Annotated in this window: 53 protein-coding genes and 2 pseudogenes (2 of these 55 cut by a window edge); 15 read left to right on the top strand and 40 right to left on the bottom strand. The window is 67.7% G+C overall.

Annotated features, from left to right (window positions below; translation table 11 throughout):
* Both BJ988_RS02525 and BJ988_RS02520 read right to left on the bottom strand, forming a co-directional pair.
* On the bottom strand, positions 1–237 hold the beginning of the coding sequence (locus tag BJ988_RS02525; RefSeq protein ID WP_179656533.1) for a TetR/AcrR family transcriptional regulator. Its footprint begins 360 nt before the window's first position; 237 of the gene's 597 nt are visible here — the first part of the coding sequence; the start codon lies at positions 235–237; its stop codon lies off the left edge, out of view.
* A gap of 63 nt (positions 238–300) precedes the next feature.
* Positions 301–1515: a thiolase family protein gene (locus BJ988_RS02520; RefSeq protein WP_179656532.1), complete on the bottom strand. Its 1215-nt coding sequence runs from the start codon at positions 1513–1515 to the stop codon at positions 301–303.
* A 143-nt stretch (positions 1516–1658) separates the two neighbouring features.
* Between BJ988_RS02520 and BJ988_RS02515 the strand changes: the two genes are divergently transcribed.
* Complete coding sequence (locus tag BJ988_RS02515; RefSeq protein ID WP_218860548.1) at positions 1659–2264, top strand: TetR-type transcription factor C-terminal domain-containing protein; 606 nt, start codon at positions 1659–1661, stop codon at positions 2262–2264.
* Between the two features lie 6 nt (positions 2265–2270).
* Here the strand turns inward: BJ988_RS02515 and BJ988_RS02510 are convergent, their stop codons facing one another.
* Genes BJ988_RS02510 through BJ988_RS02475 form a run of 8 tightly spaced genes read right to left on the bottom strand, consistent with a single transcriptional unit; the run spans position 2271 to position 9559 of the window.
* Positions 2271–2741, bottom strand: coding sequence for a nuclear transport factor 2 family protein (locus BJ988_RS02510; protein ID WP_179656531.1), 471 nt, complete (start codon positions 2739–2741; stop codon positions 2271–2273).
* Positions 2734–3909 (bottom strand): CoA transferase, encoded by a 1176-nt coding sequence (locus tag BJ988_RS02505; RefSeq protein ID WP_179656530.1) that lies wholly within the window; start codon positions 3907–3909, stop codon positions 2734–2736. The genes BJ988_RS02510 and BJ988_RS02505 overlap by 8 nt, the downstream gene beginning before the upstream one ends.
* Before the next feature lie 15 nt (positions 3910–3924).
* Positions 3925–4767: an enoyl-CoA hydratase/isomerase family protein gene (locus BJ988_RS02500; RefSeq protein WP_179656529.1), complete on the bottom strand. Its 843-nt coding sequence runs from the start codon at positions 4765–4767 to the stop codon at positions 3925–3927.
* Positions 4764–6344 (bottom strand): acyl-CoA synthetase, encoded by a 1581-nt coding sequence (locus tag BJ988_RS02495; RefSeq protein WP_179656528.1) that lies wholly within the window; start codon positions 6342–6344, stop codon positions 4764–4766. The genes BJ988_RS02500 and BJ988_RS02495 overlap by 4 nt, the downstream gene beginning before the upstream one ends.
* Positions 6344–6763: an OB-fold domain-containing protein gene (locus tag BJ988_RS02490; RefSeq protein ID WP_218860544.1), complete on the bottom strand. Its 420-nt coding sequence runs from the start codon at positions 6761–6763 to the stop codon at positions 6344–6346. The genes BJ988_RS02495 and BJ988_RS02490 overlap by 1 nt, the downstream gene beginning before the upstream one ends.
* A complete protein-coding gene (locus tag BJ988_RS02485) occupies positions 6760–7971 on the bottom strand; it encodes a thiolase family protein (RefSeq protein ID WP_179656526.1) in 1212 nt (403 codons plus the stop codon). The genes BJ988_RS02490 and BJ988_RS02485 overlap by 4 nt, the downstream gene beginning before the upstream one ends.
* A complete protein-coding gene (locus tag BJ988_RS02480; protein ID WP_179656525.1) occupies positions 7968–8423 on the bottom strand; it encodes a MaoC/PaaZ C-terminal domain-containing protein in 456 nt (151 codons plus the stop codon). Before BJ988_RS02480 ends, BJ988_RS02485 begins: the two co-directional genes overlap by 4 nt.
* Positions 8423–9559: an acyl-CoA dehydrogenase family protein gene (locus BJ988_RS02475; RefSeq protein ID WP_179656524.1), complete on the bottom strand. Its 1137-nt coding sequence runs from the start codon at positions 9557–9559 to the stop codon at positions 8423–8425. The genes BJ988_RS02480 and BJ988_RS02475 overlap by 1 nt, the downstream gene beginning before the upstream one ends.
* A 178-nt stretch (positions 9560–9737) precedes the next feature.
* Here BJ988_RS02475 and BJ988_RS02470 point away from each other — a divergent pair, with 178 nt between their 5' ends.
* The 3 genes and pseudogenes from BJ988_RS02470 (at position 9738) to BJ988_RS02460 (ending at position 12588) form a co-directional block, all read left to right on the top strand.
* Positions 9738–10493, top strand: a complete 756-nt coding sequence (locus BJ988_RS02470) for an enoyl-CoA hydratase/isomerase family protein (RefSeq protein ID WP_179656523.1) — start codon at positions 9738–9740, stop codon at positions 10491–10493.
* A gap of 75 nt (positions 10494–10568) precedes the next feature.
* A pseudogene (locus BJ988_RS02465) lies at positions 10569–12243 on the top strand (methylmalonyl-CoA mutase family protein).
* 96 nt (positions 12244–12339) lie between these two features.
* The gene (locus BJ988_RS02460; RefSeq protein ID WP_179656522.1) at positions 12340–12588 is read left to right on the top strand and encodes a hypothetical protein; all 249 of its coding nucleotides are present in this window, start codon (positions 12340–12342) and stop codon (positions 12586–12588) included.
* A gap of 586 nt (positions 12589–13174) precedes the next feature.
* On the opposite strand, the gene BJ988_RS02455 is transcribed toward BJ988_RS02460, so the two are convergent.
* Positions 13175–14494, bottom strand: a complete 1320-nt coding sequence (locus BJ988_RS02455; RefSeq protein WP_179656521.1) for an MFS transporter — start codon at positions 14492–14494, stop codon at positions 13175–13177.
* A 527-nt stretch (positions 14495–15021) separates the two neighbouring features.
* Positions 15022–16569 carry an AMP-binding protein gene (locus BJ988_RS02450; RefSeq protein ID WP_179656520.1) on the bottom strand — a complete coding sequence of 516 codons (1548 nt, stop codon included), beginning with the start codon at positions 16567–16569 and terminating at the stop codon, positions 15022–15024.
* Positions 16570–16901: 332 nt separating this feature from the next.
* Here BJ988_RS02450 and BJ988_RS02445 point away from each other — a divergent pair, with 332 nt between their 5' ends.
* Positions 16902–17339 (top strand): hypothetical protein, encoded by a 438-nt coding sequence (locus tag BJ988_RS02445; RefSeq protein WP_179656519.1) that lies wholly within the window; start codon positions 16902–16904, stop codon positions 17337–17339.
* A gap of 146 nt (positions 17340–17485) precedes the next feature.
* On the opposite strand, the pseudogene BJ988_RS30065 reads toward BJ988_RS02445, so the two are convergent.
* The 17 genes and pseudogenes from BJ988_RS30065 to BJ988_RS02360 all read right to left on the bottom strand — a co-directional run.
* Positions 17486–17659: pseudogene (locus tag BJ988_RS30065) on the bottom strand (DUF255 domain-containing protein); the annotation flags it as partial.
* 275 nt (positions 17660–17934) lie between these two features.
* Entirely contained in the window at positions 17935–19113 is a 1179-nt protein-coding gene (locus BJ988_RS02435; RefSeq protein ID WP_179656518.1) for a thiolase family protein, read from the bottom strand.
* A gap of 33 nt (positions 19114–19146) precedes the next feature.
* Entirely contained in the window at positions 19147–19896 is a 750-nt protein-coding gene (locus BJ988_RS02430; protein WP_179656517.1) for an SDR family NAD(P)-dependent oxidoreductase, read from the bottom strand.
* Between the two features lie 75 nt (positions 19897–19971).
* A complete protein-coding gene (locus BJ988_RS02425) occupies positions 19972–20958 on the bottom strand; it encodes a 5-oxoprolinase/urea amidolyase family protein (protein WP_179656516.1) in 987 nt (328 codons plus the stop codon).
* Entirely contained in the window at positions 20955–21869 is a 915-nt protein-coding gene (locus BJ988_RS02420) for a 5-oxoprolinase subunit B family protein (RefSeq protein WP_179656515.1), read from the bottom strand. Before BJ988_RS02420 ends, BJ988_RS02425 begins: the two co-directional genes overlap by 4 nt.
* Entirely contained in the window at positions 21866–22627 is a 762-nt protein-coding gene (locus BJ988_RS02415; RefSeq protein ID WP_179656514.1) for a 5-oxoprolinase subunit PxpA, read from the bottom strand. Before BJ988_RS02415 ends, BJ988_RS02420 begins: the two co-directional genes overlap by 4 nt.
* A 3-nt stretch (positions 22628–22630) precedes the next feature.
* Positions 22631–24001 (bottom strand): aspartate aminotransferase family protein, encoded by a 1371-nt coding sequence (locus tag BJ988_RS02410; RefSeq protein WP_218860540.1) that lies wholly within the window; start codon positions 23999–24001, stop codon positions 22631–22633.
* 11 nt (positions 24002–24012) lie between these two features.
* Positions 24013–25041, bottom strand: coding sequence for a phosphotransferase (locus BJ988_RS02405; protein WP_179656513.1), 1029 nt, complete (start codon positions 25039–25041; stop codon positions 24013–24015).
* Entirely contained in the window at positions 25038–25799 is a 762-nt protein-coding gene (locus tag BJ988_RS02400) for an SDR family NAD(P)-dependent oxidoreductase (RefSeq protein ID WP_179656512.1), read from the bottom strand. Before BJ988_RS02400 ends, BJ988_RS02405 begins: the two co-directional genes overlap by 4 nt.
* 63 nt (positions 25800–25862) lie before the next feature.
* Positions 25863–26822 carry an NADP-dependent oxidoreductase gene (locus tag BJ988_RS02395; RefSeq protein ID WP_343051420.1) on the bottom strand — a complete coding sequence of 320 codons (960 nt, stop codon included), beginning with the start codon at positions 26820–26822 and terminating at the stop codon, positions 25863–25865.
* Positions 26819–28357 (bottom strand): class I adenylate-forming enzyme family protein, encoded by a 1539-nt coding sequence (locus tag BJ988_RS02390; protein WP_179656511.1) that lies wholly within the window; start codon positions 28355–28357, stop codon positions 26819–26821. Before BJ988_RS02390 ends, BJ988_RS02395 begins: the two co-directional genes overlap by 4 nt.
* Positions 28358–28418: 61 nt before the next feature.
* Positions 28419–30221: an acyl-CoA dehydrogenase C-terminal domain-containing protein gene (locus BJ988_RS02385; RefSeq protein ID WP_179656510.1), complete on the bottom strand. Its 1803-nt coding sequence runs from the start codon at positions 30219–30221 to the stop codon at positions 28419–28421.
* Positions 30218–31102: an NAD-dependent epimerase/dehydratase family protein gene (locus BJ988_RS02380; RefSeq protein ID WP_179656509.1), complete on the bottom strand. Its 885-nt coding sequence runs from the start codon at positions 31100–31102 to the stop codon at positions 30218–30220. The genes BJ988_RS02385 and BJ988_RS02380 overlap by 4 nt, the downstream gene beginning before the upstream one ends.
* The gene (locus BJ988_RS02375) at positions 31099–31539 is read right to left on the bottom strand and encodes a nuclear transport factor 2 family protein (RefSeq protein ID WP_179656508.1); all 441 of its coding nucleotides are present in this window, start codon (positions 31537–31539) and stop codon (positions 31099–31101) included. The genes BJ988_RS02380 and BJ988_RS02375 overlap by 4 nt, the downstream gene beginning before the upstream one ends.
* On the bottom strand, positions 31536–32819 hold the full coding sequence (locus BJ988_RS02370) for an alpha/beta fold hydrolase (protein ID WP_218860538.1): 1284 nt from the start codon (positions 32817–32819) through the stop codon (positions 31536–31538). Before BJ988_RS02370 ends, BJ988_RS02375 begins: the two co-directional genes overlap by 4 nt.
* Positions 32820–32842: 23 nt before the next feature.
* Positions 32843–34267: an APC family permease gene (locus BJ988_RS02365; protein ID WP_179656507.1), complete on the bottom strand. Its 1425-nt coding sequence runs from the start codon at positions 34265–34267 to the stop codon at positions 32843–32845.
* The gene (locus tag BJ988_RS02360; protein ID WP_179656506.1) at positions 34257–34853 is read right to left on the bottom strand and encodes a pyridoxamine 5'-phosphate oxidase family protein; all 597 of its coding nucleotides are present in this window, start codon (positions 34851–34853) and stop codon (positions 34257–34259) included. The genes BJ988_RS02365 and BJ988_RS02360 overlap by 11 nt, the downstream gene beginning before the upstream one ends.
* 90 nt (positions 34854–34943) lie before the next feature.
* Here BJ988_RS02360 and BJ988_RS02355 point away from each other — a divergent pair, with 90 nt between their 5' ends.
* Positions 34944–35552: a TetR/AcrR family transcriptional regulator C-terminal ligand-binding domain-containing protein gene (locus tag BJ988_RS02355; protein ID WP_218860536.1), complete on the top strand. Its 609-nt coding sequence runs from the start codon at positions 34944–34946 to the stop codon at positions 35550–35552.
* A 128-nt stretch (positions 35553–35680) separates the two neighbouring features.
* On the opposite strand, the gene BJ988_RS02350 is transcribed toward BJ988_RS02355, so the two are convergent.
* Positions 35681–36028 (bottom strand): hypothetical protein, encoded by a 348-nt coding sequence (locus BJ988_RS02350; protein WP_179656504.1) that lies wholly within the window; start codon positions 36026–36028, stop codon positions 35681–35683.
* A gap of 317 nt (positions 36029–36345) precedes the next feature.
* On the opposite strand from BJ988_RS02350, the gene BJ988_RS02345 reads away from it, so the two are divergent.
* Positions 36346–37161: a substrate-binding periplasmic protein gene (locus BJ988_RS02345; protein WP_179656503.1), complete on the top strand. Its 816-nt coding sequence runs from the start codon at positions 36346–36348 to the stop codon at positions 37159–37161.
* A gap of 216 nt (positions 37162–37377) precedes the next feature.
* Here BJ988_RS02345 and BJ988_RS02340 read toward each other — a convergent pair whose 3' ends face one another.
* A complete protein-coding gene (locus BJ988_RS02340) occupies positions 37378–42897 on the bottom strand; it encodes an ATP-binding protein (protein WP_179656502.1) in 5520 nt (1839 codons plus the stop codon).
* 107 nt (positions 42898–43004) lie between these two features.
* Positions 43005–43460 carry an agglutinin cell wall attachment protein gene (locus BJ988_RS02335; protein ID WP_179656501.1) on the bottom strand — a complete coding sequence of 152 codons (456 nt, stop codon included), beginning with the start codon at positions 43458–43460 and terminating at the stop codon, positions 43005–43007.
* A 133-nt stretch (positions 43461–43593) separates the two neighbouring features.
* Between BJ988_RS02335 and BJ988_RS02330 the strand changes: the two genes are divergently transcribed.
* Complete coding sequence (locus BJ988_RS02330; RefSeq protein WP_218860532.1) at positions 43594–44775, top strand: MFS transporter; 1182 nt, start codon at positions 43594–43596, stop codon at positions 44773–44775.
* On the opposite strand, the gene BJ988_RS31225 is transcribed toward BJ988_RS02330, so the two are convergent.
* Complete coding sequence (locus BJ988_RS31225; protein ID WP_179656499.1) at positions 44662–45552, bottom strand: helix-turn-helix domain-containing protein; 891 nt, start codon at positions 45550–45552, stop codon at positions 44662–44664. The genes BJ988_RS02330 and BJ988_RS31225 overlap by 114 nt on opposite strands.
* A 29-nt stretch (positions 45553–45581) precedes the next feature.
* Positions 45582–46373 (bottom strand): HAD-IIA family hydrolase, encoded by a 792-nt coding sequence (locus BJ988_RS02320; protein ID WP_179656498.1) that lies wholly within the window; start codon positions 46371–46373, stop codon positions 45582–45584.
* A gap of 217 nt (positions 46374–46590) precedes the next feature.
* Here BJ988_RS02320 and BJ988_RS02315 point away from each other — a divergent pair, with 217 nt between their 5' ends.
* Positions 46591–48156, top strand: a complete 1566-nt coding sequence (locus BJ988_RS02315; RefSeq protein WP_179656497.1) for an alpha/beta hydrolase — start codon at positions 46591–46593, stop codon at positions 48154–48156.
* A gap of 94 nt (positions 48157–48250) precedes the next feature.
* Here BJ988_RS02315 and BJ988_RS02310 read toward each other — a convergent pair whose 3' ends face one another.
* Genes BJ988_RS02310 through BJ988_RS02300 form a run of 3 tightly spaced genes read right to left on the bottom strand, consistent with a single transcriptional unit; the run spans position 48251 to position 49358 of the window.
* On the bottom strand, positions 48251–48478 hold the full coding sequence (locus tag BJ988_RS02310) for a hypothetical protein (RefSeq protein ID WP_179656496.1): 228 nt from the start codon (positions 48476–48478) through the stop codon (positions 48251–48253).
* Positions 48475–49125 carry an RNA polymerase sigma factor gene (locus BJ988_RS02305; RefSeq protein ID WP_179656495.1) on the bottom strand — a complete coding sequence of 217 codons (651 nt, stop codon included), beginning with the start codon at positions 49123–49125 and terminating at the stop codon, positions 48475–48477. The genes BJ988_RS02310 and BJ988_RS02305 overlap by 4 nt, the downstream gene beginning before the upstream one ends.
* A complete protein-coding gene (locus BJ988_RS02300; protein WP_246321388.1) occupies positions 49122–49358 on the bottom strand; it encodes a hypothetical protein in 237 nt (78 codons plus the stop codon). Before BJ988_RS02300 ends, BJ988_RS02305 begins: the two co-directional genes overlap by 4 nt.
* Positions 49359–49517: 159 nt before the next feature.
* Between BJ988_RS02300 and BJ988_RS02295 the strand changes: the two genes are divergently transcribed.
* A complete protein-coding gene (locus tag BJ988_RS02295; RefSeq protein ID WP_179656494.1) occupies positions 49518–49946 on the top strand; it encodes a hypothetical protein in 429 nt (142 codons plus the stop codon).
* 50 nt (positions 49947–49996) lie between these two features.
* Here the strand turns inward: BJ988_RS02295 and BJ988_RS02290 are convergent, their stop codons facing one another.
* On the bottom strand, positions 49997–51058 hold the full coding sequence (locus tag BJ988_RS02290) for a lipase family protein (RefSeq protein WP_218860530.1): 1062 nt from the start codon (positions 51056–51058) through the stop codon (positions 49997–49999).
* A gap of 364 nt (positions 51059–51422) precedes the next feature.
* On the opposite strand from BJ988_RS02290, the gene BJ988_RS02285 reads away from it, so the two are divergent.
* Together BJ988_RS02285 and BJ988_RS02280 are read left to right on the top strand one after the other, a co-directional pair.
* On the top strand, positions 51423–51896 hold the full coding sequence (locus tag BJ988_RS02285) for a QsdR family transcriptional regulator (RefSeq protein WP_179656493.1): 474 nt from the start codon (positions 51423–51425) through the stop codon (positions 51894–51896).
* 185 nt (positions 51897–52081) lie between these two features.
* Positions 52082–53917 carry a calcineurin-like phosphoesterase C-terminal domain-containing protein gene (locus tag BJ988_RS02280; protein WP_218860528.1) on the top strand — a complete coding sequence of 612 codons (1836 nt, stop codon included), beginning with the start codon at positions 52082–52084 and terminating at the stop codon, positions 53915–53917.
* Between the two features lie 59 nt (positions 53918–53976).
* Here the strand turns inward: BJ988_RS02280 and BJ988_RS02275 are convergent, their stop codons facing one another.
* Both BJ988_RS02275 and BJ988_RS02270 read right to left on the bottom strand, forming a co-directional pair.
* Positions 53977–54645, bottom strand: a complete 669-nt coding sequence (locus BJ988_RS02275) for a response regulator (protein ID WP_179656492.1) — start codon at positions 54643–54645, stop codon at positions 53977–53979.
* Positions 54642–55943 carry a histidine kinase gene (locus tag BJ988_RS02270; RefSeq protein ID WP_179656491.1) on the bottom strand — a complete coding sequence of 434 codons (1302 nt, stop codon included), beginning with the start codon at positions 55941–55943 and terminating at the stop codon, positions 54642–54644. Before BJ988_RS02270 ends, BJ988_RS02275 begins: the two co-directional genes overlap by 4 nt.
* Before the next feature lie 143 nt (positions 55944–56086).
* Here BJ988_RS02270 and BJ988_RS02265 point away from each other — a divergent pair, with 143 nt between their 5' ends.
* The 3 genes from BJ988_RS02265 to BJ988_RS02255 all read left to right on the top strand — a co-directional run.
* A complete protein-coding gene (locus BJ988_RS02265) occupies positions 56087–56635 on the top strand; it encodes a hypothetical protein (RefSeq protein ID WP_179656490.1) in 549 nt (182 codons plus the stop codon).
* Between the two features lie 61 nt (positions 56636–56696).
* Entirely contained in the window at positions 56697–57239 is a 543-nt protein-coding gene (locus tag BJ988_RS02260; protein ID WP_179656489.1) for a hypothetical protein, read from the top strand.
* Positions 57236–57386, top strand: the start of a protein-coding gene (locus BJ988_RS02255) for an MBL fold metallo-hydrolase (protein ID WP_179656488.1). It continues 596 nt past the right edge of the window; 151 of the gene's 747 nt are visible here — the first part of the coding sequence; it begins with the start codon at positions 57236–57238; the stop codon falls past the right edge of the window. Before BJ988_RS02260 ends, BJ988_RS02255 begins: the two co-directional genes overlap by 4 nt.

Below are 57386 nucleotides of genomic sequence, written 5' to 3'. Positions count from 1 at the left end.
TGCCAGAGCGGCGGTCGCCTCGCTGATGTACTCGGCGATCCCAGACTCGATGATCTCGAGGAGGAGCGTCTCCTTACCGTCGATGTGTGCATACAGGCTGCCGGCGAGCATCCCCACCTCGCGCGCGATGTCGCGCATCGACGTAGCAGGAAACCCGCGCTCGCCGAAGAGACCCGTGGCCACGCGAATGATCACGTCCCGCGGGCCATCGAGATCGGGCGTCCCGCTCCCGTTCATCTGCGCTCCTCAAAGCCAGGTTTTCCTGAACGAAACTATACCAAACGAACGTGTGTTACGACGTCAGTCGCCGACCCTGCTGAGCACGGTGACGGCCGCAACAGCTTCATCGAGGTTGTCCAGAATTCCTCCACTGTTTTGGGCCAGAGCCACGCGCGCCCCTTCAACCTGGCGCGCTCCGCCCCTCCCTCGCAGTTGGTCGGCCAGTTCCACGAGCTGAGCACAACCGGTGGCCCCCAGCGGGTGCCCGCGTGAGAGAAGACCCCCACCGACATTCACGGGCATAGCGCCACCCAACTGCGTGGCGCCGTCCCGGATCAGTCCAGCCGCATCCCCGGGCTTGCAAAGCCCAACCTCCTCGTAGAGCCAGAGCTCTGCGGGGGCACACGCGTCATGCACCTCGACTACGTCCACGTCTTCGATGGCAACGCCTGCACGCTCCAGTGCCTGGCTGCTCGCGCGGGAGACGGGAAATCTCGCCGATTCCGAGGCGCTGTTCGACGTGAGGGCCCACCCGTCCACTCGGACCTGCGCCCTGCCCAGCCGGCGCGCGACCTTCTCGCTCGCTACGACTACGGCCGCGGCACCGTCTCCGATCGGTGAGCACATGAGCATGCGGAGGGGGTCCGAGATGACGCGGCTGGCAAGGACCTCATCGACCGTGACGGGCGTCTGGAACTGCGCTTTGGGGTTCAGCGCACCCTGTCGGCGGTTCTTGACCGAGACCGCGGCTAGATCGTCATCGGTGACCCCAGCCTCCGCCATGAAGGACATTGCCTTGGCGGCGTACAGATCCATGAGCGGCGAGTGAGTGACCGCAGGCACCTCGAGTGGCGCCCCGGTGGCGCCCACAGCGGCGGCCATCGCTCCGTGCTCGCTGAGGTCTACCGCCGTCGCCAGGGCGTCGAAGCTTCTCTTCTTCGTCGGATGATTGAGCCGCTCGGCTCCGACCACCAGGACAAGGTCCGCAGCACCGGATTCCACTGCCATGCATGCGACATGGAATCCCGTGGAGGACGAGGCGCAAGCGTTCTCCACATTGATGATCGGCACCCCCGAGAGGCCGGCGTGGCGCATCGCCACCTCGCCTCGCACCATCTCCTGCCCATGGAGCCACCCCTCAGCCGCGTTGCCGAAGACCACCATCTCCACGTCGGCGGCACTGGTCGCCGCATCGGAGAGCGCGGCAAGGGCTGCTTCGGACGCGAGGCTCCTGAGGTCGGCACCGGAGTGTCGACCGAATCGAGTGATCCCAGTCCCTACTACGAACACGCTCATAAGCTGACCCTTCTCTGCCGAACAAACATTTGTTCAGAGTACGATACTGTGCATCAGGAGGCAACGCAGAATGGGCCACATCACACGTTCGCGTCGCTTCGGCATTACGTTTGTCCACAAGCACGTTTGAACGAGGAGGCAAGGTGCCCGAACAGAAGTCACCCGCAAAGGGCGAAGCAGTCTCGCGAGCTCGGATTCGCGACGCTGCCATCCGACTTTTCGGCGAGCGTGGGTACCCGGTGATCGGCATGCGCGATCTCAGCGAGGCGGTCGGGATCCTTCCTGGCAGCCTCTACGCGCACATCAGCAGCAAGGACGATCTGCTCCTCGACATCGTCGTCACCGGAATCACTGCCTTCATCGACGTCATCCAGCCTGTCGTCGACGCCGATCTCTCCCCGGACCAGAAGATGCGCGAGGCGATCCGTGCTCATCTCGGGGTCTTGGCGCAGCAGGTGGAGCAGACCCGAGTCACCTTCCACCAGTGGCAGTATCTCGGTCCCGAGAGCCGTGCCAAGGCAGTCGAGATCCGACAGAAATACGAGGACCTCTTCGTCCAGATCATCGACGAGGGTGTTGCGAGTGGAGCCTTCCGGGACAGCGGGCACCATCGTCTGCCAGTGTTGATGATCGCGGGCATCCTTGGCTCGGCGACCGAGTGGTACCGGCCTGAGGGGCGCGACAGCGCGGAGGAGATGGCCGACGCGATCGTTGACCAAGTGCTCCTAGGGCTGCAGCAAGCTGCGTGATTCACGTCATGGCGAGACGTCGGTCGCGGCACCCCATGTGATCGGGATGCCGTTGGCGTCCGGGCCAACGTCGGGCTTGAAGCGACGCCGGGACAGCATCCATCCGCTTGGCGCTCGCACGAGCGTGTCGTCGTACGTTCCCATCGCCACCACGCGGAGGGACCCCTCGCTTATCAGCAGCAGCATCACGTACGCCTGCCCCTTGGCGTCGTCGCCCATGACGGTCACTCGTACATTGCTCACCATGTGCAGGGTGCGTCCTGGTCGCGCCGCGGCCGCAGTGACCATGCTGGCGAGGGCCTCCCTGCCGCGGACCGTCGGTCCGTCGACGATCTCGAACACGCCGTCCTCGGCGAACAGGGCGGCGAATTTGTTCGCCTCACCCTGGTCGTAGGCAAAGGCATACAGGGAGAACAGGTTGCGGATCTGCTCGGCATCTGTGTGCTCTCGGCTGCACTCGTCCGCCCCCTCAGGCATCGCGCACCTCCTCCTGTGCGGGCTCGCTGATACCAAGCTCGGCGAGGATCGCGTTCGTATGCTCACCAGCGACGGGGGGCTGATGTCGTGGCGCCTGCCGATCATTGTCCATCGGTAGATGGATGAGCTGAAGATCGCCGACACGGCCTGCGTCCGCAGGCTGGACCAGACGCCGCTCCTGCCCGATGGCGCTGTCCAACGCCTCGCCGATCCCCTGAACCGGGCTAGCGGGGATGCCCGCATCACCCAGGAGGTCGAGCCAGTGCTGGGCATCGTGCTCACTCAAGCGTGCCTCCAGTGCCGACGTGAGTTCCTGCCGGCCGTCGATCCTCCCCTGCATCGCCCGGAACCGCGGATCAGCAGCCAGGTCTTCGAGACCGAGTGCCGCACAGAGTCTCTCGAACATCCGGTCCGTGGAGGTTGCGATCATGACTGGCCTGTCACTCGTGTGGAAGAGCTGGTAAGGCGACGCACTCGGGGCGGCGGACCCGAGACGGCCAGGTGTCTCACCGGTGGCGAGGTATCCCATCAGCTGATGGCTCAGCAGGAAGAACCCACTGTCCACGAGGGATGCCTCAAGCAACTGGGGACCCGTCACGCTGCCGCGCCGGGCAAGGGCGGCCATGATTGACATCGCGGCCCACATTCCCGTCGAGATGTCCAACACTGATGGAGCGGCCCGGACCGGGTCACCGTCGGGCTCCCCCGTGAGGTCCATGATGCCGGTGAACGCCTGCACCAGCGCGTCATACCCCGGCTTCGTGTGGCCGACCGGGCCCTCACCGAAGGCACTGATGCTGCACAGGATGAGATCTTTCCTCTGGGCGGTCATCGCGTCGGTTCCGAGTCCGAGCCTCGCGAGGACGCCTGGGCGGAATGACTGGACGACGACGTCCGCTGTTTCGACCAGGCGAAGCAGAGCGTCGCGTCCCTGGTCCGTGGCCAGGTCGAGGGTGGCGCTTCGTTTGTTCCGATTGTAGGCAAGGAACACCGTGCTCTCGCCGTCCCAGAATGGCGGGAGCGACCTCGTCGCCTCGCCGTTACCTGGGCGCTCGACCTTGATCACGTCGGCGCCCATGTCGGCAAGTGTCATGCATGCAAGCGGACCGGCGATGTTCTCGCTGAGGTCGATAACGCGGATGCCGCGGTAGGTGTCTGCGAATGTCACTGCTGCTCCCTCGGATCAGTCGCCTTCGATGTCCTGGTTGAACACTGGCTCACGTTTCTCCAGCCGTGCCCGGACCGCCTCGAGGACATCATCAGTGTGCTGAAGCGACATCGTGGTCCAATAGCTCGCCTTCATCGCGGCACCTAGGTCCAGCTGCCACGAGGCTTGCAGGGCTTGCTTCGTCGCCTCGATTGCCCGCCAGGGCTTGGCAGCAATCCTTCCGGCCAGTCCGCGCGCCACGGACAAGAGCTCCTCGTGTGGGACCACACGGCCGACGAGTCCGATCTCCAACGCCCGCTGCGCATCAACGATGTCCCCGGTCAGGGCCAGTTCCGCCGCGACCCCGGAGCCGACCAGGCGTGGCAGGAACCACGAGCCACCATTGCCCGGCGCCATCCCGACGTTGATGTACGTCTCGCCCAGGCGTGCGCGCTCGGATGCGATCCGGAGATCGCAGGCCAGCGCCAGGTCCAGCCCTCCCGCGGTCGCCGCGCCGTTCACGGCCGCCAGGAACACAAGGCGTGAGTTGGCGATCCGCTGCGTGAGGGGCAGCAGGATCCGCGCGTTGTAGGGCTCATGCGAGCGGGCCAGCTCATGCGTCAGGTGATTCTCGAAGTCGACGAGGTCGGCCCCCGCGGAGAACTGCTTGCCGGTCCCAGTGAGCACCACCGCACGTACACCGAAGTCGGGCTCGAGCTCATCGAGAATCCGCAGGAACGCGGTGACGAGCTCAGGGACGACCCCGTTGCCTCGATCGGGGCGATTGAGAGTGATCGTGACGACACCTGAGTCCGCCCTCTCCAAGAGGACAGTCGACTCGTCTCCCCCCGGGACGTCCGGCGCTTTCGGGCTCGTCATCGAACCGACGCCGAGCCACCGGCAACGGCGCGCGACTGGCCGCCCCAGTATCGTTCACGGACCTCGCGGCGCAGCACCTTCCCGTATGCGCTTACAGGGAGCTCGTCGACGAAGTCGACCGCCTTCGGCTTCTTGTAGCCCGCCATATGTGTACCGCAGAAGGCGATCAGCTCCTCGGCTGTGGCGGAGGCCCCCTGCTCAGGAACGACCACCGCGCGCACCGCCTCGCCCCAGTAATCGTCCGGCACCCCGATCACGACAACATGGTGGACCTGCGGGTGGGTCACCAGGACCTCTTCGACCTCTCTCGGGTAGACGTTGTTGCCCCCCGAGATGATCACGTCCTTGGTGCGGTCGAGCAGGTGCAGATAGCCGTGCTCATCGAACATGCCGACGTCACCCATGTGCAGCCAGCCGTTTCGCAATGTCTCGGCCGTCGCTGCCTCGTTACCCCAGTAGCCAGCCATGACGATGTCACCGCGCACGACGATCTCGCCTTGCTTTCCTGGGGACAGGAAGTTGCCGTCCTCATCGATGACCCGAACCTCGACGTCGGTGCGCGCGAAGCCCGCCGACCCGAGTCGCGGATCGTCGTTGGCCGCGAAGGTCGCGTGGTCACGGGACGGCAGCACGGTGGCCGTGATGGGACACTCGCCCTGCCCGAAGATCTGGACCCAGATCGGCCCGAATCTCTTGACGGCCTGTTTCAAGTGCTCGACGTAGATCGGGGCGCCGCCGTAGCAGACCGCGTTCAACCGGGACAGGTCATACTTGCTCTCGTCGATCTCGTCCAGGCACTTGACGATCTGGGTGGGTGCCATGAAGGCGATGTGCGTGACACCTAGTCGCTCGACCTCGCCGAACAGGGTGGCAGGGTCGAAGCTTGGGTTGCTCATGATGACGTTGTTCGCGCCGCGAGCGACTGCAGGCAGCGCCACGATGCCGCTCCCGTGCGAGAGGGGCGCACAGTGGATCAGCACGTCGTCCTCGGTGATGTTGTAAACATCGGCGAGGTAGTTCATCACTAGGACGCGGACGGTCCGGTGTGTCCATGTAGCGCCCTTAGGGAAGCCGGTGGTCCCAGACGTGTAGAACAACCAGCAGGGATCTGTGGACTCGACGTCGACCGGTGCGTCCAAGACATGGTCATCCTCCAGCAGCGAGCCGTACGGTGCCACCTTGTCGGTGGCGTCCACGCCGAAACGGTGTTCCACACTGGCGAACTCGTCCCAGTGCTCATCGAGTGTGGCCTCGAAATCCGGGCCGTGGATGAGCACCTTCGCATCCGACTGTCCGACGATGTAGGCCATCTCTCGAGCATGCAACCGCGCGTTCATCGGCACAACAACGAGTCCCGCCGCAAAGCAGCCATAGATGATCTCGAGGATCTCCGGACGATTCTGCATCGCGAATGCAACGCGGTCACCCTTCGCCAGGCCGAGCTCACGCAGCGATCCGCCCAGCGCGAGAGCCCGCCGGTAGAACTCGCCGTAGGAGGTGACCCGGTCGTCGTACTGCAGCGCAGGGCGCTCCGGGAATCGCTGGGCTGCCTTGGCCAGGAAGGTAGCGACGTTCATCAGGACCCCCGGGGGGCCGCGAACCAAGCCGCAGGCCGCTGGGCAACCTCAGCGGCATCAGCCGGCTCGAACACCACCGGCTCGTCGCAGCGGTAGTGGTCCCATGTTCCATCGGCCCCGGCGTGGAGGCGTCCGGTGAGCTGGGGGCCCTCGTCTAGCCTGACGACGCCGATCGCGTACGGGGGCTCGACGTCGAACGAGCTGGGTGCACCGAATCGGAGAACCGTGTACGTGAGCAGCTGGCCACGGCCGCTCACCGCGCACCAGTCGAGATCGTTGCCGAAGCACGACGGGCATCGGTACTTCGGGTACATGATCAGTTCTCCGCAGGAGTTGCACTTCTGCACCGTCAGTTCGCCACGGGCGAGTGCCTCGCCGAACGGTCCAGTCAGCTGCTCGGCATTCTCGATGTAACTCACTTCTCGACCCTTTCCAGCATCATGATCTGGGCATCCATGTAACTGCCACCACTGCCGCCGACGATGCATCTCTCTGCACCAGCGACCTGACGCTCCGGCTCCGCTCGATGCAGTAGCTGGCGGACCGCCTCTACGAGCAGGGCCATTCCCCCGCCCACACCGGTGTGCCCGGCAGACAGCAAGCCGCCATTGGTGTTGACCGGGAACTCGCCACCAGGGCTGAACCGCTTCGCGTGGAAGTCGCGTGCCGCCTCACCCTTCTTTGACAGACCGAGCCCCTCCAGAGCGATGGTGAGCACCGCCGAATAGGAGTCGTAGACCTCTGCGAGGTCGGCGTCCTGCGGTCCCCATCCGGCGGCGTCGTACGCCTCTACCGCCGCCTTCGGCCAGCCGAGCTCGCCGAGCTCCGCGTCCTGGCCCGACGAGTAGTGGCTCACGCACCCACCAGACCCACCGATGCGGACCCAGCTGTCGTGGTTCCTACGAGCCTCGGTCGCGCTCGTCATGACGAACGCGGCCGCCCCGTCGGCCAGGTATGGGCATTCGATGGCGCGAATCGGGTCTGACACCAGCTTCGATGCCAACACCTGCTCAACCGTGAGCTCCTTGTCCTTCCACATGGCGTTGGGGTTGAGCCGGGCCCACTCACGCAGAGCGACACAAACGCTGGCCATCTCCTCAGGCGTGGATCCAGACTGATGCATGTAGCGCTGGGTGATCAATCCCCCGATCGCGTTGAACTGGAGACCGGAGGTCCCCTCCCACTCGCGCGGAATGCCGTTGACGCTCAGCATGTCGACCATCTCGGTGAGGTCGGCAGATCCCCACTTCTCGCTCTGCACGACAAGAACGTTGCGTGCCTGGCCACTTGCGACCAGCCCCGCTGCGGCCCGCGTCGCGTTGTCGCTCGTCGAGCCACCGGAGTGGACCATCATGGAGCTCTTGACGCGGCCATGCAGTCCTAGCTCCTCAGCGACCCGGCTGAAGATCAGGTCTGCCTGATCGGGAATGCCGTGGAGGTTCGGGATCAGGACCAACTGGTCGATGTCCGTGTGTTGGAGCCCGGAGTCCTGTATCGCGCGCGCCGCGGCCTCTACGAGCTGGGCCATGAACCCACGCTTCGGGTACTTGCCCGAAGGGATCTCTCCGATACCGATGAAGGCAGCGTCGCTGGCGGATCCGGGCTGCGGATAGGGCATGTTGCTCATCGAGTCTCCTCTGTCTTGCGGTGGGCGAGCATGATCCAGTCGAACTTCATGACGGATTCCTCACGCTGGTTGATGACGTCGTACTCGACGTGCAGCTCGCCGTACTTGGGTTTCTCCTTGACGACGTCTCGCACGGTGGCCCTCACGGTGATCGTGTCGCCGGGCTTCACCGGGCCCAACGCCTTGAGCGACCGGCACTCGAGCAGAGCCACGATGGCGTCCGCGTACCAGCCATGCTGGGCCACCTGACCGATCGCGATCGAGAACGTCAGGGGACCGTGCGCGATGCGCGTTCCGAACATGGTTCCCTTGGCGTACTCCTCATTGGTGTGGAGCGGGTAGGTGTCACCAGTCAGGCCGGCGAAGAGGGTGACGTCGCTGATGTCGACGGTCCTGCCCTGGGTCTGGATCTGCTCCCCGACCCGGAAGTCCTCAAGGTGCTTGGTCGCCATTACAGACCCATCTCGCGGGCGATGATGGTGCGCTGAATCTCGTTCGCGCCGCCGCCGACCATCCCGTGCTTGGCCTCGCGGAAGTATCGCTCCATGTCGTACTCCGGCAGCTGGGCGTAACCGCCCAGCGCCTGCATGCCGTTGAAGGCGATCTTGTAGGCAACGTCGGCGGCGTAGACCTTAGCCATCGACACGTCCTTGATGGCGCGCTCTCCGCGTGCCATCTTGGTTGCGGCCTGGTAGACGAGGAGCCGCGCTGCGTTCAGCTCGCACTCGTTCTCCGCCATGCGGTGCTTGAGGACCTGGAAGGAGGAGAGCGGCCTGCCGAACTGATGCCGCTCCTTGGTGTACCTGATCGTGTCGTCCAGGGCGGTTCGAGCATTTCCGACGTAAGACGCCGCCAGGGACAGTCGCTCATACTCGAGGTGCTGATTGACGTAGGTCCAGCCCTCGCCGACCTCGCCGATGATGTTCGAAGCCGGAACCCGGCAGTCATCGAGGAAGAACTCGGTGGTACCCAGGCTGCGCCGCACGATCGTCGGCAGCTTGCGGATGTCCAAGCCCGGGGTGTCGTTCGGAACCAGGAAGAGGCTCAGTCCCTTATGCCGGTCCTCACTTGTCCTCGCCATCAGCGCGATGACCGCGCCCGGGAGATGCGCACCTGAGCAGAACACCTTGTTGCCGTTGAGCACCCACTCGTCGCCGTCCAACACGGCCTTGGTCCTCACCCCAGCAGCGTCCGAGCCGGCCTCGGGCTCTGAGATCGAGATGCTGAACTTGCGCCGCCCTTCGAGGAAGGGAAGGAGGTGATCTCTCTTCTGCTCCTCGGAACCGTTGTGGGCGACATTCGTCGCCGTGAACATCGAGGTCATGATGCAGGCCGCCGTGTCCAGACTGAACTTGGCGATCGCCTCACAGAAGATGGCGAACATGACGGGATCCGCGCCCTGTCCACCCTGCTCTTCGGGCACCAGCAGTCCCAGCCAGCCGTTGCTGGCCATCTTCTGGAAGACCTCTTCGGGGAACTCACGGCTGGCGTCGTGTTCGCGCGTGTACTCACGCCCGACTTCCTTCTCCATGAAGGAATGCAGCATGTCCTTCCAGGCCTGCTGCTCTTGCGTGTGGCGGAAATCCATGGTGAGCCCTCTCGTTGACTAACGATCGTTTGTTTACCGCAGTGTGCACGTCCGTGTCAACCTCCGCCACACTCCCCAACAATTGGGAGCCATGAACTCCGCGAGGGGTCTAGACGAACGTTTGTTTCCGCGCAATGATCGACACTAACGATCTATCCATCGACGTCAGGAGTTGACAATGACGCGCATCGCGCCGGTGTTCGAGGACTACCGCGACCGCTACGAGAACGTTCGTCTCGAACGCGAGGACGGGATCCTTGAGGTCACCCTTCACACCGAGGGCAAGCCACTGGTCTGGACCTCCCAGGCCCACGACGAGCTGGCCTACTGCTTCCACCAGATCGCCTCGGACCCCGACAACAAGGTCGTGCTGCTCACCGGTGCCGGTGACGCGTTCTGCCCAACGATCGACTTCACGTCGTTCAACCTTGGAACGCCACACGACTGGGCCGAGGTCATCCACGAGGGGCAGATGCTCCTGAACAACCTGCTCAACATCCAAGTGCCCGTGGTCTGTGCCCTGAACGGCCCGGCCCTGGTGCATCCCGAGATCCCGGCGCTCTCCGACGTGATCATCGCGTCCGACACGACGGCGTTCTCGGATTCTCCTCACTTCGCATCCGGCATCGTGCCCGGCGACGGCGCCCACGTCGTGTGGACACACCTGCTCGGCCTGAACCGGGGGCGGGCGTTCCTGCTCCTCGGCGACACCATCAACGCGCAGCAGGCACTCGATTACGGGCTCGTGCACCAGGTGCTTCCGGCTGATCAGGTGTACGCCCGTGCCCGGACGGTCGCCGAATCGATCGCGGCGAAGCCCATGATGGCACGACGGTACGCGCGACAGGTGCTGACCCGAGAGATCAAGCGACTGATGCACGACAACCTCGGGTTCGGCCTGGCCCACGAGGCCTTGGCTGCGCTCGATCTCTGAGCGCCCCTAGCGGCCGGTTCAGACATCTGCGCTTCTGACATTCCGCCGCCCCTCATAGCATTCGATTGAGGACCCGTGACCGACCTTCATGTCCCCCGCAGCCCCGACCGGCTGGTAACGGCGTCGAGCCTGTTCGACGGGCACGACGCGTCGATCAACATCATGCGGTGGATCCTCCAGAGCCAGGGCTGCGAAGTCGTGCGCCTGGGGCACAATCGGTCTGCGCAGGAGGTCGTCGACGCGGCCCTCGAGGAGGACGTACAGGGCGTGGCGTGGCCGTGTCGTTGTACCAGGGTGGACACGTGGAGTACTTCGAGTATCTCGTCGAGTCGTTGCGAGCGGCGGGAGCAGACCACGTACGCGTGGTCGGCGGGGGCGGCGGCGTGATCGTTCCGGCGGAGATCGCGCGGCTCAGGAAGTCCGGGGTAATGATCTTCTCGCCCGAAGGCGGTCAGCCGATGGTCCTGGCGGGAATGATCAACAGCGTCGTATCCGACTGCGATTTCGATCTGTGGCAGATCCAGCCCGCCGATGCCGACTCGTTGGTGGCGGGTGACCGGTTTGCGACCGCGCGAGCGATCACCGGCGCCGAGTCCGGGAACCTGCCGGCCGACCTCCTCCCGCGGATCCGTGAGGAAGCGGCAGGCAGGGCCACCAAGGTGCTGGGCGTCACCGGCACCGGCGGCTCGGGCAAGTCCTCATTGACCGCCGAGCTGGTCCGGCGTTTCCGCGTGGATCAGCAGGACAAGCTGCGCATCGCTGTCATCGCGGTCGACCCCACACAGCGTAAGGGCCCGGGCGCACTTCTCGGTGACCGGATCCGAGCCAACTCGCTCGAGGGCGATCGTACGTTCTTCCGCTCGCCACGCGTGGGGCGCGGGAAGTTCCCGTTCGCCGCCGGCGTCTTCGGGTTCAAGCGTGACAACGAGGACCCCGCAAGGATGTTCGCCGGTGAGGGCGACCCGTTCCGCACCAACCGCCCCTTCAAGCTCCTCTCCGAGGGTCGGCCCGCCACCCGTCTCTCCACCGCTTTCGACTCGGTCACCCTCTACGGTCGCGATCCCGACGAGCGCCCCGACATCTACGGCAAGGTCGGCTCCCCCGGCGTATCGGTCGCCACGCTGGAGGACATGCGCGATCGACGACAACGCAAGCAGCCTGCACACCAACGCCTACGACGAGGCCATCACCACCCCCACCGAGGACTCGGTACGTCGGGCGCTGGCGATCCAGCTGATCATCAACCGCGATTGGGGCCTGACGATGAGCGAGAACGCCCTACAGGGCTCGTTCATCATCGACCAGCTCATCGACCTCGTCGAGGACGCCATGCTGGCCGAGTTCGACCGGATCCGCGAACGCGGCGGCGTCCAGGCGCCACGGAAACCGGCTACCAGCGCGGCCGCGTCCAAGACGAATCCATGGGCTACGAGCACCGCAAGTTCGACGGCACCCTGCCCATCATCGGCGTCAACACATTCCTCAAGCCCGCATCCGACGCGCCGCCCCAGGAATTGGAGCTCGCCCGCGCCACCGCGACCGAGAAGCAGTCCCAGGTCTCAAACGGGTCCACGCCTACCGCGGCGCACATGCCGCGGAGGTCGACCAGGCGCTCGCACGACTCAAGGATGTCGCCACTTCTGGAGAGAACGTGTTCGCCGTCCTCATGGACGCCGCCCGCGTACGCACCCTCCAGCAGATCACCGAGACCTTCTTCGAGGTCGGCGGCCCGTACCGCCGCAACGTCTGACCCCGGCGGATGCCCGCAACGACCTGAGGCACCTCCTGTGGCTGAAGCCTCGGCTAGCCAACGAAAGGATTGGGGATGTCCAACTCACGATGATATGTGACTTCGACTCACAAGGTCGGCGCAATCGGTGCCGAACGTCCCTACGGCGTGCTGCACGCGAAGGAGCCCGGCAGCGCATTCACCAAATGCGGTCAACGGGCCATCAACTGGCCAGTCTTCTGGGACCGCCCCTTCCACGCACAGCTGAAGGGCGCCTGCCACAAGTGCGCCACCGGCGTGCGCCGACGCCGGGGCGAGGTCACCGCTGATCTGTACGCCACCAACCCCGCGTCCGACGCTCAATAGTCCCGCTGCCGGGGGCTTGAACTCTCATCGTCTCTTGGGTTCCGCAACAGGAGCGTCCCTCGCTCATTTACGCTGCCCCTGATCCGTCGTCCTCGTGTGGATTTTTCGACTGCCTCCCACGCGGCGGCAAGGAGATCTGGGCAGACGAGCGCCGGGCCGTGAGTTCATTCCGAGTGCCTCGGCGACACGAACCTCCGCGCAAGCGTCTGGCGCCCAGCAATCGGCACCAACCAGCTGACCGGCGCACGCGGCGACGGCATGTCGACACCGATGCCCAAGCGGGTCCGGCACGGATCCGGAAGCCCCTGCGTCTTGCCAAACGGTGGCGATAGTCCTCGCACCGCGCGGGTCCCGATCCGCGCCAGCCCGGATCACAACCCGACAGCATCTCCGACGATTGCCGAGTCGCTCCGGCCAGTGCGGTCGCCCGTTTCGGCAAAGCCAGTGGCACCAGACCGGGCGACCGCCACCGTCATGGCCCTCGCGAGCAGCCTTCGAGTAGCCCTGTGTCGACAGTCATCTGGCGGTCCTGTTGCTCCCTGACCGCTGCAACGACGCCAGCCACGTTTATTTGCGTACGCCCCGATCAGGCCGAAGGTGCCTCGGCGGCCTCCAGCGCACCGTCGGGTGTTGAAACCAGAGTCTCGCGGAGAAAAGCGAGTGCGGCCAACAACGTAATGAACAGCATCAAGCTCAGGTAGACCGCGGGCGCGAGAGGCGAACCGGTCGTGGCTACGAGCGTAGCGGCCACCAGCGGCGATATCCCTCCGAGAAGTCCTGCGCCGAGGCTGTAGCTAACGCCAGAGGCCGCGTACCGCACCTCAGCCGGGAAGAGTTCGACACAGAGGACGGCGAACGGGGCCAACATCGCCCCGGTGAGGATTCCCAGAACGCACTGGCCGACCAAGATTCCAGCCAAGCCCCCGGTCCCGATAAGCAGGAATAGCGGCACCGCAAGCACCATCAGCAGAATCAGAGCGCTGAGGAAGACCGGCTTGCGACCAATGCGGTCTGCCAAGTATCCCGAGCCAATGGTGCCGATCGTCGACACACCGAGCGCAATCATGTTGGTCAGGAGCGCCGTCCCCAGCGGCACTCCCACCGTGCCAGTCAAGTAGCTGACCATATAGGCGATCAGCATGTAGCCGGCGGCGGCACCCATAGCGGCACCGACGAAGATGAACAGCATCGCCGTCTTATGGGTGCGAAACGCGCGGCGGACGGGCTGGCGTTCGATGTTGTCGGCCAACTTCAACGCCTCGAAGGCCGGCGTGTCCCGCAACCGCCGCCGCATGTAGAACCCCACGAGTCCCAAGGGACCGGCCAGCAGGAACGGGACACGCCAGCCCCACGACTGGACCGCGTCAGGCCCCAGCGTGGCGCTGAGAGCCGCGACAATCCCGACACCCGCCATGGCGCCCACCCAGGCGCCCGCCGGAGTCAGACTGGCAAGGAGCGATCGGTTTCGTCCGCCCCCGAACTCCACAAGGTAGACCGTGGAGCCAGACCACTCGCCACCGACGGCGACTCCTTGGAGGCACCTGATCGCGACGAGTAGCACGGCGGCCCAGACGCCGAGGGCGTCAGCCGTAGGGAGGATACCTATCGCCATTGTGGAACCGCTCATGAGCAGCACCGTCCCCGAGAGTGCGACACGTCGGCCGAGGCGGTCACCGATGACACCGAAGACGTAGCCTCCGAGCGGCCGGAACAGGAAGGCGACCGCGAACGTCGCGAAGACCGACAGCGTCGCGGCCGTCGGGCTCCCCGATGGAAAGAAGAGCGGACCAAGGACGACTGCGAGGGCCCCGTAGACGACGAAGTCGAACCATTCGACGAAGTTGCCCACGGTGCCCGCGACGAGCGCGCGGCGCCGCGTGGCGGCTGAAATGTGCTTGACAGACATCCCGACTCCCAACGGACGTTTACTGCCCACGCGCCATGACTCGCGTGGAGCTGAGGTATGACCGTGGCCTGCGGCAGTGCTCGCTCACTCAGCGGTCAAAACAACTGTTTGTTTTTAATCACGGTCCACGACCTTACCTAGGTTGTCAAGGTCGCCACAAACGATTGTTCGCCATGGAATCGAGGCCATCGCACCGACATCAGTCGCAACCCTCAGCCTCAGAGGTGAGCGCAGATTTGACTCAGAAGAACGATGGCGAATCAGAGGAGTCGCCGGCCGTGAGCGGCGCTCGAGCGCAGGAGCAGGATGGTTCGTCGGGTAGCAACGTGACGCTGAGGAAAACCTGGTCGTAGTGCCGTTCCGCGGAACCACAATCCTGCCGATCAGTCCCACCCACAGGTCACGTTCAACAGAGCATTCCGTCGGGTCCGCCCCCGCGACGCCGAGCTGTCGACGTACGGGCGGGAGCGACCCCCTGCGAGGCCTGCGGCAGCACGTGACTTGAGCTCGCCGTCTTCAACGGCTGATCAGACGGCCCCCACCCCTTCGGCCCCGGCGGCCATCTCGCGGAGGGCTTGTTTGCGGACCTTGCCCATCGAGTTCGTAGGCAACTCATCAACGAAGCGCCAGTGCCGCGGCACCTTGTAACCAGCGAGATGGGCGCGCATATGCGCAGTCAATTCATCGACCGGCGGCGCGCCATCGAGGGGCACCACGAAGGCCATGGCCGCCTCTCCCCAGTCAGGATCGGGCACGCCTACCACAGCTGCCGCCGCAACGGCTCTGTGGGAGCAGAGGACCCGCTCGAGCTCCGCGGGGTAAACGTTCTGCCCGCCAGCGATCAGCATCTCTCGCTTGCGGTCGACGACAAAGACGAACCCGTCCTCGTTCATCCAAGCGAGATCACCGGTGTAGTACCAGCCATTCCTCAGCACATCCGCGGTAGCTTCGGGATTCTTGTAATAGCGGCTGAGCGTGGTCGGACCTTTGTTGATGAGCTCACCTACTGTTCCTCGCGGTACTTCGTTGCCGGCTTCATCGACGATCCGAAACCGGTTGTACCCAGCAGCACGCCCCGACGTCTTCGGCAGACGCTGGTCGTCCCCTAACCGTGAAGACAGCAACGCACCCTCCGTCGTGCCAAACACACCAAGCAGCACGGGACCGAACCTAGACAAGATTGCCTCACGCAACGCGTCATCTAAGGGCTCACCACCCCATATCCCCACCCTAAGGCTGGCCAAGTCGCGGGAACCCAGCTCTGGCGAACGCATGATCATCCGCCACATGGCCGGAACGAGATAGGCGTGAGTGACTCGGTTCGTCTCAATGACCTCCAGTGCCTTCTCGGGCGAGAACTTGTACATCAGCTCGACCGCAAGCCCGTTGAACACACTTGACGCGAACACGTTGAGGAACCCGATGCTGGCCATGGGGATGCAGTAGAGGAACCGGTCTCGCTCCGGATCGATCTGCCCCCAGACTGTCGAGAAGTTTGACGCACCCCAGATTGCGCTGGCATGGGAACGGACGGCACCCTTGGGGCTGCCTGTCGTTCCTGACGTGTACACGAGCATGCAGTCGTCCTGGCCGTCGGTGTCGGCCCAGTCGTCCACTGCCCCAGCGGCAGCGATCGCAGACTCGTAGAGTTGCCAGCCTGATTCTGCCGCAGCCAGCGGCAGCTCCTCGGCGGCGACGAAGACATGGTCGATCTTCTCCAGCTCGCGGCGAATGCCGAGCATTGTGTCAACGAACTCGGGGCCGATGAAGATGGCACGGACGTCGGCATTGTCGAGGATGTAGCTGATCTCGGCCGCCGCAAGGCGGGGATTCACAGGTAGCAGCACGCTCCCGCCACCGATAACACCGAACGCGATCTCCGCGTACTCGAAGGCGTTGTGCATGAGAACCGCCACCTTCTCACCACTTTGGATCCGAACCGACTGGATCAGCCCGGCCACCACTCGGGCACGATGCCTCAGTTCGCCGTACCCCAGGATCTGCCCACCGAGTCGGATCGCCTCAGCCGCCGGCGCGCGGTCGGCGGCCACATCGAGTACTTCAGCGAAATTCACAGCCCATCCCTTCTGCATGAGTAAGCCGTCCGAGCGAGGCCAAACCCGCCGAGGACTGCCCTTGGTCAGCGACGATGAAATCGCGCTTGTCGCCCTGCAAGATCGCAATCCTGCACTTCAAGCCACTCACGCAAACTTCAACCCGCCATACGCCAAACAATCGTACGTTTGGTTCATCCTCCTTGCGCCCCGTCTCGCTGTCAAGGTCTCCAGCAGCGGCCGAGCGCCGCCGCCAAGGACTGGCTCGGGTCCCGACCTCGACACCCCAGCACTGGGCCGCGGGGCGGGTCCTACGCCGTCATCGCGTTGCCTAGCTGCGCCAACGCAATCCGATGACCGGCGAGGTCATCTGGGCCGTGAAGACCACCGAGGTGCTCTATGAACGTGACCGGCCCGGTGCACTGGTCCACGTCGACATCAAGAAGGGTCAGCAAGGTCCCGACGGTGGCAACTGGAAGGCCCACGGCCCGGCAAAGGGCAAGGCCGGCAAACAGAAAGCGCCCGGATCGGCGGCGGCTACGAGCACTCTACGGTCGATGACCGCTCCCGGCTGGCCTACTCCGAGGCCCTCCTGGACGAGAGGGCTCGACCTGTGTCGGGTTCATCGATCGGCCGCCGATTACTTCGCGACCCACGGCATGACCCAGATCGAGCGGGTCATCACCGACAACCACTTCTGCTACCGCAGGTCCAACGACGTACGCGAGACAATCGCCGCCGTTGACGCGAGGCACAATTCCATCAAGCCCCACCGCACCGCCTCAGCCTGACCAGCAGTGTCCTCGTGATACACGAAGTGATACACGAAGCCGCGGAGTCAGCGTCACTCGGCGATCGAAGCTGAACCGAGATGGAGCGAAGTAATGCTCCTGATCTGCGAGTTCGCTGAATTCGGCCAAACCCTGAGCGTACACAGAATCACATGGCACCAGTGACAGGCGGCGTACCCGACCGACAGCAGGACAGGAACATCCCGCCGCGGTGCCTCCTCAAACGCGTCAGGCCCCCACTCCCACCAGTCCACCGGATTATCTGCATGTTGGAGGAGATACGGGCTCGTCGCACCGGCCAGACGGTTGGTCACTTCCATCACTCCTCACGAGTGGCACGTGTATCAAGACCAGGCTCGCAGTACGAGGGCGATACGCGAAGCAGATCTGGACAGGCCCGCACCGGACCCACCCCCACCCTAGGAGGGATGCGGATGCCACCCCGCAAGAAGCCGACGCTGCTTGCCCAGCGCTACCGGGTGATGATCCGGTCACCAGCAGGCGACGGCTAGCTGTGACGTCCACACACGTTGGTCAGTCAGGCCCGACCGGCATCGCCATCTGACCCGCGCCCAGCTCGCCGTCTGGTGCGGCCTCAGCCGAGGCGTTCGATGATGGTGGCGTTGGCCATGCCGCCGCCTTCGCACATGGTCTGAAGGCCGTACCGCCCGCCGGTGGCCTCGAGGTAGTTGACCATGGTCGCCATCAGCCGGGTCCCGGAGCCGCCGAGGGGGTGGCCGAGCGCGATTGCGCCCCCGCGGGGGTTGAGCTTGGTGGGGTCGGCACCGAACTCTGCCGCCCAGGCGAGCGGCACCGGTGCGAACGCCTCGTTGACTTCGTAGGCGTCGATGTCGTCGATGGTGAGTCCGGCCTTTCTGAGGATCTTGTGCGTCGCCGGGAGCGGGCCGGTCAGCATGATCTCCGGATCTGATCCCACGACAGCGAAGCTGTGGAACCGGGCGCGCGGGGTCAACCCGAGCTGGCTGGCCTTCTGTTCGCTCATGATCAGCGCTGCGCTTGCGCCGTCGGTCAGCGGGGAGGAGTTTCCGGGAGTGATGCGCCATCCGACCTCTGGGTACCGACTGGCCAATTCGTCGTCGTAGAACGATGGCTGTAGGCCGGCCAGCCCCTGGGTGGACGTCGTGGCCCGTATGGTCTCGTCCTCGGTGTGGACGCTCCCGTCGGGGAGCGTGATGGGGACGATCTCGTGGCTGAAGTCTCCGCCGGTGGCCGCCGTCGCGGCGCGGCGGTGCGACTCGGCGGAGAATGCGTCGAGAGCCTCGCGGTCTAGCTTCCACTGGGCGGCGATCCGTTCCGCGCCGATGCCTTGTGTGGGCAGGGACGGGAATCGGTCGCCGAGGGGTGCCGTCGGGTGGCCGCCTCGAGCTGAGGAGAACATCGGCGCGCGACTCATCGACTCGACGCCGCTTGCGATCACGACGTCGTACGCGCCCGCGATCACGCCTTGGGCGGCGAAATGTGCGGCCTGCTGCGAGGAACCGCACTGCCGGTCGATGCTGGTGCCGGGCACCTCGATCGGGAAGCCTGCGGCCAGGACGGCGTTGCGGGCGATGTTGAGAGCCTGGTCGCCTGCCTGAGTGACGCAGCCGGCGATGACGTCGTCGACCACGGCCGGATCGAGGTCGTTGCGGTCGGCGAGCGAGGTGAGCAGGGTCGCGAGTAGGCCGACGGGGTGGAGCCCGGACAGGGCACCGCCTGGTTTTCCCTTTCCGGAGGCGGTCCGGACGATGTCGACGATGACGGCTGAGTGCATGCTGGTGCCTTCTTTTCTGGTGGGAGCCGGGGATCAACGAGGGGCTAGGCGCAAGGCTCCGTCCATGCGGATGATCTCGCCGTTGAGGTAGTCGTGATCGATGATGAACGCGACGAGGTCGGCATAGTCGGACGGTCGTCCGAGGCGCTTGGGGAATGGCACATCCGCGGCTAGGCTCTCTCGGACCTTCTCGCTGAGGGAGGCGAGCATGGGAGTCTCCACGATTCCTGGGGCAATGGTGTTCACGCGTATGCCGTGCTGGGCGAGATCGCGGGCGGCAGGGAGGGTGAGGCCGACCACCCCGCCTTTAGCGGACGAGTAGGCCGCCTGTCCGATCTGCCCTTCGAAGGCCGCGACCGATGCAGTGTTGACGATGACACCGCGTTGGGCGTGGTCGAGCGGTTTGGTGCTCGCCATCGCCTCGGCGGCGATCGCGAGCACGGTGAAGGTCCCGATCAGGTTGACTTGGACGATCTTGGCGTAGAGGGCCAGGTCGTGGACGCCTGCCTTGCCCAGGATGCGGGCAGGTGTGCCGATGCCGGCGCAGTTGATGACCACTCGCAGCGGCCGCTGCTCGGCGGCATGCGCGACTGCAGCACGTACTTGGGACTCGCTGGTGACGTCAGCCTTGATGTAGGCGACGCCGTCGATCTCGGGAGCGGTGGCGATGTCGAGGTCGAGCCCGAAGACGCGGGCCCCCTTGGCCGCGAGCGCCGCGGCCGTCGCGTTACCGAGCCCGGATGCCGCGCCGGTGACGATGGCGGCGACGTTGTCGATCTGCATGTTTCTCACTTCCGTGGTTGTTCATGGGTCCTTCGCAGCCCAGACTGCGAAGGAGGACGAAGTGCCGGACTCGGATCAGAACAGACTGAGGAGGTTGAGGTTGGTGCGCACCTCGCGCAGTCGGGACCGGGACGCAGCTCTGGCGGCCAGGGCATCGTCGATCGACACCGGCTCGAATCGCACGGTGTCAGGAGCTCGCGCTTGCGCGAGCAGGTCGAGGTCGGCGCTGATCACCGTGCCGAGGGTCGCGTAGCCACCGCCGGTGACAGCGTCCCGGAGCAGGCAGATCGGCTCCACCCCGCTGGGGACCTGTATCGACCCGACGGGGTAGCCCAGGTCGACGACGTTGCTCGGGTCGTCGCCTGCGCCAAACGGCTGGTCGCGCTCCACGTAGGTCAGGCTCGGGCCGTCGAGGCGGCAACCGATCCGGTCGGCGCGTGCCGTCATCGTGTAGGTGCCGCCGAAGAACCGCTCCATCGACTCGGCTGCGAACCGGTAGTTGCACAGCCCTGGGACGACCCGGACCGTCACCTCGCCCCCGGTACGACCACGGAGCCGGGAGTCGATGCGTGCGCCGGGTCGCGCCGGGGCGGCGATCTCGTGGCCGACCCGCAGCGTGTCTCCGGCGACGAGGGGCCTGCCCGAGAGGCCACCGACGGCGGCCGCGGTGTAGGTCGAGCGGCTGCCGAGGAACAGAGGGCAGTCGATGCCGCCGCGCACGGCGAGGTAGGCCCTGGCGCCAGCCCTGGCCAGACCGACCGTCAGCTGCTGACTCGCCCGGATCAGGTGGGCCGCCCAAGTCTCCACCGGCCGACCATCGATGGTGACGTCGACGTCGGCGCCGGTCACCGCGACGAGGACGTCCTGATCGAACCCGAGGGTGGGTCCGGCCGCGGTCGCCTCGAGGGTCGCGGCCGATTCGGCGTTGCCGACCAGGACGTTGGCGCACGCGTGCGCGTACTGGTCCAGCGCGCCCGACGGTGGAAGTCCCATGGCGTAGTAGCCGGGTCGACCGCTGTCCTGAATCGTCGTGTGCGGCCCCGGGGCCAGAACCGAGATCACGACAGCAGCTCCTTGAGCGAGCGCGCGTATCCCACCGGGTCCTCATCGAAGTCGGAGAGGGAGAACTCGACGGGCGCGCGGCGGACGGCGTACTGGTCGGCGTCCACGAGACGACGCACCTCGTCGTACTCCGCCCGGTCGACCGGGCGGAACTGCAGCAGGGTCGAGATGGGCGTCAGTACGGGCGACCTGCGGAACTCGCGCGTGGTCTGGCTGAGGTCGACCACCGGGATCGCGCTACGCCCGAGCAGCTGGTAGCCGCCGACCCCGCTCGAGGGATAGATGACCGTGAAGGCACCGCCATGGGCAACGGCGCGGGCCGGTGTCTCAGTGCGCGGCGTGAGGTACTTGGGCGCCTGGATCTGTCGCTCGCGGGGCACGAGTTGGTACGACTCCGCGTTGCCGGGCTTGAAGCAGGGAAACGTCACGATGAACGGCGCGCTCGAGTGCGCCTCGACCAGCTCGTCGACGGAGACGAAGCCATTGATCCGCGCGGTGAACTGGAGGTCGGTCTCGGTCGCGGACTGGTGTCCGTCGCGGAAGCGCATGCAGACCTCGGTCGACCAAGGGTCGTCGTAGAGGACGGGTACGTCGAGGATCTCGGTGGAGATCGTCGCCGCCGCGGTCTGCCCAGCCGCGTGGACGTCCGCGATCGTGGTCAGCGCCCGGCGGGGATCGATGGCCTCCGGGTCGACGCGGATCAGGTAGCTGCTGTTGGCTGGCGCGATGTCGAGAACGCCCGGCAGCTCCAGGTCGGTGATGCGCACCGTGATCGACTGGGCCCGGAGGGCGGCGGCGATGCTCATCGCCTCGTCGAGCTCGACGAAGATGTACTCGTCGCCCCCGAAGCTGGCACGACTTCCATCGGGAAACGTCGTGTAGGCCGGCGAACCTCCTCGTGCGTGCGTCATGTCCATGGCTCGACCGAGCGGACCTCGAAGCCGGCAGCGGCCAGCGCGCGGGTGACCGCTGCGGCGATGGCTACGGCGTTGGGCCTGTCGCCGTGGACGCACACCGAGCGCACCGGCATTGCGATGCTGCGTCCCGACACGGTCGATGCTCGGCCGGATGCCACCATCACGGCCGTCTCGGCGACCAGTTCGGGGTCCTTGGCCGCGGGACGCGGCTCGATGATGTTGATCCCGTCGTCATCGAAGTCGAGGTCGACGGCGTTCTCGGGGATGACTGGGAGGCCCGCCGCACCGACGGCGTCGAGGGCTGGGGTCGGTGCCATCATCATGGGCAGGTCGAACCCGGCGCTGCGGAGACCTGTCGCGATCGCCAGCGCAAGCTCGGGGTCGCGGCACATCGCTCCCATCAGCGCCCCGTGCGGTTTGACGTGCCGGAGCGGGACGCCCTCGCTCGCACAGATCGCCGCCAGGGCCCCGACCTGGTAGACGACCGAGTCGACGGTCTCCGCGAGCGACATCGCGATGGCGCGGCGGCCGAAGCCGGCCTTGTCGTCGTAGCCGGGGTGCGCACCGACCGCGACACCGGCACCACGCGCGGCCTGCACCGCCGCACGCATCGTGGATGGGTCGCCGGCATGGTGGCCGCAGGCGATGTTGGCGCTCGAGACGAACGCGAACAAGCCGACCTCGTCGCCCAGCGGCCAACGTCCGAAGCTCTCGCCGGCATCGGCATTGACATCGATCTGTGGAGTCGCCATCGCTCAGACCTCTCGTGTTGAGGGTTCGGCCGCTTTGAGGCCCGCGGCGAGGGCCTCGACGAGGCGGTCGACGTGGGTCTGTTCGAACGTGAGGGGAGGTCGGATCTTCAGCACGTTGCCGTGGGGGCCGGACGCCGAGATCAGCACCCCGGCGCGGCGCATCCGGTCGACGACCTTGCGCGCCATGCGCGCCCCTCCGACGGGACCGCCCTCCGACGACAGCTCGACCCCGTAGAACATCCCGACGCCACGGACCGCTCCGATGAGGTCGGTGTCGCGGGCGAGATCGCGGAGAGCGTCGCCGAGAGAGGCGCCCATGAGCCGGGAGCGCTCGATCAGGTCCTCCTCCTCGATGACCCCGATCACCGCTCGGGCGGCGGCGGCAGCGGCGGTGCTGCCGCCGAAGGTGTTGAAGTAGCGGACTGCCGACTCGAAGCCCTGACCCACCTCGGCACGGAGGACCACCGCGGCGACCGGGTAGCCGTTGCCCATCGGCTTGCCCATCGTGACGATGTCCGGGACGAACCCATGGCGAGCAAAGCCCCACCAGTCGTCGCCCGTGCGGCCGAAGCCGGCCTGGACCTCGTCGGCGATCATCACGGCGCCGTAGGAGCGGACCTCCTCCGCAAGTGCTCGCAGGACGCCCGTCGGGTGGGTGAAGACACCGTCGGAAGAGAGGACTGTGTCGATCAGACAGGCGCTCACACCGTGGCCGGTGCGGACGAGGTCGTCGGCGGCCCGGCGCACGTCGCTGCGCACCGCGGCGATCAGCTCGGCCTCGTCCGCGAACCGTGCCGGGTTGGGTGCCGCGATGGTGCGGACATTCGGTCCCGGGCGCTCGCCGGCGCCGAGGGAGGGAGAGTACGCCGCCACGCTGCTGGTGACGCCGTGGTAGGCGTTCGCGGTGACGATGATCCCGCTGGAACCCGTGTGGTGGTGGGCGATCCGTGTCGCGAGGTCGTTCGCCTCCGACCCGGTGCAGGTCAATGTCACCCGGTCGAGAGCCGGCGGGAAGTGAGCGAGCAGCTGCTCCGCCAGGTCGAGCAGCGGCTCCTGGAGGTAGCGGGTGTTGGTGTTCAGGTTCGCCAGCTGGCGAGAGACCGCCTCGACGACGCGCGGGTGGCAGTGGCCGATCTGTGCCACGTTGTTGTAGGCATCGAGGTACTCGGTCCCGTCGCTCGCGTAGAGATGGACACCCTCGGCGTGGGTCAGCTCGATCGGATCGGTGTAGAAGAGCTGGTACCCGGGTCCCAGGAGGCGGTTGCGTCGCTCGATCATCGACGCGATGTCCCGCGGTTGGGCATCCAGGTCGGTGGCATCGAAGCCGTTGACCATGCCGACGGAGCTGACGGCTGCGCGAGGCGGTGATGACAAGGTGGTGATCCTTAGCTCGTGGGGGCGTCGGACGGTGCGGCGGCGAGGAACTGGTCGGTCGCGGTGTCGAGGGTCTGGATGGCGGTCTCGGCGCGGACCCAGTCGTGCCGCGAGTGCTCGTGGACGTAGTCAGCCCGGGTGGGATCGGTGCTCGCTCGCCACTGCGAGATCAGGGCTCGTTGCACGCAGCGGGCCGCGGCTGCCGCGGCGAGCACTCGGAGCTGGACCGGCGGTATGTCGCGCACGTTGAGGAAGCCTCGTACGTGCGCGGACGCCAGCGACCACGGCTCCGCGAGCCGATGGTCGAGGAGGTTGGAGACCGCGATCGCGAGGTCGTAGAGCACCGGCCCGGCGTGCACGTCACCGAAGTCGATGACACCGGTGACGAACCCTGGAGCCGCCGCGTCTGTCAGCACGTTGTGCACGCTGTAGTCGCCGTGCACGATCTGCCGATCCCCTTTCTCCGCCACGGGCCGTACGAATCTCGTGAAGTGGCTGACCACCTGGTCGGCCACCCGGGCCTGCGACCGCGGGGCCGCGACGGTGTCGACGAGCTCGCCCACCAAGGACAGGTCCCACATGATCCTGCGGTCCGCGGCCGGCTGCCGGAAGGCGGCGAGCGCCGCAGTGAGCTCACCGTGCACGGTGCCCAGCCGCTCGGCCTGCTCCGTGCTGAGCACCTGCTCCGCGACGGCGATGCCCGGCAGGCAGGTCATGACGTGGACCAGGCGCACCGGCAGGCCGCCCGGGTGTTGCCACCGGGTGATGGTTGCTCCGCCTGGTGTCGGCACCGGTACGGGCACCGGGACCGTCGAGGAACGCGCCAGGTGATCGACCACCGCGACCTGGAGCTCGACGAACTCTCGCGGCTCGTCGAGAGCACAGACCTTGACGATCAGGTCGTCGGCCCCGGCGAGCGAGACCCGGTAGGTCTCGTCGTGCTCGGAGCCCAGCCGCGTCAGCGCAGCGTCGATCGCGTAGTGCTCGAGGAGGAACTTGCGAAGCTCCTGCTCGGACGTTCCCGGCAGCTGCTTGGTCAACTGGCGATCCATCCGCCGTCGATCAGCAGGGACGACCCGTGGATGTAGGACGCCGCCGGGGAGGCGAGGAAGACGACTGCGGGTGCGATGTCGCCGACCTCTCCGATGCGTCCGGCGGGGGTGGCCGCGAGCATCTGCTTCTCGTAGTCGGGGTCGGCCAGCAGATGCTCGTTGATGCTGGTCCGGATGTTGCCGGGCGCGACGGCGTTGACCCGGATCCCGCGCGGAGACAGCTCGGCGGTGAGCGACTTCACCAACAGCTCGACGGCGCCCTTGGTGGCGCAGTAGGCCGTCGAGTTGGGGAATCCGGCGTGGCCACAGATCGACGAGACGAAGATGATCGACGAACCCTCCCCCAGGTGGCCGGTGGCAGCGCGCGCGAGCCGGAACGGCGCCCGCACGTTGGTGGCCCACTGGTCGTCCAGGATCTGGTCGGTGGTCTCGAGGAACGGTGTGGGCGTGAACACGCCGGCGGCGTTGACCAGGATGTCGAGACGGCCGAACCGGTCCAGCGCACGTCGTACGACGGCATCAGGTGCGGCCTCCTCGGTGAGGTCCACGCCCAGGGAATCGATCCGGTCGGGGTCGGTTGCCACGCTCGATGCGGTGGCGGCCAGCCGCTCCTGGTTGCGGCCCACCAGCAGGACCTCGGCGCCGGCCCGGTGCATCTCGTGGGCGATCTCGGCGCCGATGCCTGAGCTGGCTCCGGTGACGACCGCGACCTTGCCGGTGAGGGTGGCGGGGTGGATGGGACTCATGGTTCGTGGTTCCTCTCGGTTGGTGCGCTGGGTCGTGGGTGACGCGAGCGGGCGAGCAGCAGGTCAGTCCGGGATGAGCACGACCTTGCCGAAGGCGCGTCCTGACTCGGCCAGGGTGTGAGCCTGGTCTGCGGCGCTCATCGCGAAGACCTGGTCGATCCTGGGTCGCAGCACACCGCGCCGGACCATGTCCGACACCGCCTGCATGCCGGCCCGATCCGCGTCGGCGAGCATGCCGACCATCCGGATGCCCCGTTCGCGGGCCTCGTCCACGATCACGTCGCGTCCGGCGGGCATGATCGTCACGAGCGTGCCTCCCGGGCGGAGCACCGTGAGTGAGCGTGTCGCGACCTCGCCGCCGACCGTGTCGAGCACGACGTCCACGTCCGACAGCTCGGCGTCGAACGCAATCGTGCGGTAGTCGATGAGCTCGTGGGCGCCGATCTCGCGGAGGTAGTCGTGCTTCGACGCGCTCGCGGTGCCGATGACCACTGCGCCCCGGTCCCGGGCGATCTGCACGGCGAGGTGGCCGACACCACCCGCGGCGCCGTGGATGAGCACCCGCTGCCCGGGCTGGATCCCCGCCCGCTCGACCAGTGCCTGCCACGAGGTGAGCGACGCAAGTGGCAGGGCTCCTGCCTGCACGTGCTCGATCTCGGTGGGCTTGTGCACGAGTGCGCGAGCCGGGGCGAGCACGAGCTCCGCATGGGCTCCGTGCCCCGAGGGATAAGGCAACATACCGAACACCTCGTCGCCGGGACGGAAGTCGGCGACGCCGAAGCCGATCTCCTCGACGACACCCGACACGTCCCACCCCAGCACGAAGGGTGGGGGGCCGAGGAAGACCCGGCGCGACCGGTGCTTGAGGTCGGTCGGGTTGAGGCCGGCGGCGAGCACCCGCACCAGCACCTGGTTGGGCGTGGCTCGCGGCCGGGGGACCTCGGCCTGGTGCAGGACCCCGGGGCCGCCGAGGACCTCCTGAGTGACCGCCAGCATCGTTTCCTTCGTCTTCTTCCCGGTCACGACAAGGCTCCCTGCTCGCCACCGATCCGCTCGCGGAGGACGTGCTTGAGGATCTTGCCGGAGGCGTTGCGCGGAACCTCGCCGAGCACGAGCCGGTGCGGGGCCTTGTAGTCGGCGATGAGCGTCGAGACGTGCGACCGCAGGTCCTCGATCGTGATCGAGCACCCCTCGCGGGGCGTCACGACGGCCACCACGCTCTCGCCGTACACGGGGTGGGGCACCCCGACGATCGCACAGTCCGCGACGCTGGGGTGGGCGGCCACGGCGTTCTCGACCTCGACCGAGTACACGTTCATGCCGCCGGTGATGATCATGTCCTTCATGCGGTCGACGAGTGTGATGCAGCCGTCGTCGTCGATGCGTGCCACGTCCCCGGTGTGCAACCAGCCGTTGCGCAGCGCTTCCGCCGTCGCCTCGGGGTTGTTCCAGTAGCCCTTCATCACAGACTCACCCCGGAGCACCACCTCTCCTGTACTGCCGGGCGCGACGTCGTTGCCCTCGCTGTCCACAACCCTCGCCTCGGTGTTGAGGATGGGCCATCCGTTGGCACTCGGGCGGTCGGCGATGTGCTCGGGGCCGAGCCCGACGCCGCCGGGGCCGGCCTCCGTCGGCCCGCAGAGGTTGAAGAGCTGCACCTGGGGGGCAGCCTTCCGCAATCGCTCGATCGTGACCGGCGGCATGGGGGCCGCCCCGAACATGCCCAGCCGCCAGGCAGAGAGGTCCCGGCCGGCGAAGTCCGGGCGGTCCAGGAGCATCTGGTACATCGTGGGGACGCCGAAGAAGGTGGTGATCCGCTCGGACTCCATGACGTCCAGCACGACATCCGGATCGAAGGCCTCCAGGAGCACGTGCGTGGCTCCGACCGCCGTGCCCCCGTGCAGGAAGAGGTTGAGGCCTGCGGAGTGATAGAGCGGGGCGACCTGCAGGATCCGCTCGCCGTCCGCCATCCCGACGGTCGTGGTCACGTTGAGTCCTGCCCAGATCGCGCGATGGTGGTCGAGAAGGACCCCCTTGGGCCGACCCGTGGTGCCTGAGGTGTAGAGGATCTCGGCGTCGTCCGACTCCGAGACCGCTGTCCCCGGCTCGTGATCCGGGGCCTCCGCCATCAGGCTCCTGAGGTCCTGGGGGCGGTCCGGGGTCGGGCCGAGCGGGAGGTGGAACCGCGGCGGCGTGGAGGCGGCCGCTCGCGCCTTGTCCGCGGTCGCCGCGAGGCGGGGATGGAACACGAACCCCGTCGCGCCGCTGTCCTCCAGCAGCCAGGTGACCTCCGGCGCGGCCATCCGTGGGTTGATGGGGACGACGAGCAGGCCGAGCTTGGCCGCGGCGTACAGGGCCACGACGAGGTCGTCGCAGTTCGTGCTCATCACCCCGAGTCGTTCCCCTTGGACCATGCCGCCGCGTTGCAGCACGGCGGTGGCACGGTTGACGTCGCTGTCGAGCTCTGCCCAAGTGATGCGCCGGCCGTCGTGGACGAGTGCGTCTCTTGTCGGAGCCCGGTGGGCTTGTCGTGCTACCAGCTGGCCGAGCGTGGGCATGGGCCTTCTCCTGACGATGGTGAGGGTGCGGTGGAACGCGGTCGACCTGGACCGGGCATGGTCAGAGCCACGCCGGGTCGAGGTCGACCGTCGTGCGGTCGAGGGAGGCGAGCAGGTCGAGCTGAGGTGCCACCCGAGGGAGCTCGTAGGAGCGGAAGTAGTGGGCTGTCGAGCGCTTTCCGCGGGCGAAGGCATCGTCCCGGTCGCCGAGCGCGATGAGCTGCTCGAGCCAGATCCAGGCCAGGACGATGTGCCCGGCGGCCTCCAGATAGAGCGAGGCATTGGCAAGCCTGGTGACCGGATCGGGGTGCGCATGGAGCAGCCTCGTCACTTCCACGAGGCGCGCCCTGGCGCGATCCAGGTCGGCTGCGTGGGCCGAGACCTCGGGCCCCAGGGATGAAGTGGCCGCGATGGTACGCCGCATCTCCTCGTCCAGCGCCTCGATGCCCGCGCCGTCCTGCATGGACGTCTTCCGGCCCAGAAGGTCGAGGGCATGGATGCCATGCGTGCCCTCGTGGATCGGGTTGAGGCGGCTGTCCCGGTAGTGCTGCTCTACGTCGTAGTCGCGGGTGTAGCCGTATCCGCCGTGGACCTGGATGGCCAGCGACGTGCCGTGCAGGCACCACTGCGATGGCCAGCTCTTCGCGATGGGGGTGAGTACGTCGAGCAACAGCCCCGCGCGAGCGCTTTCGGGCTGCTCCGGCGCCGTCTCCTGCTCGTCCAGCAGGCGAGCGCAGTACAGCGTCAGCGCGAGCGCCCCCTCGGCGTAGGACTTCTGGGCCAGCAGCATCCGGCGGATGTCGGCATGCTCCACGAGCGGCACCTGAGGGAGGTTCGCGTCCTTCGCGCCCGGCGTGCGGCCCTGTGGCCGCGTCCGCGCATAGGCCAATGACTTGAGGTAGGCGGTATACCCGAGAGCTGCGGCGCAGGCACCGACCTCGAGACGGACGGCGTTCATCATGTGGAACATCTGGGCGAGTCCTTCGCCGGGCGCGCCGACCAGGTAGCCGATGGCGCCGGCGGCACCGCCGGGCTGATGGGTCCCGTCGCCGAAGCTCAGGACGGTGTTGACCGTGCCCCGGAATCCCAGCTTGTGGTTCAGCCCGACCAGCGTCACGTCGTTGCGCTCGCCGATACTGCCGTCGTCCTCCACCAGAAACTTGGGAACGATGAACAGCGACAGTCCCCGGACGCCGGAGGTCTCGGCTCCGGTGCGTGCGAGCACGAGGTGCACGATGTTCTCGCCCAGCTCGTGATCCCCACCGGAGATCCACATCTTGGTCCCCGTGAGCCGATAGGTCCCGTCGTCGGCCAGGCGTGCGCGGGTCATCGTGTCGGCGAGCGAGGAGCCTGCCTGGGGCTCGGAGAGGCACATCGTGCCGTGGAAGCGGCCCTCGAACATCGGCAGCACGAACCTGTTGATCTGGTCCGCAGACCCGTGTGCACAGATGAGGTGCGAGTTGGCGACGGTGAGCATCGCGTAGCCATACGTGCTCACGTTGGCGGCCGCGAACCACGCGGCGCTCGCCAGGTGCACGACCCGAGGCAGCTGGAGACCGCCCAGCTGGTGATCCGCGGTCGCGCTGAGCAGTCCGGTCTCCGCCAGTGCGTCGAGCGCGGGCCGGACGTCCGGGTTCAGGCGAACGCGACCGTCGACGAGCTTCGGCTCCTCGGTGTCGCTGCGCCGGTTGTGGGGTGCGAAGCGGTCCCGGGCGAGGTCGGCGCAGACGTCCAGGATCGCGTCGAAGGTCGACCTGGAGTGCTCCGCGAAGCGCGGTCGGTCGGTGAGGTCCCCGACCCGGAGCCAGTCATGGAGCAGGAAGTCGAGGTCTGCTCGGGAGAGCAGCTCGTTGGAGTCTTTCACGGCTCGTTCCTCCGATCTGTCGGCTCGGGGCTGGGTGAGTGGCGGCGTACGAACTGGGCGAAGGACGTGGCGGTCCTGCCCAGGAGCTGCGGGATCTCAGCGGTCACGCGGTCTTCGGCGCCATTTGCGGTCAGCACGTCGGCACCGACGAGGGCGTCGACGAATGTCGCCGGGAGTCCGGCATCGAGGAGCTGTGCGCCACGCTCGGTGGGACTGATCGATCGATAGCGGACGGGGAGCTCCCAGGCAGCAGCGATGGTGACCGCCACCCTGTCGTAGGACAGCGCCTCCGGCCCGGTGAGGACGTGCTCACGGCTGCTGTGGTCAGCGCGGGTCAACAGCTCGGCCGCGGCCGCGGCGACGTCCTCCGCGTCGATCCATCCCATCCGGCCATCGCCGGCGGCGGCGACGATCTCATGATGCGTGCGGACGGCGATCGCGGTGGGGTGCTCGCCGAGGAAGTTCTGCATGAAGCCGGACGCAAGCAGCACCGACCATTCCGGCATCTGCTGGACGGTCAGCCGTACGGCGTGCAGGCCGGATGCACACAGCGGGAAGGCCGAGGAGTTGAGCAGCACTGCCCGTCTCACTCCGGCGGCCCGAGCCCTGCCGAGGAAACGGTCGACGACATCGACCGGATCGGGGTCCAGCGGTGGCGGCAGCAGGTAGATGCTGTCGATGCCGCCGCGCAGCGCCTCGTCGTGGGTGGCGTCGTCGGCCCAGTCGAACCGGGTGTGCCGGACCCCGGAGGGAAGCGGGTCCTGCGGAGCCTGCCTGCTCGCGACGACCACGTCGACGCCGCGTCCGTGCAGGAGATCCGTGACAGTGCGCCCGGTCTGCCCCGTGCCGCCCGTGACGAGCACGGTCTCGATCGCGCTCATCGTGCGGTGTCTTCCTCGGACGGTCCGGTCGCTGCCGTGGTCTGGGTCGGGTTCCAGTAGTCGCGGAAGAGAACGATCCGCTCGTCGCGCTCCTCGACGATCCAGACGTACTGGACGTCGTAGGGTGCGCCGGTCTCGACCGCCGTGCCGTGCAGAGTGACCTCGGCGACGATCGAGTGCGGGTCGGTGAGATGGTGCACGACGAGACTCGGGAACGACTCGATCCTGACCGCGGCTCCGATCGCCATCACGTAGTCCCGCACGGCCTCCGGATCGTCCAGTCGCTGGGGCCGGCCGGCCGGCGCGTAGGGGAACTCGATCACGGCGTCCTCGGCGAAGAGGTCGACGTAGCCGTCGAGGTCCATCGCGGCGAGCAACTCGATCGACCGCAGCAGGACAGCGTGCGCAGGGCTGATGGCCGACTGTGGCGACGTCATCGGACCGAGTCCTTCGTGAGGCCCGCGAAGGTGTCGGTGAGCCAGTCGAACATGCGTCCGGAGGCCAGCCGCTGGGCACCGACGTGGCAGTGCGCATCGGCCCCTTCGTCGTGGGTGAAGGTCATCAGGGTGGCGGGAGCAGACAGGCGAGCCATCAGCTGGCGGGGCTGCGGCAGAGCCATGTCGTCGCCCGCAAAGAACAGGTCGTTGTCCGCCTCGCAGACCAGGACCGGGCACGTGATCCGTTCGGCCACACCGTCGAGCAGGTTGTACTGGGCGTACGTCCGCACGAACTCGGCCGGATCCGCGGCGCCCATGACCCACAGCCCGTGGTCGAGGGCCCAGCGCAGGGTGGGTTGCTCCGCGGCTGCTGCCTCGACCTCGGCGTTGAACGCGGGATCATGCCAGCGCTCCTCCATCTCCGCACGGGTCAGACCGAGGAGCGCCTCGACCGCTCCGAGGGCGTCGTACACACCGTCGTTGCACACGACGGCGGCGATGCGTGGCTCGAAGGCAGCGGCGCGCGGGGCCAGCACCCCGCCCAGACTCACTCCGAGGAGCGCGATGCGCTCGGCGTCGACGATGTCGCCGTGTTCGTCGAGTAGGAAGTCGAGGACCGGCCCCACGACGTTCTCCCAGTCAGGACGAAAGACCAGGCCGTGGTCGTGCACGGCGGCCGGCTGTCCCGGACCGTCGAAGGTGAGCACGTTGAAGCCTCGCTCGGCTGCCGCCTCCGCGCCGAAGTAGTGCATCTCCTCCGCGCTGCCGTCGAAGCCGTTGTGCATGACGATCGTCGGGCGCCGCTCGTCAGAGCCTGCCGGTCCCCGGTAGAGGTAGCCGCGCAGCGTCTTGCCCTCGTAGGGGATCTGGACCGGCGTGATGCTCGACCGCTCGGGATCCTCGAAGGGCCGCGTGATGGCGATCGCCGCCTCGAAGCACTGCACGCCGTGGCGATAGGCATGCAATACGCGCGGATCGTGCGGGTTGGCGTGCAGGAAGAAGTCGGCGTTGCGGTAGTAGTTCGCGGCCCGCAGGTAGCCCTCGCGCGAGCTCACCTGTCGGCCATGAACGGCGTCGCGGCGAGCACCCTCGGCGACGCGATCGGCCGTTCGCAGCCAGGCGCCGTACCAGCTGTCGTGGTCGCCCGCAGTGATCTCGGCGGACGTCGCCAGGACCTCACCGACCTCCGAGCCGCCATAGGACGAGTGGCCCAGCATGCGCAGGGTCTCGAACCAGTACTGGGGATGGTCTGCGAAGAGCAGGGGTGTCGAAGTGGTCACGTCGGAACGGTACCGTATCGTCGTCACGTGTTCAACCCTTCTTGCGCGGCGCGTCCCGGGTGGAACCAGCCGTAGATGGCGATCAGAACGGGGACCAGGGGCATCCAGGCCACCACCGGGTTCTCACTGCCCGTGACGGTCGCGTAGTTGCGGGCGATCGCCGCGATGACGACGACCAGGCCGGCACCGGCGACGGCGGGCGCGACGATGGCCTGCCACGGCCCCTCGGTCACGTGGCCGCGCACTCGCGCGACGATCACGCTGACGCAGCAACCGAGCATGAGCGTCACCAGCGAGAGGGACGTGATCCCGGAGACCGCCGGGAACAGGTTGGTGAGCGGGTCCGCGCCCAATGTCGCGAATCCGGCCAGGATGAGGGCAGTCAGGGCAACCAGGATCGCGGTGCCGACCATGGGAGTGCCATGGCGGGGATGCACTCGCGCGAGGACGTCGGGCAGGCGGCCGGAACGTCCCATCGCGAAGAGATAGCGGCTGCCCATGTTGTGCAGGGCAATGGCCGCCCCGAGAAAGCTGAAGGCCACCATCACGCTGAGGACCGGCCCGGCCCAGTGGCCGAGGTAGGTCTCTGCAGTCACAGGAACCAGTGCGCCGGCGTCAGCGGTTGCGAGTGCGACCACGTCCTGGTGCGCGGCCTTGAGCGTCCAGGTCCCCAGGGCGAAGATGGCGAACAGCAGCCCCAATGCCCCGAAGGTCGCCCTGCGAATGCTCCGGCGTGGCGCCTTCGCCTCCTCGCCGTAGACGGCGGTCGCCTCATAGCCACCGAAGCAGACCAGGCAGAAGACCAGTGTCAGGGCGGCGGTGCCGGAGAACGGCTCGGTCGGAAGCAGGTCGTCGGGCAACCACGCGGATGCCGGACGCTGGACCAGCACGGCCACGAAGAGCGCGATGACGATGACGAACTGGGCCGAGCACAGCAGCACCATCACCCACTGGGCGATGTCGAGGCCACGGACGCCCAGGATCGCGACAACACACAGTGCGACAGCCGAGAGGACGTACCAGGGCGGGGCGGAGCCGACATAGGAGTCGAGCGTCAGCTTGGCGAAGTAACCTGTCGCCGCCACCATCGCAGTGGATGCGAGGCCGTAGGCGAGAGCAGCGACGAACGCTGCCGAGGAGCCAAGTCTGCGGCCCAGCCCGAACGTCACGAAGGCAGCGAAGGCGCTCGGCTCGACGACATAGCGGGACAGCACCAGGAAGCCGACCGCAAAGAGGGCCAGGAGAGCACCCACGACCGCGAGGTAGCCCACCGTCTCGGTGCCTGCGCCGAGACCGATACTGATGGAGATGTTGGAGCTCAGGGCAGTGAGCGGCGCCGTGGCCGCCACCACCAGAAAGATCATTCCCGTCGTGGAGACCGTGCCTCCCCGCAGGCGGGGGCGGTCATCGGCGACCTCGCACGGGTCGGAGATGGCTTCATCTGTCATGGGAGTCTCCGGTTTCTTCTTTGTTGGGCTGCGCGGGGCTGACCGGCTCAGGCGAACGGTCTGTCGCAGGTAGGGATGGGCCCGAGAAGTCCGCCGTATGCCAGCGCTGTGGCCGGAGGACGAAGAGCACCTGGTCGTCGGGGTCGTAGCGGTCGACCGCAATATCCGCCCCCTCGGGACTGAGATAACGGCGAGCGATGGCTCGGCGGACCGGCACGGGTGATGGGTGGACGACGTTGGCGACCCGGCATTCGACGACGACGTACCAGTAGGGCGGGGTCGCGCGCTGCACCGTGAGCGTGGCGGCGCCGGCGGCGCGGATGAGTCGGGCCTTTCGGCTCGAGACGGAGGTGTTGACCACGACGTCACCGCCCGGGTCATAGGAGTACCAGAGCGGCACGCTGGCCGGAGGTCGGCCCGGGTCCGCGCCGACCGCTAGCACGCCGACATGCGACTCGGACAAGAACTGCTCTCGGTCGGACGGGGAGAGCGGGCGGGGCGGATGCAGCTGGTCGAGTTGCGCCAACCGGGCTTCGGGTGATCCGTCGGCCGTTGGCTGGCGGGAATTCGGGGCAAGGGACGTCATCAATCCTCCTGACGGGACGGTACGGTTACGTCGCGTCCATGCACCATAGAGCGGCCGGTACCGTCCCGTCCATAGGCTATGCTGGCTCGCGTGCCTACACATCCGCCATCAGGAGCCGCCGTCCTTCAACCGGAGGTCACGGCCTCCATCGTCGCGGCCGTCCTTGCAGAGCTCGTGGAGCGTGGCTACGGCCGGCTGGCGATGGAGGCGGTCGCCAAGCGGGCAGGGACGAGCAAGAGCGCCCTCTACCGACGGTGGTCCGGCAAGCAGGAGATGGTGCTCGCCGTCCTCGCTGACATCAGCGTGCCCATGGCCGACGTCGTCGAGACCGGTGACCTGCGCCGGGACATGCGCGCCGCTGCGGAGTCGATGGCAGCCTGGCTCGCCGCGGAGCCCTACGCGAAGATCATCCCGGACCTCATCGCCGAGGCTCACCGGACGCCCGCGCTCGCGGAAGCCATCGCCGTGTCGATAGCAAAGCCGCGGCGCGCCCACCTGCGGTCACTCCTGACGCGAGCGATCGACCGAGGCGACCTCCCAGCGGACACCGACTTGGAGATGGCTCAGGACCTGGTGGCGGCCCTCATCTATTGGCGCACGGTCGTACGGCAGGCACCAGCAGAGCCGCACTACCTCGACCATGTCACCGATACAGCCCTACGCGCCCTACGAGCCACCAGGACGGACACGCGAGCCTGACTTGCAACGCCCTCTGTTGCCAACTGCAGCAGGAAGTCGCGCTGCACGCTGGGGACGAGCACACACGTATCGAGAACAGCGCGGAACACCGGTCGAGTGCCGCAGACGCCTGCGACACTCGACCGGGTTTAGCGGTTCTTCCGCGCCTCGTCGACGGGGTCGTCGATGTCGACCAGGTCCTCATCGATCTCGTAGGCGGCCGACGACTCAGCGATGAACTCGCTACGCTGCTTGTAGAGCAGATGGCGGTACGCCAGGACGTCGGCGAGCGCAGCTTGCGACGGTTCACTCCGGGGACGTGCGCCGGGATCTCGCCCGACTGGATGAGCTTCACCACGGTGGGTCGCCTCCGGCCGAAAAGGTGCGGGAGGTTGCAGAAGCAAGTCGATTGACCAGGCACCAACTGGGCGCCCGAACACGCGCGTGATCGCATGATCCCAGCCGAGGACATTGCTGCCGCTGTCCGCCTTCTTCATGGCCAGTCCCCCGCTGCTTCGTCCGGTCCTGCCACTCGTGACGGCGGGCGCGGGTATGTACGAACTGGTGGACTGGCGCGCGTCGAGTTAAGCCGACTTGCCGCACCAGACCGATGGCCACTCCCCCAGCCTTGCGAGCACGTGACCCGGACCATCTTCCTTGAGCCAGCCGCTGCGGCCCCCGGCGTTCACCTCTCTTTTGCGCCTTGTTAGTCGAGCCACGCTCCACATGACGAACGGGGCGTGTTGTCTGACTCATGCCTCCGCTCGGGCCCGCATGCCAGTCATCGCCACCGTCCCCAGCAACAGGACCCCACATGAACCGGATCAAGTTGGTCATCGCCAGCGCAGTGACCCTCCTAGGCGCAATCGTCTTCAGCGGACACGTCTCGCACCCCGCACCAACTGCCACCGACAAGGCGAGCGCCGCGGCCGACATCAGCACACTTCGGATCGGTGTCGACAACATCGAGCCCGTCTACTACCAGAGCGACGGCGCGACCAAGGGCTTCGACTACGAGATGGCGCGCAGCGTTGCCGAAGGCATGGGCATCGAGCCTGAGTTCGTGCCGATGGAGTTCGACAAGCTCTTCCCTGCCCTGCGGGCGGGAGAGATCGACATGATCGGGGCCCAGGTCACGAAGACGTCAGAGCTCGAGCGGGAGTTCGACTTCAGCGCGCCGTACTTCTCGACGTACGTCGCCTTCCTCACGCCCGAGGGATCGGCCGTTCGGACACGCCGTGACGTCAACGGGAAGAAGATCGCGGTCGTGGACGGCGCCATCCAAGGGTCCTACCTCGAAGAGAAGTACCACGACGTCGAGATCGTCAGGACCCCCAACGTGGACACTGCCATCGAGCTGATCGAGCGAGGGGAGGCGGACGCGTTGTTCTATGGAGCTCCTTACGCTCAGTCGATCATCAACGGCGCCCCCATAGCCCTGCAAGAGCCGATCGTCTACCCGGTCAAGGACGCCCCGATCGGATTCGTGATCCGCTCCGGTGACCAGCGTAGAGAACAGATCGACGAGGTTCTGAAGGACATGGTCCTCAACGGCGAGTGGCTGAGGATCAAGGCCGCCTACTTCGAGGCCGACCCGCTCTCCGATGTGTTCCGCGACAAGGGCTCCTGAACCCTGCCGGTGAATACCGGCGTCTCGCGTGTGAATCCCAGCGGGTGACCAGCGAGTCCGCCCCAGTCGACTGCCAGCGGTTCCGAGACCGGAACCAAGGGTGCGGCATAGATGGGATCGGGCATGTTCCTGACCTTCTGCGGAGGTCAAGAACATGGCCCTGATCAGGTTTTCGAAGGAGGTGACGGGACTCGAACCCCTGGCCCTCGGTCTCGATCACACCGTGCCCAACGCCCTCTCGATGACGTCGATCACCTTGGGCCGCAGATCGCTGGCCGCGATCACCTCATCCACAGAGCCAACCGCGACGGCGCGGTGGATGTCGTGGACGTCGTCGAACTCGGCGGCGACCTCGGCGATCTTGTCCGAGCGCAGCTGGGCGCGGAGCTCGGCGAGCTCGACGACGAGCGCGCCGCGTTCACCGTCCTCGGCGTGGTCGATGCGCTCCTCGAGCGCGGCGACGCGCGGGTCCGCTGCCGCCCGCTTGGAGACCTCCGCGGCGAACACGACGGCCGCGGCGGGGGCGCCGCCGAGCACCGAGGCGTACGAACCCTCGATGGCGAGCACCGTCATCGACGGGTTCAGGTGCTTGGAGAAGACCACGAACGCGCCACCGTGGTAGCGGGAGATGACGCAGAAGACGATCGGGCCCTCGAAGTTGACGACTGCGCGGCCGATCTCGGCACCGTACTCGAGCTGCAGGTTGCGCATCGACTCCGGGGAGCCGTCGAAGCCGGACAGGTTGGCGAGCACGACCAGCGGCCGGTTGCCCGAGGCCGCATTGATCGCCCGCGCGACCTTCTTCGACGACCGCGGGAACAGGGTCCCCGCGGTGTAGGTGTCGGGACCGTCGGTGGGAGGGAAGCCGGCGCGCGGCACCGGCTTGGACTCGATGCCAACCAGGCTGACCGGATAGCCGCCGATCCGGGTGTCGACGACCACCGCGGTGTCGGCGTCGGCCATGCCGGCCCACCGCTCGAGCATCTCGTGGTCGGCGTCGGCCAGCGCCCGCATCACGGTGCGGATGTCGAAGGGACGCTTGCGGTCTGGGTTGTGCTCGGCCGAGAAGATCTCACCGACGCACGCGAAGTCACCCGCATGCGGGTACGACGAAACGTCGCGGTCGATCGGGTCGGACGTAGACGCGCGGCGCGGCGCGGTCTCGCCAGGAACCACGTAGGAGTGCTCGTAGTGCGCCATGAGCACCCGGAACGCACCGGCCAGATCGGGCACCCAGTACTGCGCCTGCCCGTTCGGGCCCATCACCCGGTCGTAACCGCCGATGCCATGGTTGTCCTCGGCGGACACGCCACCGGAGAAGTCGAGCGACTGCTTGCCGGTGAGCACCATCGCGCTGTCCGGGGTCATCACGAGGATCCCCTTGGTGTGCATCAGCATCGTCGCTTCGGCATTCCAGTACGGCTGCGCGCCGACGTTGATCCCGGCGACGACGATGTTGATCTCGCCGCCGGCCTGGGTGAACTGGACGATCCGGCGCAGGGCGGCGGCCACCCAGTCCATGTTCTCCGTGCCGCTCTCCATCGAGATCCGGGCACCGGCCGACACCGCGAACCACTCGAGCGGGACGCCCATCCTCTCGGCGAGGTCGATGGCCGCGATCACCCGGGCGCACTCAGGCTCCGAGAGCGCGCCGAGCGACTTCAGCGGGTCACCGCAGAGCACGACTCGGGTGATGCCGTCGGGGTAGAGAGAGCTCGGCGTGGTCACGACGGCGACGATGATGCCGGCGCTGTTGAGCCCGGGAGCCCGATCGACGGGTGCGAGCACGCCGTCGGCGTCGAGGTCGTGCTCGACGACGGTGCCGTCCCCTGCCAGGGCGCGCTGGAGCTCATAGGGGTAGACGAGGCCGCGGCGTCGGGCGCGCAGCACCTTGGCGGCGTACTCGTCCAGCGGGGCGAGCGGCTCGGTGGGCGGCTCGATGACGTCGGCCACGACACCGGCACCAGGCTTGGCGTGGAAGCGGATCGCCAGCGGGGTCGGGGCACCGCCGTCCGGCGAAGCCACCCGGCCCTCGGCGAGCACCTCCTCGATCCCGGTGCCCTCGCTGAGCGGGGTGATCTTGCTCTGGAGCGCGGTGATCTGGTCGAGATCCGCCTCGACCACCGGCCACACCGTCACCCACACGTGGTTGACGTCGAGCTTGGTGCCCTCACGGCCCCGGGCGGTGCGTACGCGGCGGATCGCCTCGAGGCAGTTCTCCACGGCACGCTCCACGTGCGGCAGCGCGATCACGCGGCCCTCGTCGTCGCGGACCACCGCGAGCTGGCGGGCCTGGGCGGCCGCGACGAGCCGGCGGTCGGCCGGGTTGGCCCGGGCGACGCACTCGTAGAGCAGTACGTCGTCGGGCGCGGCGAGCCTGGTGACGTTGAACTCGCTGAGACGCCACAGGTTGAGCCTGCGACCGACCATCGGGTGCATGCCCCGGACCAGGGTGTCCTCGACCAGCTCGTCGGTCGGGGTGTGAGGCGCGCCGTCTGCGTGGTGGCGGTAGGTGAAGTAGTCGATCGGCTGTGGCGCGGCATGGCAGACCGCGATCGAGACGCGGCGGGCGCGGCGGGCGAACTCCTGCCCGGCGAGAATCTTGGCGAGCTCGGCCGAGGCGAGATCGGCGTCGGCGGGCGCGTCGGTCCAGCGCAGGTAGATCTCGACGACGTCATCGTGGTCGGAGGCCAGCGCCGAGGTGATGGCGGCGCCGAGCTGGCCGTCGGGGTGGGCGAGCTCCGTCACGTCGCCGATGGTGGACACCACCCGGGTCGCGCCCTTCTCGTCCGTGGCGTACTCGGCGTGCGCGACCGGGCGCCCACTCTGATCGCCGGTGACGGTCAGGTCGTGCAGGTGGTAGTCGCGATAGTGACGCCGGATCAGCACCTCCAGCAGCGGCTCGCGCTCGGGAAGTCCTCCCTCGACCAGCCGGTCCCGGAGGAAGCCGACCAGCGGCTCGGGAACAGCCGCCAGCGCCTCGATCCGGGCGGCCCGGTCGGGGGCGTCCGGGTCAGTGAGGGCGGCTACCTCGGCCGGCACTCCGTCCAGCACCGTGCGACGCTCGTCATCGACCAGCGGCTGGTCGAACCAGCCGAACCGGACGGAGCGGGCCAGGTCGCCGACGACGGCGAAGCGGAGCTGGGTGGCACGCACGATCCGCTCGAGCAGCGCGCGGACCGCAGCGGCGTCCTCCGTCGCCGGCGGCGGGTCGCCGAGCCAGCGCTGCAGCACCCCGATCGCGATGTCGACGTCGGAGGGGTGCTGCTGGGCGAGGAAGATGCGGAACACCGCACGCTCGAGCTCCGGCGTACGTTCGAGGTCGGTGACCCCGTAGTGCGCCAGGACCCGCTGCAGCTTGTCGCGGAAGTGGTCCGGGAGTGCGCCCCGGTCGGGATCGAGGCTGCGCAGGTAGGTGTGGAAGTACTCCCGCGAGCTGTGCACACGCAGCTCGGTGGACGGCTCGCCACTGGCCGGGCGGTTGCGGCTGAGCTCGGCGAAGTCGGTGAACAGCGACAGCAGGTCCATCTCCGTGCGGAGGGTGTCCGCGGGTGTGCCGGAGGAGCGAGAGGCCAGATGGGCGGCGAGCAGCGCCGGACGCTGATCCTCCTCGACGTCGTAGCCGAGCAGCAGGCTGCTCAGGTCGGCCAGCTCGCCGTTGCTGCGGCCGCGCTCCGTGGTGGGCGCGGGCAGGTCGAGGTCGGCCAGGCGGGCGGTGCTCGCCTGCTCGCCCCCGGCCTCGGCGGTCGGCTCGAGGCGCAGCAGCGGCGCCGCGGTCTCGACCTGGCTCCCGACCCGGACCAGGAGCTCCTTGATCCGGCCGGCGAACGGCGCGGTCAGCGCGGTCTCCATCTTCATCGACTCGAGCACCAGCACCGGATGACCTGCGGCCACCTCGTCGCCGACGGCGAGCGGAGTGGAGACGACGAGCGCCGGCGCGGGGGCGCGGACCATGCCGCCCTCGTCGCGGCTGACCCGGTGCATCACGTCGTCGACCTCGACCAGGTGGACTGGGCCGTGGGTGGCGGTCACCAGCCGGTAGCGGTGGCCGTCGACGGTGAGCCGGCCGTGCACCTCGTCGATGCGATCGAGGGTGGCGGTGAGGGTGCGGCGCTCGCCGCCGGCGGTGATCGTGACCTGGTAACGGGCGGGTCCGGACTGCCGGACGGTCAGCGGATACGTCGCCCCGCGCAGCTTGAGCTCGATGGTGCGGGCCGGGTCGTGCTGGATCTGCGGCCGTCCACCCTGGGCGGTCTGCAGCATCCGGGCGATCTCGGCCCGCTCGGCCTCGTCGTACCCCTCGATCGCGGCGGCGACCAGCGCGACGCCGGCGTGCCGGGCGGCCTGCAGCCGCCCCTCGCCCCGGACGCGGTCGATCCATCCGGTGTCGGCCCAGGCCGGGCTGCCGGTGGTGACCTCGGGCTGGCCGAGCAGGTCGAGGATGAAGCTCTTGTTGGTGGCGCCGCCGTCGATGATCACCGTGGTCTCGCCCATGGCCCGGCGCAGTCGCGCCAGCGCCTGCTCGCGGTCGGCGCCCCAGGCGATCACCTTGGCGATCATCGAGTCGAAGTCGGCCGGGATGGTGTCGCCCTCGGCGACGCCGGTGTCGACCCGGATCCCGGGGCCGGCGGGGAACTCGAGGCGGCGGATCCGGCCAGGAGCGGGCGCGAAGTCGCGGTCCGGGTCCTCTGCGTTGAGGCGTGCCTCGACCGCGTGGCCCCGCTCGCTCGGGCGGTCACCGGTGAGCGGGATGCCGGAGGCCACCTGGATCTGCAGCGCGACCAGGTCTGTGCCGGTCACGATCTCGGTGATGGGGTGCTCGACCTGGAGGCGGGTGTTGACCTCGAGGAAGGCGAACGTCTTCTCGCCCGGGTGGTAGAGGAACTCGACGGTGCCTGCACCGGCGTAGCCGACAGCGTTGGCGAGGCGCTCGGCCGACTTCTTGAGGTCGGCCGCCTGCTCGTCTGTCAGCAGCGGGGAGGCGGACTCCTCGATGACCTTCTGGTTACGCCGCTGCACGGAGCAGTCGCGTACGCCGATGGCCCAGGCGGTGCCCTGGCCGTCGGCGATCACCTGGACCTCGACGTGACGGGCGTCGGTGACCAGCTTCTCGAGGAACACCACGCCGCTGCCGAAGGCGCGCTCGGCCTCGTCGCGGGTGCGCTGGTAGGCCTCGGCGAGCTCGTCGCCGGAGGTGACCTTCCGGATGCCACGCCCGCCGCCGCCGGCGGTGGCCTTGAGCATGAGCGGGTAGCCGATCTCGTCGGCGCTGGCCAGCGCCGACTCGAGGTCGTCCACACCGCCGCGGCTCCAGGGAGCCACCGGGACACCCACCTCTTCGGCGATCAGCTTCGAGCCGATCTTGTCGCCCAGCTTCCGCATCGCCTCGGCACTGGGGCCGATGAAGGTGACGCCCAGCCGGTCGCACAGCTCGGCGAACGCTGGGTCCTCGGCGACGAAGCCCCAGCCGACCCAGGCGGCGTCGGCCTCGGAGGCGATCAGCGCCTGCTCGAGGACCGCGAGGTCGAGGTACGGGCGGTCCGCGGCGGCACCGAGGAGGTGGGCCTCGTCTGCCTCGCGTACGAACGCCGCCCCGGCGTCGACGTCGGTGTGCAGCGCGATGGTTCGGATCGTCCCAACGGACGTGTCCCGCGCGTTGAGGTCGCGTACGGCATGGATCAGACGCATCGCGGCTTCACCGCGGTTGACGATGGCTATTCGTGAGACCTGTGGCACGGTGCAGACCCTTTCATCTGGCACCGCTCCTGTGACCGACCGATTCCGACAGGCTTCGCACGGATTCCTTGTCGCCATGGCCAGCGACATGGCCGAAAAGGGCGTCCCTACAGCGTCCGGCGGGCCCCGTTGACCTTCTGACGGAGCCAACCCGGCACACGCTCGTCGTCACGAGGGAACGTCTCGAGGTCGATCGCGTACAGGCCCGGGTGGGCGGGCCAGCGCCAGACCGGCTCGTCGTCGTAGTTGAACACGATCTGAGATCGGTTCTCCTCGTCCGCCTCGCCGCTCGCGATGGTCCATCGGGCGGAGAACCAGGCGCCCTTGCCCGGTTCGTACATCACCCGCCTGAGCTCGTCCGTCAGCGAGAGAACGCTGTCAGGCGGCCGGGCGTGGGTGAAGCTGCCGTCTGGTCGATGCACGTCGATGCGTCCGGTGAAGAACATGGACAGGTTGCGGTGGTTGAAGACCAACGTGGACCAGTCCCCCTCGACCTCGTCGGCGAGGTGGAGGGCGATCTCAGCGATGAGCTGTTCTTGTCTGACCACGGGGGGAACGGTCATGCGCTCACGCTACTACCGCTGTCGAGCCCTATCCGGAAACAGGTTCGGCGGATCGGCCAGACGGCGGTCATCCGGTCAAGCACGGGCGACAGCCGATCAACGCGGATGCTCGGAACGCCGCGACGATCGAAGTGTGACAACGACTTCGTCAGATACGACCCCTCCCCCGATCACCTCCCCGTCCACCGGTCAGGGTCGAGCGACGCCGGTGGTGGCGCTCGCGGCCGGCATCGCGATCCTGGTCTCGAGCGAGTTCCTGCCTGCGGGGGTCCTGCCCACGATGGCGCGGGACCTCGGCATCAGCGAAGGGACCGCGGGGCTCGCGGTGGCGGCGACAGCGATCGCCGGGGCGTTGACCGCACCGAGCATCGCCATGGTCCTGCCGAGGATGGACCGACGTACGCTGCTGGTCGGCCTGCTGGTCGCCGCGGCGGTCGCCAACCTGGCGGTCGCGGTGGCGCCCGGCTTCATCGTCCTGCTCCTCGGCCACCTGGTGCTCGGCGCGGCGATCGCCGGGTACTGGTCCTTCGCCTTCGCCGTCGGGACGTACGCCTCGCCCGGCCGTGACCACGTGATCTCGACGTCGATCGCGCTGGGAGTCACGGTGGCCACCATCGTCGGCCTGCCGCTCGGGTCGCTGCTCGCCGACGGACCCGGCTGGCGCTGGGGGTTCGCGGCGGCGGCCGTGCTGAGCCTGGTCGCCGCCGCGGCGCTGGCCCGAGCTCTGCCTCCGGTGCCGGCCCACCCGGGGGCCGGGCTGAGCATGATGCGTCAAGCCCTCCGCAACCCGCGGCTCGTCGCCGGCGTGGCTCTCGTGGTGGTCGTGGTCCTCGGGAACTTCGTGGCGTACCCGTTCATCCGGATCGCGATCTCGGACACCACGCCCGGCAACGGCATGTGGATGCTGGCGCTGTGGGGCCTCGGCGGGCTCTTCGGCAACCTCGCGGCCGGCAGGTTCTCCGACCGGTTGCGCCTCGTCGTCACCGTCGCGCCGATCCTCCTCGCTGGCGGACTGGTCCTGACCCTGCTCGCCGAGAGCACTCCGGCCATGGCGCTGGCGATGATCGTGTGGGGCTTCGGGATGAACATGGTGCCGGTGGCCACCCAGCTGTGGGTCACCCGCGTCGAGCGCGAGCGCACCGAGTCGGCGCTGGCCCTCCAGGTCACCGCCTTCCAGTTGGCGATCACCCTCGGGGCAGCCCTAGGAGGCGCGGTCCTCGACCAGTACGGCGTCGAGCTGGTGCTCCTCATCGGCGCGGCCGCCGCGGCCGTCGCCGCTGCGGGCTTCGGCTCGCTCCGGGTCCCGCGCGGCTGACGGGTCCTCACGCCACGCCTGCGGGCCGATCCCGTGGGTGGCGGTGAAGGCCCGGCTGAACGCCGCGGCCGACCCGTAGCCGACGGCGTACGCCACCTGCCCGACCGGACGGTCACCGCCGGCCAGCAGGTGGCGGGCCGCGCGCATCCGTACGTCGCGCAGCGCCTCGCTCGGGCTCTGACCCAGGCTGCGCCGGAAGCGCTCCCCCAACGCCGACCTGGACAGGTGCGCCGACTCCGCCATCGCCTCGACCGACCATGCCCGTCCCGGGTCCGCGATCACCGCGGAGAGCACCTGCGCCACCGTCGGGTCGAGAACTGGCGCGGGACCCTCGGTCCCGCGCCCGGTGTCGTCGAGCCATGAGGCCGTCATCGCCGCACCGAGCAGCGACGCGTAGCCGGACGCGAACAGCGCCGTCGGACGGCACGGGCCCGCCAGCGGGCACCGCCGGACCAGCTCGGCCACGCCGCCGTGACGGCCGACGAAGTCGCGCACGACCAGCGGGTTGGCCAGCGGGTAGCCCACGTCGACCGCGCGAAGGTCCGCCCGCGTGAGCGCGCCCCCGTCGCGGGTCGACAGCCGGTGCGTGACCTGCGCCCCGACCAGGGCCGCATCCCCCGCCCTGAGCAGGTGCGACTGGCCGGCGGCGGTCAGCACGACCGTGCCGTCGTCGACGAGCAGCCAGCTGGCGGAGCGTACGGCCTCACCGGCGGAGCCGGCGGCCAGCTGCTCTGAGTAGGCGAAGGTCATCTCCCACGACGGGCGGTCCTGGTTCACATCAGCCCCAGCGCCCGGGTGCCGCCGGGCTATTCCCCGCCGTCGAGCATCGGCAGTACGTCGGCGATGGAGCCGACCACGCACGTCGGCCGGAACGGGAAGGTCTCGATCTGCTCGGGCCTGGTCGACCCGGTCTCGACCAGGATGGTGCGCAAGCCGGCCTCGAGGCCGCTGATGATGTCGGTGTCCATCCGGTCGCCGATCATCACCGTCGTCTCGGAGTGGGCCTCGAGCTGGTTGAGAGCGCTGCGCATCATCAGCGGGTTCGGCTTGCCGACGAAGTAGGGCGCCCGGTTGGTCGCGGCGCTGATCAGCGCCGCCACGGAGCCGGTGGCGGGCAGCGTGCCCTGGGGGCTCGGCCCGCTCGGGTCGGGGTTGGTCGCGATGAACCGCGCGCCACGCTCGATCAGCCGGATCGCCCGGGTGATCGCCTCGAAGGAGAAGGTGCGGGTCTCCCCCAGCACGACGTAGTCGGGGTCGGTCTCCGTCATCACGTAGCCGACCTCGTGCAGCGCGGTCGTCAGCCCGGCCTCACCGACGACGTACGCCGAACCGTCCGGGCGCTGGTCGGAGAGGAACTGCGCGGTCGCCATCGCGGAGGTCCAGATCGACTTCTCGGGAACGTCGAGACCGGAGCGAAGCAGCCGGACCCGGAGGTCGCGCGGAGTGTAGATCGAGTTGTTGGTCAGCACCAGGAACGGCAGCGACTTCTCGGTGAGCTTCGCCAGGAACTCGGCCGCACCCGGGATCGGCTCCTCCTCGCGCACCAGGACGCCGTCCATGTCTGTCAGCCAGGTCTTGATGGGGCGCTCGTCGATCACGGAGCCATCCTCTCCGATCGCGGCCCTACCGCCAACCGTCGTCGCCGACTCACCCTGTCACCGCCTTCAGCAGGGGCAGTGATCTGCGCCACTACTACTTTTCCCACCCGTCAATAGTTCTTTCAGCCACCCCGGGAATGGTCTTCGGCCGGATGCCTCCTGCCCTCCGATCGGCGAAGACTGACACTGTCTCAGCGCCCATCCTCGGGAGAAGGAAATGAAACGCATCTCGGTACCGCTCACCGTCGCCGTCGTCTCGCTGGCGGCCACACTGGCCCCAGCGGCCTCGCTGGCCCCAGCGGCCTCGCTGGCAGGTCCAGCCGGGGCACAGGCACAGGAGCCGACACAGCCACCGGACCGCATCACCTGGGCCAAGTGCCCCGCCGAGATCTCTCCGGTGCCGATCCCGGCAGAGATGCAGTGCGGGACCCTGAAGGTCCCGCTGGACTACAGCGCCCCCGACGGCCCGACGATCGATATCGCGGTCTCACGGCTGGCGAGCACGAAGCCCGACAAGCGGCGCGGCATCCTGGTCACCAACCCCGGCGGCCCCTCCGCGGGCGAGGGCTACCCGGCGATGCTCGTCGCGACCGGTCTCCCGCAGAGCGTCCAGGACAGCTACGACGTGATCGGCTTCGACCCGCGCGGGATCGGCCGCAGCACGCCGGTGACGTGCGACCTCACCCCGGAACAGCAGCTCACCGGCAACATCCCGCCGTACGCCCGCGACGCCGCCGACGTGACCGAGCGAGCCGCCCAGAGCAAGCAGATCGCCCAGCAGTGCGAGACGTCCAAGACATCCTGGATGCTGCCGCACGTCAGCCCGGCCAACACCGCACGTGACATGGACCGGATCCGGGCCGCGCTGGGTGAGTCGAGGCTGTCGTACGCCGGCGCCTCCTGGGGAACCCACCTGGGCGCCGTCTACACCACCCTGTTCCCCGAGCGCAGCGACCGGATCGTGCTCGACAGCAACATGGGCCCGGGCGGTTGGGACTACGCGAGCGACCGGCTGTGGTCGCAGGGCGTCGAGGACACCTTCCCGGCCTTCGCGAAGTTCGCCGCGGCGAACCACCGCGAGTACGGACTGGGCACGACACCGGCGCAGGTGCGAGCGAAGTACTTCGAGCTCGCCGAACGGCTGGAGAAGAAGCCGATCCCGTCTCCGGACGGCCCCTTCGACCATGTCACGTTCCGGCTGGTCAACTTCGCTCTGCTGTACGCCCCCACCCAGCTGCCGCTGCTGGCCGACATCTGGCAGGCGGTCGACGCGAACCAGCCGCCACCACCGCTGCCCGGAGGCGAGACCGTGACCGACGCGGACAACCTCATCTCCGGTCGCTACTACATGATCTGCAACGACGCGCGCTGGCCGTCGTCGGTTGCGACCTACCAGCGCAACGTAGCCGCTGACCGGATCCGGTACCCCCTGTTCGGTGCCGCCGGAGCCAACATCACGCCGTGCGCGTACTGGCCGGCTCCCACCGAACCGCCGGTCCGGATCACCGATCAGGGTCCGGCCAACGTACTGATGGTGCAGAACCTCCGCGACCCGGCGACACCGCTCGCCGGGGCTCGGGAGATGCGGGCGGCGCTGGGCAAGCGGGCCACCATGGTGACCGCCGACCAGAGCGGCCACGGCGTCTACCCGGGCGGCAGGAACCGCTGCGCGAACCACGTCGTGACGACCTATCTGACCACGGGCGAGCGACCGTCGCGCGACTACCACTGCTCAGCCGACGCCGCCCCGCGCTCAGCCGTGGCAGGGGCGGCCGACAACTAGATTGGCCGGGCGGAGATCGTCGACGACGAGCCGGTGCTGGACCCGGCCCACGCCGACGGTCGCTGGAACAACCCGTGGACCTGACCCCGTCCGGTCACGACGAGAGCAGGTCCATCAACGCCTCGGCCTCCTCGGCACAGGCTCCACAAGCCTTCAGATGCACCTGCATCGGGATGTCCACGTGGCCCGGGTTCGCCAGCAGCTGCTCGACGTAGGTGTCGAGCTGGTCGAAGCAGTCGTCGCAGGACAGGTACGGGTCGGTGTCGAGCAGCAGGTCGTCGAGGGCCGCTTCGACAGGTGAGCAACGGTTTTGGTCGGTCATGGCGTGCTCCGGAGGGACGGGTCGTCGAGGTGGCCGCTGGCCATCAGGCACGCTCGAAGTCGCTGGCGTGCGTCGTGAAGGGTCTTGTACAGGGCGTTGCGGTTGGTGTTGAGACGCTCGGCGAGCACGTCGATCGGGACCTGCTCGACGAGCAACGCCAAGGTGACGCGGCGCTGATGAGGTGTCAGGTCCGTGGAGATCGCCGCATGGACGGCCCGCGAGAGCTCACTGCCCTGCGCGAAGGCCTCCGGGGTGACGCCACCGTCACTGACGTCGAAGGTGTCGGGGAGCGCGACCTCACGATGCCGCCAGGACTGCCGACGGACCGCGACACCGGCGTGCAGGAGCCCGAACTTGTAGACCCAGGTGCTGAACCGGCTCCTCCCCTCGAAGGTGTCGAGCTTGCCGAGAACCGCGACCAGCGCATCGTCAGCGGCCTGCTGGGCCAGATCCTCCAGGTCCGCGGGTCCGGCGCCGGGCAGCTGATGACGTAGCCGCCACACCTGGTGACGAGTCGCGCGGAGCAGCAGATCATGGAGGCTGCGCTGGGCGGCATGTCCCGGCGGACCCGGATCGTTCAGCTCGTTCGCCCAGGCCTCATCCGGCGCGGCGCCGATCTCGGAGGTGGCTCGGTGCATGAGGCTCATGATCCCATCTCGCTCGGAAGTGGCTCCAAGATCCTGATCGCCAGCTCCGGCGGGCACCCGCGATCGACCAGCTGCAGCACCGCATGCAGATCGAGGCGTACGTCCGTCGCCAGGTCCGAGGCGAGGTCAGGGGGAAACCCGGCGCGAAGCAGGCTTCGCCGTCGCCACGCCACGGCCTCGTCGAGAGCCTGACGCGCCCGCAGGGCGTTGCGATATCGCCGGTACACCTTCATGACTGCTTGGTGTGGTCCACCCGCGAGGTTCTTACCCCGGGACATCGACAGAGCTCGGCGGTAAGACGCGGCAGCGTTGGTGACACAGACGCAGTGAGATCACACCTGAGGAGCGTCCCGTACGGCGCGCTTCTCCATCACATCCGAAAGGGATGCCTCATGACGAGCCACACCTCCACGACGTCGACGACCACCAAGTCGCTGCCGGGCGCCTCCGGCGCCGACCGAGCCTTCTTCCTGCTGCGCACAGTCTTCGTCATCGCCCCGATCGCCTTCGGACTCGACAAGTTCGCCGATGTGCTGACCGAATGGGACCGCTACCTCGCACCCTGGATCAACGACATCGTTCCCGGCAGCGCACACCAGGCGATGCTGGCGGTCGGCGTCATCGAGATCGTCGCCGGCATCGTCGTGGCGGTCATCCCCCGCTACGGCGCCCTGCTGGTCGCCGCCTGGCTGGCCGGGATCATCATCAACCTCGTGTCGATGGGCCAGTTCTACGACGTCGCCCTGCGCGACTTCGGCCTGCTGGTCGGCGCGTTGGCACTTGCCGCTCTCGCCTTCGACCGTGACAGGCACACTGCCTGAGCAGCAGAACGACAACCTCCTGGACTCGTCCAGGAGGTTGTCGTTCATGATCATCCGGCGAACACGTACGTCTTGAGGTCGGGCTCCCGCGGAGTGCGGTTGTGCAGCACGAGCTCCTTCGTGACAGCCGTCATCGAGTTCACGTACTCGGTGGCGAACTGCAGCGTTTCCACCCCAGGCATCAAGAGCTCGGCGCACACCGAACGTACGATCCTGTCGGGATCTGCCGGACCGTCATGATCCAGCGCGTCCATGGCGAGCGCATAGGCAACCGGGTCGTACGTTCCAACTGCGATGTGCTCGGAGGCGACGTCGAGCGGGCACACGTCCTGGATCGCGACGTTGGTGATCCGACCGTCTCCGGTGTGCAACGAGCTGGTGCCCGACGAGTCGAGCGAGGGACGTACGAACTCGTCGGTGTGCGTGTAGATGTTGGTGTAGGAGATGCCTGCGAACGTCTCCTGCCGCGAGTTCGTCGCCCTGGTGAAGTGGGAGTCCGCAGTCTGCTGCCACAGGGACGGCGAGCAGCCGACCACCGGCGGGCACAGCGTATTGACCATGTAGGAGCCATGGTTGGTCGCGCCGAATCCGACGTAGTCGTCGACCATGGCACGGATGTCCGGCCAGAACCGGAGGGCGAATCGAGGCACCAGGCCGCCTTGGCTGTGTCCCAGGATGTCGACCTGGTCACCGCTCGTTCGATGGAGGTATCGCACCGCGTTCACGATGTACTCGGCCGAGATCTGTGCGTCGGACATCGCCCGGTTGGGCATCGCCACCGTGCAATAAGGCCGATCACGCTGTGTCATCGCCCGAAGCCAGTTCCATTCGAAGTTCTCGCCCGGCGTCATCGTGGTCCCGTGCACGAAGAGCACGACGTCGTGGCTGGACCGCTCCACATTCTCGGAGCACACCAGGCTCTTGGCGAGCGTCGCCTTCGGCACCGAGAGTGCTGGGCCGGGCCGGTCGACCGGGGCGAACTCTCGATCGTCGGTCGACGCGTCCTTGTCGGTCGCCGCAGCCGAACCGCTCGACCACACGAGCGCACTCAGCATCATGGCCAGGACCGCAGCGATGGACGCGAGCGGCGACATCTGTCTGTTCCTACTCACCAGACTCCTCCTGCATTGAGGGCGAAGGCATCACGCCATGTCGCCGACGGCGATACGAATACGGCCGTACTCGCACTCGTGGTCTGTTTACATCATTCACCTCATGGATGCAACACATCCGCAATATGTCTCGTGATGTCGGTTGTGCCTGTTCGACATATCTGAAAGAGCTCTGGTTCGAGTCGTCCTGCTACTCTGATGCATCGACGCAACGGACCAACCACCGTTGCGGACGACGTCTCAAGGAGGGCCTATCAGCCAGACACCACTGGCGCGTCAGTTGGCGGGGCCCAAGGGCCGGCCAGAACCATTGACCGCGTTCAAGGTCGCCCGGCGTTGGTTCCAGGCGGGACGACGCATCGAGATGCAGGACCTCGCCACCGAGGTGGGGGTCAGCCGGGCGACGTTGTTTCGCTGGGTCGGCGGCCGAGACGAACTCCTGACCGAGGTGCTGTGGTCATTGGCCGAACCGACATTGCGCGACGCCGTACACGCAGCGCCGGGCAAGGGCGGCGCGAAGCTGGCCAGCGCATTGGAGAGCTTCAGTGAGACCCTGCTCTCGACGGAGTACTTCGGCGTATTTCTGCGCCGTGAGCCCGAACGTGCGCTGCGAGTGCTGACCACTCGCGCCGGCTCGCTCCAGGGTCGGATGACGGCCGCGATGCAGGAACTGCTGGACCAGCATCTGGATCCAGCCAAGCTCCCCATGGAGGCTCCAGACCTGGCGTACCTTCTGGTGCGAGTGGTGGAGACGTTCCTCTACACCGACATCATCACCGGGGAGCAGGCGAATCCCGCCAAGGTCGGTCAAGCGGTGGCTGCGTTACTGCGCGACTGACCCGGACGCACGGATCGCCACCGACGGGCACCCCTGGACCTGACGCCGTCCGGGGCGGTGACGGGGGAATACGCCTACCGGTCGCGACCGCGTTCGCGACATGACGGACCGGGTTCATCCGGACACCCGAGAGTCAGGGCTTGGTCGGTCACCGGGGCCGGCCAAGCCACCACCAGGAGCTTCCTGTGACGTCTTCACCCCCATACAGCGGACCGGCCCGCCGGCTCGTAGCGCTCTCGCTCGCGCTTCCGCTCTCGGCCAGCGGGTTGGCTGCCATCGGCGCCAGCACCCCGGCATACGCCACGACATCGGCCGCAACGACGGCCGCGACCGCCGACACCGTCTGGGACCGGACCGCCTATCGCGGCGGCGTCCAGGTCGTCCCCGGCCCGGACGAGGATCAGGGCACCCTCGACGGCAGCGTCTTCGTCGACGTCGACCGCGACTCGGTGCAGGACCCGACCGAGCGTGGCGTCGCCGGAGTCACCGTCTCCAACGGCCGCGACGTGACCACGACCGACCGGTCCGGCCGCTACGAGCTGCCTGCGTACGACAACATGACCGCCTTCGTCACCCAGCCGCGCGGCTACCAGGTGCCGGTCGACGAGGACAACGTCGCCCAGTTCGACTACACCCACCTGCCCGAAGGCTCGCCCACCCTCAAGTACGGCGGCATCGCCCCGACCGGTCAGCTGCCCGACCAGGTCAACTTCCCGGTCGTGAAGAGCGCGTTGACGCAGTCGGCCGCGCAGGGCTGCGTGATCGGCGCCGACCCCCAGACGTACAACGTCAAGGAGGTCGGATACGCCCAGAACGGCGCTTTCGACGACCTCGCCGAGCGCGAGGACTACGCCGGCTGCGGGGCCCTCCTCGTCGGTGACATCGTGGGTGACGACCTCTCCCTCTTTCCACGTTCGCGCGACCTGACGTCGCTGCTCAACGGCCCCGCTCGCTTCCTGCCGGGCAACCATGACCTCGACTTCGATACGCCGAACCGCGCGCACAGCTTCGACACCTTCCGCGCGAAGCTCGGCCCGACGTACTTCTCCTACGACGTCGGCAACGCCCATGTCGTCGCGCTCAGCTCGATCGACTACCCGATCAACCCGCCCCCGTCCCGCTCCTACGGCTACAGCCTCGATGCCACCCAGCTGGAGTGGCTGCGACGCGACATCGCCGCGGTGCCGAAGAACAAGGTGATCGTCGTCGGGTCGCACAGCCCGCTGCTGGAGTACTGGTACAGCCCGTCGCACCGCACCAAGCAGCTCGACGAGATCTACGAGATCCTCGAGGGGCGCGAGGTCGTCGCTGTCGCCGGCCACACCCACATGTCGGAGAACCTCCGCAAGGGCGACTTCGTCGCCGGCTGGGCCGACGTGCTCGACCCCGCCGAAGGTCTGCCGTTCACCCATCTCACCGTGGGCGCGATGTCGGGCCACTGGTACGCCGGCCGAGTGCTCGAGGACGGCTACCCGACCGCCATCATGCGCGACGGCACCCCGCCGGGGGTCCTCACCCTCGACATCCGCGGCCGCCAGGTGACCGAGCGGTACGCCGTCCGCGGCACCGACGGCAGCGACCAGATGGCTCTCGGCCTCAACACCCCGCGCTACCGCACCTGGTTCGAGGCCAACAAGCGCAACGTCGGGAAGGCCCCGGCCTTCGCCGACCCGGCGGTCGTGGGCCGCGACGAGCTCGGCTCCACCTGGCTGACCACCAACTTCTGGATGGGCTCGACCGGATCGAGCGTCAAGGTCTCTCTCGACGGCCGGCCGGCCGTCGAGGCCGAGCGCACCCAGCCGATGAAGGGCGAGCCGATCCGCAGCGGCGCTGAGTGGTCGGACCCGACCGCCAACCAGGAGACGCTGCCTCACGGTGGCGGCCTGGTGGACCACCTGATGCACCTGTGGCGCCTCCCGCTGTCCGCCGATCTCGCGGCCGGCGAGCACGTCGCCACCGTCACCGCGACCGACGTGCACGGCCGTCGTCACACCGAGGAGCTGCGCTTCACCGTGCGGTGACCCGGTCAGCATGTGCAGCGAGCAGCGACCCCGACCGAGTGGGACCGCAGCAGCATCAGTCATCGGGGTCTGCGGTCGGGGCGGACCAGCCCACATTCGTAGGCGAGGACGACGACCTGGACGCGGTCGCGCGCACCCAGCTTGCTCAGCATACGACCGACGTGGGTCTTGATCGTGGCCTCGGACAAGAACAGCCGCTGGGCGATCTCGGCGTTCGACGCACCGGTGGCGACCTCGATGAGCACCTCGCGCTCCCGGCTGGTCAGGCGGGCAAGCTCCGGAGGCTCCCGCACGGGGCCGGGCAGGGTGGGCGCGACCTGGTCCAGCAGCCGCCGAGTAGTGGTCGGGGCGATGACGGCATCACCGCGATGCACTGTGCGGATGGCCTCCACCAGGACTTCGGCACGGGCACTCTTCAGCAGGAAGCCACTGGCTCCTGCCCGTAGGGCCGCAAAGGCGTGTTCGTCGCGGTCGAAGGTCGTGAGGACGATGACTCGCGACACCGGCGTACGCTCCACGATCTGCGCTGTGGCGGCGATCCCGTCCATCACCGGCATCCGTACGTCCATGAGGACCACATCGGGTCTGGTCCGCGCCACCACGTCGACCGCCTGCGCCCCATCAGCCGCCTCGCCAACCACCTCGAAGTCGTCCTGGGACTCGACGATCATGACGAGTCCTGCGCGGACCAGATCCTGGTCCTCGGCCAACACCACACGTACGGTCACTGAGGCTCCTCCACGGCTGTCGAAGCGAGCGTCGGAATCGTGGCGGCCAGGTCGAACCCGTCCTCGCCGACGGGGCCGACATGCAGCGTTCCGTCGAGCAGGGCGAGCCGTTCCGCCATCCCGACCAGTCCTCGGCCGCGATGAGGGGCGGTTGCCACCGTGTGCCCAGCGCGGTTGCTCACCGAGATCGTCAGTTGGTCCGGCATCCAGCGCAGCGCCACTGTGGCGTCCGCATCAGTACCGGAATGCTTGAGCACGTTGGTGAGCGCTTCCTGCACAACCCGATAGGCGGCCAGCTCGCCTGCCGATCCCAGCGGGCTCGCGGTGCCCTGCTCGTCATAGGCCACGGGGAGTCCGGAGGCTCGGACCCTCTCGATCAGCTCCGGGAGCACACGAAGGCTCGGCTGCGGTGCGGGATCATCCCGCGCAGCGCGCGGGTCGTGAAGCGCGTCGAGCAGACTGCGCATGTCCTGCATCGCCTCCTGCCCGGTTCGGGCCACCGTCTCCAGCACCCGTGCGCCGGCCGACGGGTCCCGAGCGGCCATCATCCGGCCACCCTCTGCCTGGGTGACCATCACCGACAGCGAGTGGGCCACCACGTCGTGCATCTCGCGGGCGATCCTGACGCGCTCCTGCGCTGCCGCCGCCGCGACGCTCTCGGCTCGGTGCTCTTCCTCGCGCCGGGCTCGCTCCTCCAACGCCAGCACATACTGTGTTCGCAGTCGCCGATACCTGCCCAGACCCCACGGAACCGCGATGGTTGCGACCGCTCCGAGGATCAGGAACAGCTGCCAGCTCCGAACCGGGTCCTCGCTGCTGGCAAGGCCGAACTGGGCGACCGTCAGGTAGTCGGTGCCCCACAGCCGCCAGGTCACGGCCCCGGCACCGACACAGGCGACGCCCAGCGCCAACAGTGACTCTCGTGGAGAGCACCAGGCGGCGACCGTATACAGCAGCACCGGAAACAGCAGTGTGCTCGGCAGCAGGATCGGGTGGAATGCAAGCCCATCGGTGCGGCTGGTCATCTCAGGCAGCGCGACCAGCACCGACATCACTGCGCAAACCAGGATGTACGCGACGCGCGGGCGCATCCGTCGCACCGCGACCGTCGCATGGCCGAGGCCGACCGCGGCGACAACCGCGACCCGGCCCGCGAGAGGCCAGGTGCTGTCCCACACCGTCGAGGCCGACACGGGCAGCAACAGCAGCGCCAGAGCTGCCGCGAGCAGGAGGTCCACCAACCAGAGTTGCTCACGGCCGCTGGCATCAGACGATGACCGGGCGCGTCGCAAGCTCACCGGCCCATCGTAGGGGCGGCACCCGGCTCCGGGCACCAGGCGCGACTTGAGGCGGACGGCCTTCATCCCACAGGTTGACGACGGCTCCCGACGCGAACGAAAGACTCGTGGCTCGTCCACCACGTCACCCGAAAGGAAGTCTCATGCAGAAGAGACTGAGGATGCCGGCACCGTTGCTGGTCTGCACCAGCGTCGGCGCAGCCCTTGTGCTCGCAGCCGGCGCCGGAGCGGTCGCCGTCCCGGCCGACTCCCCGACCGCCGCCGATCAGATCACCGTGGACGGGACAGGTGGCGGCACCCTTCAGCTCCCCAGCTACAAGGGCGACACCGTCAGCTTCCGCGTACATGCCACCGCGGACGTCGACACCCCATGGGCCGCGCAGGGGTCGATCGATGTCACTCACGTCCGCCCGGACGGGACTGTCCTGGCCGACTTCACTGCCACTGTGGACTGCCTCATGACCGGCGACGATGTCGCCGTGATCTCAGGCAAGATCACCAGAGGAGGCGCACCCGGCCTTCCGGGCGAAGAGATGGGACACCAGATCGGCATCACGGTTGCCGACCACGGACGCCGCGACCACCTCGGCTGGAGCTGGTACGTCATGGGGTTCCTGGACACCCGGCCGTGCACCAGCACCGCACCGTTCTTCCCGACCACTGCGGGCAACTTCCGCGTCGAGGGGCCCTGAGCTCATGTCATCTACTACTTCGCTCGACAGACCTCCGGTCTTCGGTCCGCCCACGAGGGGCGTGACCGTCGTCGGTCTGATCATGGCTGTGTGGTGCGCCGGGTTCGCTGCGATCAGCATCTGGTTCGAGGTCACCGACTACTTCGGCACCGGGGAGTATGCCGACCACGCATCAGGACTCTCGGTCGTCAACTGGATCGTGACCGCCATCAAGGTGGTGGGGGCCACGGTGGCGCTGTTGGCCATCGCGCGCCGGCCAAGGCTCCTGGCGCCGAGGACGGTGGGAACCTTGCTCTGGGCCGGGTTCGCAACGACCACCGTCTACGTGCTCGGCAGTCTCCTGCAGGCGGCACTGATGCTGGCTGGACTGTCAGGCGACGCGGACAAGATCACAGGTGCGTCCGTTGCGTACGTGCTTCTGTTCATCGTTGCCGCCGCCGGGTTCGGCGTGCTGGCATTCTCCTATGCTCGCCGGGCCGAGCTCGGTAAGCGCGAGATGTTGCTGGGCGCTTTCGGGGCGCCGGTCGTGTTGGGTGGTGTCCTCATCGTCGTTCCCACGATCCTGGCTGCAGCAGGACTGCTTCCGGCAGGTGGTCAGGGATGAGGGTCACGGTCATCGGCGGGCAGGGCGCCTGGCCGACGCAGGAGGCAGGCTGCAGCGGATATCTCGTGGAGGCGGCAGGCCAGAAGATCCTCGTCGACCCTGGATGGGCAACCTTCCAGGCCCTGACCCGCCTCGTCGCACCGACCG

The sequence above is a fragment of the Nocardioides panzhihuensis genome (genome assembly GCF_013408335.1).
GTDB classification, from domain to species: Bacteria; Actinomycetota; Actinomycetes; order Propionibacteriales; family Nocardioidaceae; genus Nocardioides; species Nocardioides panzhihuensis.
Note: the sequence above shows the minus strand (reverse complement) of the source record. Positions and strands in the feature narration are given on the sequence as shown.

Bases quoted from the DNA above. Each gene is read 5' to 3' on its own strand.
- BJ988_RS02390 (WP_179656511.1), bottom strand. From the start codon at position 28,357: ATGCCCACGCTCGGCCAGCTGGTAGCACGACAAGCCCACCGGGCTCCG.
- BJ988_RS02510 (WP_179656531.1), bottom strand. From the start codon at position 2,741: ATGCCTGAGGGGGCGGACGAGTGCAGCCGAGAGCACACAGATGCCGAG.
- BJ988_RS02455 (WP_179656521.1), bottom strand. From the start codon at position 14,494: ATGTCTGTCAAGCACATTTCAGCCGCCACGCGGCGCCGCGCGCTCGTC.
- BJ988_RS02480 (WP_179656525.1), bottom strand. From the start codon at position 8,423: ATGGCGACCAAGCACCTTGAGGACTTCCGGGTCGGGGAGCAGATCCAG.
- BJ988_RS02345 (WP_179656503.1), top strand. From the start codon at position 36,346: ATGAACCGGATCAAGTTGGTCATCGCCAGCGCAGTGACCCTCCTAGGC.
- BJ988_RS02400 (WP_179656512.1), bottom strand. From the start codon at position 25,799: ATGAGTCCCATCCACCCCGCCACCCTCACCGGCAAGGTCGCGGTCGTC.
- BJ988_RS02435 (WP_179656518.1), bottom strand. From the start codon at position 19,113: ATGCACTCAGCCGTCATCGTCGACATCGTCCGGACCGCCTCCGGAAAG.
- BJ988_RS02310 (WP_179656496.1), bottom strand. From the start codon at position 48,478: ATGACCGACCAAAACCGTTGCTCACCTGTCGAAGCGGCCCTCGACGAC.
- BJ988_RS02285 (WP_179656493.1), top strand. From the start codon at position 51,423: ATGCAGGACCTCGCCACCGAGGTGGGGGTCAGCCGGGCGACGTTGTTT.
- BJ988_RS02430 (WP_179656517.1), bottom strand. From the start codon at position 19,896: ATGCAGATCGACAACGTCGCCGCCATCGTCACCGGCGCGGCATCCGGG.
- BJ988_RS02265 (WP_179656490.1), top strand. From the start codon at position 56,087: ATGCAGAAGAGACTGAGGATGCCGGCACCGTTGCTGGTCTGCACCAGC.
- BJ988_RS02485 (WP_179656526.1), bottom strand. From the start codon at position 7,971: ATGAGCAACATGCCCTATCCGCAGCCCGGATCCGCCAGCGACGCTGCC.
- BJ988_RS02350 (WP_179656504.1), bottom strand. From the start codon at position 36,028: ATGAAGAAGGCGGACAGCGGCAGCAATGTCCTCGGCTGGGATCATGCG.
- BJ988_RS02360 (WP_179656506.1), bottom strand. From the start codon at position 34,853: ATGACGTCCCTTGCCCCGAATTCCCGCCAGCCAACGGCCGACGGATCA.
- BJ988_RS02335 (WP_179656501.1), bottom strand. From the start codon at position 43,460: ATGACCGTTCCCCCCGTGGTCAGACAAGAACAGCTCATCGCTGAGATC.
- BJ988_RS02300 (WP_246321388.1), bottom strand. From the start codon at position 49,358: ATGAAGGTGTACCGGCGATATCGCAACGCCCTGCGGGCGCGTCAGGCT.
- BJ988_RS02520 (WP_179656532.1), bottom strand. From the start codon at position 1,515: ATGAGCGTGTTCGTAGTAGGGACTGGGATCACTCGATTCGGTCGACAC.
- BJ988_RS02365 (WP_179656507.1), bottom strand. From the start codon at position 34,267: ATGACAGATGAAGCCATCTCCGACCCGTGCGAGGTCGCCGATGACCGC.
- BJ988_RS02375 (WP_179656508.1), bottom strand. From the start codon at position 31,539: ATGACGTCGCCACAGTCGGCCATCAGCCCTGCGCACGCTGTCCTGCTG.
- BJ988_RS02475 (WP_179656524.1), bottom strand. From the start codon at position 9,559: ATGGATTTCCGCCACACGCAAGAGCAGCAGGCCTGGAAGGACATGCTG.
- BJ988_RS02295 (WP_179656494.1), top strand. From the start codon at position 49,518: ATGACGAGCCACACCTCCACGACGTCGACGACCACCAAGTCGCTGCCG.
- BJ988_RS02500 (WP_179656529.1), bottom strand. From the start codon at position 4,767: ATGACGAGCCCGAAAGCGCCGGACGTCCCGGGGGGAGACGAGTCGACT.
- BJ988_RS02420 (WP_179656515.1), bottom strand. From the start codon at position 21,869: ATGACGCACGCACGAGGAGGTTCGCCGGCCTACACGACGTTTCCCGAT.
- BJ988_RS02380 (WP_179656509.1), bottom strand. From the start codon at position 31,102: ATGAGCGCGATCGAGACCGTGCTCGTCACGGGCGGCACGGGGCAGACC.
- BJ988_RS02315 (WP_179656497.1), top strand. From the start codon at position 46,591: ATGAAACGCATCTCGGTACCGCTCACCGTCGCCGTCGTCTCGCTGGCG.
- BJ988_RS02470 (WP_179656523.1), top strand. From the start codon at position 9,738: ATGACGCGCATCGCGCCGGTGTTCGAGGACTACCGCGACCGCTACGAG.
- BJ988_RS02445 (WP_179656519.1), top strand. From the start codon at position 16,902: ATGACCGGCGAGGTCATCTGGGCCGTGAAGACCACCGAGGTGCTCTAT.
- BJ988_RS02415 (WP_179656514.1), bottom strand. From the start codon at position 22,627: ATGGCGACTCCACAGATCGATGTCAATGCCGATGCCGGCGAGAGCTTC.
- BJ988_RS02495 (WP_179656528.1), bottom strand. From the start codon at position 6,344: ATGAACGTCGCTACCTTCCTGGCCAAGGCAGCCCAGCGATTCCCGGAG.
- BJ988_RS02305 (WP_179656495.1), bottom strand. From the start codon at position 49,125: ATGAGCCTCATGCACCGAGCCACCTCCGAGATCGGCGCCGCGCCGGAT.